Origin of the sequence: Burkholderia sp. Ac-20345, from assembly GCF_017104825.1 — a bacterium.
Taxonomy (GTDB): domain Bacteria; phylum Pseudomonadota; class Gammaproteobacteria; order Burkholderiales; family Burkholderiaceae; genus Burkholderia; species Burkholderia lata_B.
Window position 1 is genome coordinate 1 of the sequence record NZ_JAAGPO010000038.1, and the last position, 55,554, is coordinate 55,554.

Consider the following 55,554-nt stretch of genomic DNA (forward strand, 5'->3'; position numbering starts at 1 on the left):
TCGTCGCGCTCGACCTTGCCGGGCTTGCGCTCGCCGAACAGCAGCGCGACGTGGTCGCCCTGCCGGTCGAACAGCTCGAGCGACGTGACGATGCCGTCGCTGGTCGGCTTCTTCACGACCCACGCGGCCGCGATCAGGTCTTCGCGCACGTGCAGGTTGAAGCCCGGGTCGAGCACGTTGATCCATGCGCCGACCTCGCGCACGTTCGCGACGGGGCCCGTATGGATCTGGATCATCCCCGCGTTGCCGACGAACACCATGATCGGCTGGCCGCTTGTTGCGGCCTGTTCGAGCACGTGACGCAGCGCATGCGCGGTTTCGACCGGATACGCGTATTGCGGATCGGCAAGGCGCAGCGCCTGCATGCGGCTCACACCGAAGCGTTGCGTGATGCCGAAGAACTGGTGCGTGTCGGTCATCGCGTCCCACGCGGCGCGGAAGCCCGCGACGTCGATCTCGGTGTCGGCGCGCTCGGGCGTTTTCGGTGCGGCGGGCGCGACCTCGAGGCCCGGCTCCTGCGACGGCGCACGCCAGCGCTCGACGAACGCGTCGTACGCGGCGTGGTCGCTGTGCGCGCGCAGGTAGACCTTGTGGATCGCATGGCCCTGCGCGTCGAAGAACTGCAGGCTCTTCAGCGGGCCGTGCGCGGTCTCGTCGCGCACCGCGAACGCCGACACCCAGTGACGATAGAAGATGCGCAGGTCGATATCGCCGAGTGCAAGGCCGACGGGGCCGTCGTGGCTCATCTGCGCATACTCGCCGTCCTTTTCGTGAACGGCCGTGTCGTTGCGTGTGAGCGCCATCACGCGGCCGAGGCGCGGCATTTCCTCGAACATCGCCGGAAAGCGCGCGTCGAGCCGCACGACGTGCTCGCCGACGAACGCGGCGAGCGCCTCGCCTTCGCTGACGCCGAGCGCCTGCGCGACGTCGCGGTTGCGCAGCTGGCGCTCGGTCTTGAGCTTGATGAACGCGTCGCGCAGCGCGGCGGCCGCGCGGGCCGGCGTGGCCGGTTGACCGGGAAGGGCGGATTGCATCATGTCGGACTCCTTCAAGTAACGGTTGGGGTGGCAGCGCGGGCGGCGCGCTTCAGAAATCCACTTTCATGCTGACGGCGACCGTGCGTCCGGACGACGTATATGCATCGAGCACCTGCGAATCGGCCGCGATGCCGCGCACGTCCGACCAGTTCCAGTACTTCCGGTCGAACAGGTTGCGGATGCCGATCGTCGCGCTCACGTGCTTGTTGAAGCGATAGCCGCCGCGCAGGTCGACGACGAACGACGACGGCGGCGAGAAGCACGCCTTGTTCGAACAGTCGGACTTGTCGATGTCCTTGTCGCGTTTCGCGGCCTGGAACAGCAGGTCGGTCTGCACGTACCAGCGCTCGGTCGGCTCGTAGCGCACGCCGAACACGGCCGAGAACGGGTTGACGGTGTTGAGCGGCTGGCTGGCCGCGCCGTCGTTCTGCGTCGAACCCTTCGTGAACGCCATCGCCGTTTTCAGCGTGATGCCGTTCGGCATCACCCATTCGGCGCGGCCTTCGAGGCCGTGGATCCGCGCGTCGGCGAAGTTCACGTACTGGAACACGAACGGGTCGGTTGGCCGGCCGCTGCCCGCGATCGTCGTGCGCGAGATGAAGTTGCGGTAGCGGCCCGTGAACGCGGCCGCGCTGTAGCGCACGACGCCGTAACCGGTGCCGGCCTTGCCGCGCAGGCCGGCTTCGAACGTGTCGCTCGTCTCGGGCTTCAGGTTCGGGTTGCCGATCGACGTGTAGCCGTACACCGGGTTCGAGAAGCTGCTGTTCACCTGGTCGGGCGTCGGCGCGCGGAAGCCGTGCGCGTACTGCACGTACGGAATGACCGCGGGCGTGATCTCGTAGAGCACGGCGACGCGCGGCGACAGTTCGTTCGCGCTCGTCGACACGGCCTTGCCGGTGAACAGCGGATCGTTCTCGGTCGGGCTCAGCCGGTACGTGTCGAAGCGCAGGCCCGGCGTGACGAGCAGGCGGCCGTAGCCGATCTGGTCCTGCACGAACGCGCCGAACAGCGTGTAGTCGGTGTCGGGGAACGCCTTGTTCGGGAACGCTTCGCCGACGCCCGGCACCGTGCCGTCGCGCATGTTCGTCACGCGCGACACGCTGCCGTCGACGCCGTACAGCAGCTTGTGTGCGAACGGGCCGGTCGCGAAGCCGCTTTCGGCGAATGCGGAACCGCCGAACGTGCGCTCCTTGTACTGGTTGTCGCGCGAACGCGAAGCCGCTCGGCCGCGCGTCTCGAACGCGTACTGGTCCTGCTTCGCGTCCTGATAGTAGAACTGCACGTGCGCGGTCTGGAACCAGCGGAACGCGTCGTCGCGGAAGTCGTAGTCGACGCTGAAGCGGTTGCGCTCGAGCCGGTCGTAGGTGGTGAGGCCGAGCGTGGTCGGCGGGCTGATTGCCGACAGCACGTCGGTGCTCACGCGGCGCTGCACCGTTTCGGCGGTGAACTTGATCGTGTCGCGGGTGGTCGGCGTCAGCACGAGCTTGCCGAGCAGCGATTCCGAATAGACGTCCTGCGGGTTCGACGTGGTGCGCAGCGTGCTCGCCGAGTTGTTGCTGCCGCGCGTGTCGACCTCGTGGCCGCGCCGGCCATCGGCGATGATCATCCCCTGCACGCGATCGTTGCCGCCCGCGGCCGACACGGTCGCGCCGACGCTGCGGTCGGCCGAGTCGTAGCTCGGCCGGAACGAGAAGTAGTAGGGCTTGTTGTAGATCGACAGCAGGTCGCGCGGGTCCTTCGTGATGAAGTTCACCGCGCCGGTCAGGCCGTCGCTGCCGTAGAGCGCCGAGGCCGGCCCGCGCAGGATCTCGATGCGCTTGAGCGTGTCGAGATCGGCGTAGTCGCCGCGCCCCGCTTCGAGCGGGCCGAATGAAAACGCATTCGGCAGGCGGATGCCGTCTTCCATCAGCAGCACGCGATTGCCTTCGAGGCCGCGGATGTTGATGCTCGAATCGCCGTCGCGGCCGCCGCCGAGCGCGGCGCTGCCGGGCCGGTACGCAGTGCGGCGCACGGTGACGCCCGGCTCGTAGCGCAGCGCGTCCTTGATGTTGGTGGCCTGCTGTTCTTCGATATCCTCGTCGGTGATCACCGAGACGGACGCAGCCGTGCGGCTCGCGGCCGTGGCGGTGCGGTTGGCCGTGACGGTGACGGGATCGAGCAGCGCCGCATCGCCGCGCATGGACGCGGCGACGAGGATGGCGGAAGGCGGAGTGGCGCCTTGCGGCGTCGAATCGGCGTGAGCCGAGGCGGCGGACAGGCCGAACGCGCCGAACAGCGCGGCACAGATCGGCCGCCGCGCCAGCGTATAGCAATGCACAGGTGGTCTCCCATTGATGATGACAAGCCCGAAGGCTGGCTGGGTGACGCGTTCACCTGGCTGGCCCGCCCGCGCACGGAAGGCGCGAGCGGCGAATTGAAAGGCAACTGATAACTTTACCAGTGTAAATGAGAATTATTATCAATACAAGAACGGAACGCGGCGCGCGTGGGTGAGCGCTTACCTGCGCGGCCCGGGCGAGCCGCGGCGGGAAATTCGGGAGAAACGCGGGCCCGGCTAGGCGAGGGCTTCGATGCGGATCAGCAGGTTGCGCGCATGCGTGATGAACGCGTCGTGCGTCGCGCGATCGCTGTGGCTTTCGAGGCCGGCCTGTTCGGCGAACGCGATCTGTTCGGTGTAGAGGTCGACGAGCGCACGGCGTGCGTCAGGGGGAAGCGCGCGGATCATCGACACGATCAGCAGTTCCTGCGCGCGAAGCGTGCCGGACAGCGTCTGGACGTTCATGCTGGCCTCCATCGGACGATGCGGCGGCGAGCCGCTCTTTCCATACTAGGCGGTCGGCGTACGCAGCGCAGGCGCAGTGTTGGCCATGAGGAGGCGGAACGCGATTCGACGGGGCAATCGAGGGCGCCGTTGCGCGACGAGAAACGCGCCGCGCGCGGCCGGGCACCGCGAATCGACGCGTGCAGGGATGCGAACGGAATCAGCCGGCCGTCGTCGCGGCCTGCGCATCGCGCACGACCTGCGCGACGCGTTCGACGAACTCGACGTCGACGCTCGACAGCGCTTCGCGCTTGCCGTCGGGCATCTCGACCATCAGGCGATAGGTGATGTCCTGCGTGGCCCACGCGAGATAGCCGACGACGGCGAGCATCACGCCGATGACGAGCGCGGCGCTCGATCCGGCGATGCCGCCTGCGACGGCGGCGGCCGCGCCGATCAGCGAGATCAGCGACGGTACGAGGCGGTTCTTCGGAATCTTGACGACATCGACCTGGCGGATGTCACGCAGTGCGAATACCTGGCCGGCGGCCGACAGGCCGTTGCGCGTGATCATCACGCCACGTTCGTTGAATGCGTTTTCCATCGTGTGTTGCGTGGACGAAAACGCGCAGCGTAGCAGGTTTCGTTGCTGCATCAAACGAGACCGACTGCCGCACGACGCGTGCGGCGCGGCTGAAAGGCGGGAAGCGGAGGGAACGGGAAGGGGTTCAGAACTGCAGCCTGCCGTCGCCGTACAGCCGGCCCGGCACGTGCGAGGCGACGGCCTCGGCGATCTCTTCGTCGGTCGATTCGGCCGGCACGATCTGGCGCCGCGCGGGCGCGTCGAGATGCATCGTCCATTCGACGAGACGATACGGCCGGCCCCACGGGCGCTGCATTTCGACCGATACGCGGCAGCTCTGGACCGGCATCGAGTGTTGGCACGTCAGAATCGCGTGCAGATGGCTGAAAACGGTATCTTCGATCATCATGGCCTCCGATCCTGTCTTGTGGGCAATCGATGGCGGCGCCGTCGTCGGTAAAAAAAAAAGCCGCCGATGCTCAGGCGGCCAACAGGGGGGGTGAGAGCATCCTCTCAGCCCAGAATTAAGCGAAACTTAAAAGCACATAAAAAAGCGCCCCGCGTGGAGCGGGGCGCTTCTTGCCGTCGTGATCCGCGAGTTAAGCGGATGCTTTAGAACTTGTGACGGATACCGATACGTGCGGCGATCTGGTTCTTCGAACCCGTGCCCGACGTATTGAAGTAGCTCGTGCTCGAGCCGATCTGCGCTTGCACGCCCTTGCCCGATGCCTGCTGGTACACGACCAGGCCGTACACGTCCGTACGCTTGCTGAGTGCGTAGTCGGCGATACCGTTGACCTGGTTCCAGTGCCACGAGTTGCCGTTCTGCGTTGCGTTCGTGTACGTGTAGCCGAGGCCGCCCGACAGAGCCGGCGTGAATGCGTACTTCGCGCCTGCTTCATACGCGTTGTAGAACGTGCCGCCCGCGCCCGAAACGGTCGAGAACTGCGTACGCGTCCACAGCAGCCATGCCGTTGCCGGGCCCCAGACGTAGCGGCCACCGACGCCGTACGTGCGCAGGTCGCGGACGTTGCCCGTGCTCAGGTTCGCGATCGACGTCGAGAAGGCCGGCGTCGACTGGCTCGGGAAGCGGATGTCCGTGTAGGCTGCGCCGACCGACAGCGGGCCGTTCGCGTAGTTCAGGCCGAAGCTGTATGCGCGCGACGAGCCTGCCGTCGTCGTCGTGCCCGACGTCGTTGCGGCTGCGCCGGCGAAGTCCGTCGAGTTCGAGAAGCCGTACAACGCGCCGAACGTGAAGCCCGAGTAGTTCGCGCTCTGGAACTTCACTGCGTTGTTGATGCGGCTCGACGTGAGCTGGTCGATGTCGTTCACGTGGTACGCGTAGTTACCGCCGACCGTGTTGCCACCCGTCGAGTAGTTCGAGCCGAGGATGTCGGTCGAGAACGAGTACTGGCGGCCGAACGTGACCGTGCCGTATTGCGACTGGCTCAGGCCGACGTAAGCCTGGCGACCGAAGATCGCGCCGCCCTGGCCGATCGTGCCGTTGCCGCTGTTGAAGCCGTTTTCGAGCACGAAGATCGCCTTCAGGCCGCCACCGAGGTCTTCGGTGCCGCGCAGGCCCCAACGGCTGCCTTGGGCAACGCCGTCGTCATACTTGAACAGCTTGCCCGTGCCGCCGTTGGCGGTCTTGCTGTGGTTCACGTAGCTGATACCGGCATCGATGACGCCGTACAGCGTCACGCTGCTTTGTGCGTGCGCCGTGCCGGCCGTTGCTGCCAGGACGGCGATGGTCAACAGTTTCTTGTTCAAAGGATTCTCCGAGCGAATAAATGGCGTGTCCAGTTGCGGTTCCGGCGCTCTCTATGGGCGCTTTCACGTACCGGCGGCAACTTTATCGAGGGGCCACGTAATGAATATGACAGCGACTGTCATATGAAGAATGTGTGGCGCCGATGCGACACTGAATTCTGCCCGCTTGTATAGCCGGTGGTTATACCGATTCAGACTGAGATTCGATCGAAATCAGGAATATGCACATGAAATAAGCTTGGTTGATGGCGTTCCGGCCCCATGCCACGATCCGTGTTCCAACAAACGACACGGGACAAGAGGACACCATGCGACGTTCATTCCTGACCGGCCTCGGCGCACTCGCCGCCGCGCTGGCATTCGCGGCGCCCGGCGCGCACGCCGATCCGCAAACGCTGAAGATCGGCACGATGAGCGGCCCCGACGCGCAGATCTGGACCGAAGTGACGAAGGTCGCCGCCCGCGAAGGCCTCGCGATCAAGGTCATCGAATTCAACGATTACGTGCAGCCGAACGCGGCGCTCGATTCGGGGGACCTCGACGCGAACGGCTTCCAGCACCAGCCGTTCCTCGACAGCCAGATCAAGCAGCGCGGCTACAAGATCGCGAACGTCGGGCTCACCTACACGGCGCCGATGGGTTTCTACTCGAAGAAGCTCAAGTCGCTGAAGGACTTGCCGGTGGGGGCGAAGGTCGGGATCCAGAACGATCCGTCGAACGGCAACCGTGCGCTGCTGCTGCTGCAGAAGTACGGGGTGATCAAGCTGAAGGCGGGCGCCGGCACCAACGGCGTGAACGCGACGCCGCTCGACGTGGCCGAGAACCCGAAGAAGATCAAGATCGTCGAACTCGACGCCGCGCAGCTGCCGCGCGCGCTGCCCGACGTCGATGCCGCGTCGATCAACACCGACTACGCGGTGAAGGCCGGTCTCACGCCGGTGAAGGATGCGATCGCGATCGAGGACCTGCGCGGCCCGTACGCGAACCTGATCGCGGTGCGTGCTCAGGACAAGGACAAGCCGTGGGTGAAGAAGCTCGTCGCGGCCTATGAATCGGACGACGTGCGCAAGTTCATCGACCAGAAGTTCGGCGGCGCGATCGTGCCGGCGTTCTGAACGGTTCCACGTACCGGATGGCCGGATCTCGACGATCCGGAAAGCAAATCGCCCGCGCAAGCGGGCGATTTCGTTGGTGCGAGCGGGTGTGCGTGATACGCGCCGTGGCCCGGCGCGCACACCGGCCGCTCAGGCCGACAGCAGCGAACCCGTGCGGATCGCGGTCGCGCCGGCAATCCGCGCGACCTCCATGCCGGCCGTCGCGAAGCGCACGATCTGGCGCGCGTACAGCACGCCCGACACGCTGCTCTTCAGCGTGACGACGCGATCGGTCAGCGGATCGACGATATCGGCCACGGCCTCGCCGGCCTCGATCATCACGCCGACCGGCGTGCGGAACACGATCACGCCCGATACCGGCGCGACGAGCGGATCGGTGCCCGCGAGCGGCGTGGCCGGATGCGCGAGCGGCGGCAGCGGCGCCGGCGTGCCGTCGACGACACCGCGCTCGGTCAGGTATTCGACGATCGCCTGCGCGTCCTTTTCGGCGAATTCGTACGACACGTCGCGCTCGCTGCGCAGTTCGATCGTGACGGAAATCGCGCCGTTCGGGATCGGGAAGCGGTCGCCGAAGCGGTTGCGCAGATCCGACCAGCAGAAGCTGTGGATCTCGTCGAACGGGTTGCCGACCGAATTCAGCGCGAGCAGCGACGCCTGCGCGTCGAGATAGCGCGACAGCGGCTCGACGTCCGGCCACAGATCGGGATTCGTGTAGAGGTGCATCACCGCATCGCTGTCGCAGTGCAGGTCGAGCACGATATCGGCGTCGAACGACAGCTTCTGCAGCGCGAGGCGCTGTGAGTCGAGCTCGGTGCGCGGCTTCTGCTCGTCGAGCGCTTCGCGCATCGCGGCGCGCACGGCGACGAGGTTGTGCTGCGCGTCGTTCGTCAGGCGGCTTTCGACGCGCGGCAGCACGAGTGCCGCGAGATCGTAGAAATTGCGGTTGAAGTTCTGCATCGAGCCGAGCTCGAAGCGGCCGAGGTGATCGCCGAACACGTGTTGCGACAGGCCGATCGGGTTCGGCACGGGCACGATGACGACTTCGCCGCGCAGCTTGCCGGCCGTCTCGAGCGCGGCGATCTTGCGGCGCAGCAGCGTGGCGACCAGCATGCCGGGCAGTTCGTCCGCGTGCAGCGACGACTGGATATAGACCTTCTTGCCGCCGCGCGGGCCGTAGTGAAAGCTCGTGATCTGGCGTTCGGTACCGACGGCGGGGGAAATCAGCGGATGGGTCTGCGTTTGCATGATGGGGGAGTGCGGCGCAGCCGCGAATGATCCGGTGTGCGTGGAAGATCGATTGTACGTTGCCTTCCTCACCGCCATCAAACCGGCGCCAGAACACGCCGATTTTCGTTGAGAATCATCAGGTTGGTGCGAAAAAAATAACGCTGCCGGTGCGGCGCGCGCAAAAAAAACGGGCTCCTTGCGGAGCCCGTTCGTGCCGAAGCGAAGCGTGCGCCTGGCTGGCGGATTACTTGCCGTAGACGTCGAAATCGAAGTACTTCTTCGCGATCTTGTCGTACGTGCCGTCCTTGCGCATGCCGGCGATCGCGCCGTCGATCTTCGTCTTCAGGTCGGCGTCTTCCTTGCGCAGGCCGATGCCGGCGCCGTTGCCGAGCGTCTTCGGATCGTCGATGTCCTTGCCGGCGAAATCGAAGTTCGCGCCGCGCGGGGTCTTCAGGAAGCCGATTTCGGCCTGCACCGCGTCCTGCAGCGCGCCGTCCAGACGGCCCGAGATCAGGTCGGCGTAGACCTGGTCCTGGTTCTGGTAAGGCACGACGTTCACGCCTTTCGAGGCCCAGTACGTCTTCGCATAGGTTTCCTGGATCGTGCCCTGCTCGACGCCGACCGACTTGCCCTTCAGCGATTCAGCCGTCGGCATCAGGCCCGTGCCCTTCTTCGTGACGAGGCGCGTCGGCGTGTTGAACAGCTTCGCCGAGAAGGCGATCTGTTCCTGACGCGCCGGCGTCATCGACATCGACGACAGCACGCCGTCGAACTTGCGGGCCTTCAGCGCCGGGATCATCCCGTCGAAGTCGTTTTCGATCCACACGCATTTCGCGTTCATGCGGCGGCAGATTTCGTTGCCGAGATCGACGTCGAAACCCACAACCTTGCCGTCAGCGCCTTTCGATTCGAAAGGCGGGTAGCTTGCGTCGACGCCGAACCGCACGGTCGACCAGTCCTTCGCGTACGCGCCGCCGGCCGATACGGCGAGCAGGGCAACGGTCACAGCCGCAAGAATCTTTTTCACTCGGTGACTCCTCGTTTTGTTCGATGGGTGCGCGGTTGTGCCGCGCAGTAAGCCTTCGGTCCGCCGCGGCTTCGCGTCGGACTGTCCGTTTCGCCCGCCCAATGCGGACGCGCGACGTGCGCAAGATTATCAAGACAAAATACCGGCAGGGCGCCTAGGACAAGCCCCGATACCGGGCCCGGCGGCGGCGCGTCGGGTGCGCCGCCGTTTCACACACATGAACGATTCAGCCGAGCGTTTCGTTGACCGCGCGCTGCAGGCACGTGACGAATTGCGTGACGGCGGGTGTGGGCAGCAGGTCGCGGCGCGCGATGATCGACAGGTCGAAGCGCGGCATGCTTTCGTCGAGTTCGGCCGTGCGGATGCCGAGCGGCGCCACCATCGCGGCGAGCGGGCGCGTGAAGCAGCCGATGACGTCCGAGCGCGCGACGAGCCCGAGCGTCACCGCGAACGACATCGGCGAGCGCAGCAGGCGCTTCGGCAGCGGCAGCCCGTGCGCCTCGAACATGCCGACCATCACGCTGTGCGGGAACTGCTCGGCGCCGACGGTGACGATCCACTCGGCGTCGAGCAATTCCTCTAACCGGCGTGCGTGCGCAAGCGGGTGGCCTTCGCGCATCACGACGGTGAATTCGGTCGACAGCAGCGGCGATTGCGTGAAATCGCGGTCGAGCGCGGGCACATGGTGCATCGCAGCGATGTCGAGCGTGCCGTTGCGCAACTGCGCGAGCGCGTCGGGCACCGTCACTTCCTCGAGATGCAGGCTCACGTTCGGCATCGACTGGCGGAACGCCGTGACTGCGCGCGGCAGCGCCGTCAGCGCGATCGACGGCATCGTGCCGACCGCGACGCGCCCCGACATCTCGCCTTTCACCTGCTCGACGGCCTCGACCGTGCGGCGGATGTCGCCGAGCAGTTGCTCGGCGCGCGGCAGCAGTGCATGGCCGCACGCGGTCAGCTCGACGCCGCGGACGCTGCGCGCGAGCAGCTCCGCGTTGAGCGCCGTTTCGAGCTCGCGGATCGTATGCGTGATCGCGGGCTGCGTGACGCCGAGTTCGCGCGCGGCGGCGCGCAGGCTCTTGTGATGCGCGGCGGAGACGAACGCCTGGAGCTGCGCGATGTTCAGGGGGTTGCGGATGCGGGTCATCGATCGGGTCCGGTTGGCGCGTTACTGCGGCGGGCGACGTGGTGTGGCTGATTTAGGTAGCGATCCTGACGGTTGCATGCGCATGGTTTTGCGCCGCCACAGCGAAGTATCGCGAGCCAGGGTGCGGCGGGAAGCGACGAGGTGGTCATCATGCGCCGGATCGCGCACGGAACGTCCGGCGATACCGCTGCGGCGACGTGCCGACAATGCGCGCGAACCGTTCGCGAAACGCGGTGACCGAACCGAAGCCGGCCTCCGTCGCGACATGTTCGATCGACAGCTCCGTGACTTCCAGCAACTGCTGCGCGTGCCTGACGCGCGCGGTCTGCAGCCATTGCCGCGGCGACGTGCCGGTCTGCTCCTGGAAGCGCCGTGTCAGCGTGCGCACGCTCGTCGACGCCTTGCGGGCCATTGCGTCGAGCGTGAGCGGCTTGCGCAGGTTGGCCTGCAGCCAGTCCATCAGGCCTTGCAGGCCGTCGGTGCCGCTCGGCCATTCCGGCGCGATGAACTGCGCCTGCCCGCCTTCGCGGACGCGCGGCGCCACCGCGCAGCGCGCCGCGTCGATGGCGACCGCCGCACCGTAGTCGGCCTGGATCATGTGCAGGCACAGATCGAGGCCGGCCGCCGCGCCGGCCGACGTCAGGATCTGCCCGTTGTCGACGAACAGCACGTTCGGGTCGACCGTCACGCGCGGATAACGGCGCGCGAGTTCGGCGGCCGCGAGCCAGTGCGTCGTCGCGCGCAGGCCGTCGAGCAGCCCGGCTTCCGCGAGCACGAATGCGCCGCTGCAGATCGATGCGATCCGGCAACCGCGCACGGCCGCCGCGCGCAGCGCCGCGATCACGTGGCGCGACGTGGGCGCGAGCGGTATGGACGTGCCGGGGACGACGATCGTATCGGCATCGGCGAGCGCGTCGAGGCGAAACGGGGGGCGCAGGTCGAACAGGTCGCCGGTGACATGCGCGTGCTCGCTGCACACGCGGACGCGGTACGGCTGCGCCACGTTGGGCGAGCGCACGCGCGCGAAGGTATCGCACGCCATGCCCAGGTCGAACGGGACGACATCGGGCAGGGCGAGCACGGCGACCGTATGCATGGCGTTCAGGGGCGTGGCCAGAATCCGTTTAAAGATGTCATTTTAGCCAATGGCCCGGAACGACACCACACGCGACAATCGTCATGGACCAACCTGGAGACTGCCGATGCAACAAGACGATCGCAATGCGCTGCGGAACCTGCAATACATGTCGTTGCTGGAGGCGACCACGCTCGTCGTACTGGTGTGCGTTGCCGTGCCGCTCAAGCACCTGGCCGGTTATCCGGCCGCCGTATCGATCATGGGCCCGGTGCACGGCATCGCGTTCGCGATGTACGTGTGGGCGGTCGTCGGCACCGCGTCGAGCGGGCTGTGGAGCAAGGCTGAAGTCGCGCGGCTCGTGCTGGCGGCCGTCGTGCCGTTCGTGGGCCTGACGAGTGCCGGATGGATCGCGCGCAGGAGGCACGCGCAATGATCTACCTGTGGCTCAAGGCCGTACATGTCGTCGCCGTCGTCACGTTCGTCGGCGGCCTGCTGATGCTGTCCATCGGCGTGCGCATCGCCAACCTCGCCGTGCATCGCGCGGTGCGGCGCTGGGACCGAACGGTGACGGCACCCGCGCTCGCGCTTGTGTGGATCGCGGGGATCGCGCTCGCGCTGAACGGTCACTGGTTCGGCGCGGCGTGGCTGTCGGTGAAGCTCGTGGTGGTCGTCGCGCTGTCGGCGCTGCACGGGATTCTGGCCGGCACGCTGCGGCGCATGGAGCGCGACGATCTCGTCGTCGTGCCGGCGCCCTGGCTTGGGCAGGCGGCGGGTGCGGTCGTGGCCGCGACGGCGATCGTCGTCGGGCTGGTCGTGGTCAAGCCGTTTTGATGCGCAGGCTGGCCCTCGGCAAAGACAGGCCCTAAGCCAGCGCCATCTCGACCGCCGCCAGCGTGCGGCGCCGAATCCAGCCGCTCGCCATCCGGATCGTGAGCCAGTACGGCATGAACAGCAGCCGCGTGCGGGCGGTCGGGCAATGCACGAAGGTTTCGGTGCGCAGCATGTGCGCCCCCGATGCGAGCCCGACGACCTCGAAGCGGAGCACCAGTTTCGCGTCGCGCGGGTCGTCGTGCTGCACGAACGCGGCCGCGTCGGCGATCGTCAGCACGCCGAGGTCCGGACGCCAGAAGCGGCCGACGAGGCCGAGCGACAGCGACCGGTCGTCGCGATGCAGCGGCGTGAACGCATGGAGGCCGAAGCGTTCGCGTTCGCGTCGCGTGGTGCCGTGGCGCAGCGACGCGGCAAGCGCTACGGGGAATTCGCGGACGTTGAGCAGCGCATCGACGACCGGATCCGTGCGCATGTCGAGCGCAGCGACCGCGTCGATGATGCGTGCCGGAGCGGCATCGATCGGCTTCGATTCATGCACTTCGTGGAAGCCGAACGACGGGATGAACGGCGGCTTGCGCGCCGAGGTCCGGGTGCTCGATTCGGAGACGATGCCGAGCGCGTTCATGGAGGCTCCTGGAGGCAAAGCACGATCGTAGCATCGGGTGCGGATTCGCGCCGCGACGTTTCCGCGACGTGCGCCGCATCCACAAAAAAAGCCTGGAAACTTGCGTTCCCAGGCCTGGAGACCATCAACGATGATGGTGGAGGAGACGATGTCGTCCCGATGCGCGCCGTCCTTCTGCCGGCGACGTCGCGCACGATTCGCGGTCAGATCGCCCAGCCGCCGAGATAGAACGTGACGAGCACGGCCGCGATGAGCACGGTGCCGACGTTGAGCTTGCGGAATTCGCCGCTGGCGATGCGGCCGATCACGAGCGTCGAGAAGCCGAGCATGATGCCCGTCACGATGTTTGCGGTCAGCACGATGAACACCGCGCACACGAGGCCCGACATCGCGTCGACCATGTCGTCCATGTGCAGCTTGCTCACGCTGCCGAGCATCAGCAGGCCGACGTACATCAGTGCCGGTGCCGTGGCGTACGACGGCACGAGGCCCGCGAGCGGCGAGAAGAACATCACGACGAGGAACAGCAGGCCGACCACGGCGGCCGCGAGGCCCGTCTTCGCGCCGGCGGCCACGCCGACGCTCGACTCGATGTAGGCCGCCGCCGGCGCGCCGCCGAGGAAACCGGAGAAGATCGAGCTGAGCGAATCGGCGGTCAGCGCACGGCCGCCGTTGATGATGCGGCCGTTCTCGTCGAGCTGGCCGGCTTGCCCGGCGACCGCGCGGATCGTGCCGGTCGCGTCGAACACGGCTGTCATCACCAGCGCCAGCACGCTCGGCAGCACGGCCATCGACAGCGCGCCCTTGATGTCCATCGCGCCGATCAGCGACGCATGGCCCGGTGCGCTCAGCGACGGCAGCGCGAAGATGCCGTGGTACTTCACGCTCGGATCGAAGATCAGGCCGAACACCGAGATCGCGATCACGACGAGCAGGATGCCGCCCGGCACGCGACGCTTCTCGAGGCCGAAGATCGCTGCGAGGCCGATGACCGACATGATGACCGGGAACGCGGTGATCTGGCCGAGCGAGACCGGCAGGCCGGCGCCCGGGTTCTTGATCACGAGGCCGACGTCGTTCGATGCGATCAGCAGCAGGAACAGGCCGATGCCGATCCCGGTGCCGTGCGCGACGCCCGCGGGCAGGTTGCGCAGGATCCACGAACGCACGCCGGTGACCGAAATGCCGGTGAACACGAGGCCCATCAGGAACACGGCGCCGAGCGCGACCGTCGGATGCAGGCCCTTGCCGAGCACGAGGCCGAACGCGGTGAACGCGGTCAGCGAGATCGCGCAGCCGATCGCGATCGGCAGCTTCGCCCACAGGCCCATCAGCAGCGAACCGAATGCGGTCGTGAGGCAGACCGCAACGAACACGGCACTCGTGTCGAAGCCGGCCTTGCCGAACATGCCGGGAACGACGAACACGGAATAGACCATCGCGAGGAAGGTCGTGACGCCGGCAATGATCTCGCGGCGCTGAGTGCTGCCGCGCGACGAAATGCCGAAGTACCGGTCGATGACTCCCTTGGTGCCAAAGTCAGTTTCTTCCGCGCCGACGCCGACCGTCGGCTGCACCGGGGTATCACTCATGAGCTTGCTCCTTTATCAGCATGCTGAAACGGCCCGTAGCGAACCGTCGTCAGGGTGTCTCGAATCTAGTTGGGATTGTCGGCAACGTCGTGGGGACGAATGACGCGTGATCCGTGTCGTTACGTGTGAATCGAAACGATCGCGAGGGTGTCGCGTCGTGCGACGCGTTGTGTTGTCGACCCCGTCACGTGTGCTTTGCCGTAGCGAAGGTTAGGCGAACCGCCCATCACGTCCCATTGGGGGAAGAGCATGCAGCGCATGTCTCAGCGCTTATATCGGCGTGCAACGGGGCTCCGTCGCGATAACACGCGTGTATACGCCTAGTTCGAATCCGTTAAGGCGATTATTTGAATGCGGGGTCGACGGGCAGGGGGAAGCGGGGGATGCATCTGAAATTACAAATATCTTTCATCGGGGCCGGGCAGGCCGGTGGAAACAGGGGCCGGTGACGGGATTCGCCACCGCGTGCAACCCGCATTCGGACGATAGCGCCAGCGCGCTGGGGCGGTTTTCGTCCTCGCCCCGGACTCAATTGTGCGCGAGATGGTCGAGATATGCGCTGAACATGTCGGCCATCGCGGTCGAATAGGCGTCGATTTCCGCCGGCGTGCGTGCGGTTTCGGAGAACACCTTTCCGCCCGACGTGAGCGTCGTCATGATCAGCTCGCAAGCGAGCGCATGCGTGGTGTCGGACACGTCGGGCAGCGCTTCGCGCATGAACGCGCTGAAGGCCCGGTTGCCCTCGGCCCTCGCTTCCTGTGCCTCGGGGGCGTCGCGATAGAGCGGCGCCGCGTCGTCGAGCGCAATGCGCATGCTCGCCTCGTCGCATTCCGAGCGGATGAATGCATGTACGGCGGTGCGCAGCCGCTCGGGCGGCGTCTTCCGCGTGTCTTGCAGTATCCCGCACAGCATCTCGAACGTCTGCCGCCATTCGTCGCGCTGCAGCCGGAACAGCACGGACGCCTTGTTCGGGAAGTACTGGTACAGCGAGCCGACGCTCACGCCGGCGCGTTCGGCGACGCGCGCCATCGTGAAGCGCTGCGCGCCTTCGGTGGCCAAAACCTGAATAGCGGCCTGGAGGACGTCTTCGACGAGACGGGTCGAGCGCGCCTGTTGAGGCTGCTTGCGCGTGGCGATCGGGGCGTTTCGGCGGTCGGTCATGGGCGGTCTGCCAATGCGAATAGTAAAACCTGAATAGTTCGTCATATTCTAGTCGGGCGCACTGACGCACTCAACCTGATACCGGAGATCCGCATGACCACCCTGATTCACGACCCGCTGGCTTCACTGCTCGCACGCCTATTCGACGAAGCTGACGCCTCGTCGCCCGCGACGAGCCCGGACTTCGCCAGCCTGTCGCGCGACGAGCAAGCGCGGCTGATGCGCAGCAAGACCGACTACACCGATCTGTATGCGCGCCTGAAGGACTATCCGCTCGCGGTGTCGCGCGAGACGGGCACGCTGCTGTACATGCTCGCGCGCAGCGGCGGCGCGCGGTCGATCGTCGAATTCGGCACGTCGTTCGGCATTTCGACGCTGCATCTCGCGGCCGCGTTGCGCGACAACGGCGGCGGCCGGCTGATCACGAGCGAATTCGAGCCGTCTAAGGTCGTGCGGGCGCGGGCGAACCTGGCGGCGGCCGGGCTCGCCGATCTCGTGGAGATCCGCGAGGGCGATGCGTTGCGTACACTGGCCGCCGATCTTCCGGAAACGATCGACCTGCTGCTGCTCGACGGCGCGAAGGCGCTGTATCCAGAGGTGCTTGCACTCGTCGAGCACCGGTTGCGGCCCGGCGCGTTCGTGGTTGCCGACAATGCCGATTTCAACCCCGACTATCTCGCTTACGTGCGCGCGCCGGAGAACGGTTATCTGTCGGTGCCGTTCGGCGGCGATGTCGAGCTGTCGATGCGGATCGGCTGAGCGCAGCGATACACGAACGACGGCGTGCATCCACGCATCAAGGATAGGATGACTGATTAATAAGGGGCGTGAAGGACGACGCCTCGACGGCGCCCGACGCTTCGGGCGCCGCCGTGCGTTACTTCAGGAACACGTAGCGCGCGAAATACGGAAAGCGGCCGATCGCATGCTCGGTCGAACACGCGGCATCCGGAGGCGTGCCGCCCGCGGTATCGAGCCGCTGCACAAAGCGCACGCCGGCGAGCGTGCCGGCAGTGGCCTTCGCGTCCGTTGCGGCCGGAGTTGCCGCGAGCAGGAGTTGCGGAATACTGCCCGGGCGTGCACTCGGCGCTTCCGCGAGCTTCTTGCCGGTGATGCGGCTGCCGTCGGGCGCTTCCCATGACGGCCCCGTGCCGTGCCGGACGACGAGCGTGCCGCCGGCGTCGAACAGCATCGCTTCCGGGTGCTGGAACACCCACACGAGCTTGTGTCCGGCATCGTAGTCGCACGTGTAGACCTGTATGCCAGCCGCAGTCGTCGACAGCACGGGCGTGGCCGGCTGCGGCGGCGCGAGGCCGGCGGAGTCGTCGGCGCGGGCGGACGACGCGCAGAAGGCGAGTGCAACGCAGGCCACGGCGGCCGGCAGCATGGGGCGTTTCGGGAAGCGGCTTCGCATGGCGAGGCATCCTTTCAGGTCGGGTGACGGGCATACGTCGACGAACCCGTAAACGCTAGACGCCAATTGCACCGATTGCAATGCGCAAATGGCAATCGTGACGATAGCCGTTGCGATTGCGCGCGGCCCTGGATGCGCGGCCGTTTGTTGATGCGGCCGCGCATGCCCGCTTCAACCTCAAACCGAGCCAACCGGCGTCGGTGCATGCGCGGCAATCAGGTGCTCGGCCTTCAGCGTATCCCACAGTTCGGCCGGGATCGACACCGCCGCGAGACGCAGGTTGTCGCCGATGCGGTCGGGCCGGCTTGCGCCGGGGATCGCGGCCGCGACGGCCGGGTGTGCGAGCGAGAATTGCAGCGCCACCGCGCGGACATCGACGCCGAATCGTTCGCAGATCTGGCGGATGCGCGCGACGCGGTCGAGCATGGCCGGTGTGGCCGGCTGATACTCGTAATGGGTTCCACCCGCCAGCACCCCCGAGTTGTACGGGCCGCCGACGATGATCCCGAGCCCGCGCGCGGCGCTTTCCGGCATCAGCCGGTCGAGCGCGCCGGCATGATCGAGCAGTGTGTAGCGGCCGGCCAGCAGGAAGCCGTCGGGGTCCGCGCGTTCGAGCGCGAGTTCGCACGGCTCGACGCGGTTCACGCCGAGGCCCCAGCCCTGGATCACCTTCTCGTCGCGCAGCCGCGTAAGCGCCCGGGCCGCGCCCGACATCGCAACGTCGAACACGTCGCGCCATGCGTCGCCGTGAAAATCGACGGCCGGATCGTGAATCCACACGGTGTCGAGCCGGTCGGTACGTAGCCGCTTGAGGCTCGCGTCGATCGAGCGCAGCGTGCCGTCTTCGGTGTAGTCGTAGACGATCCTGTTCGGCAGTCCGTGGCGGAACAGGCCGCCCTTTTCGCCGAGATCGCGCTGCGATGCGTCTTCATGTTCGTCGAGGACGAGCCGGCCGACCTTGGTGCCGAGCGAATACGCGTCGCGCGGGCGCCCCGCGAGCGCTTCGCCGAGACGCAGCTCGGCGAGGCCGGCGCCGTACAGCGGCGCGGCGTCGAAGTAGCGGATGCCGGCGTCCCAGGCCGCATCGACCGTGGCGAGCGCTTCTTCGTGCGGGATGTCCCGGTACATGTTGCCCAGCGGTGCGGTGCCGAAGCCCAGGCGGGAAGGGAGCGTGATTCTCATGTGCAGTCTCGCTGTGAGCCGGCTCAGGCCGCGGCCTGGGCCAGCGTCGGGTAGTCGGTCAGGCCGCGCTCGCCGCCGCCGAACAGCGTGTTGCGGTCGTGCGGCGCGAGTGCCGCGCCGGTGCGCAGGCGCTCGGGCAGGTCGGGGTTCGCGACGAACGGGCGGCCGAACGCGACGAGGTCGGCCCAGCCGGCGGCGATCGCTTCGCGGGCACGCTCGGCGGTGTATGCGCCGGCGTAGATCAGTACGCCGGGGAACGCGGCGCGCAGTTGCTGCTTGAATTCGACCGGCATCAGCGGCGCATCGTCCCAGTCGGCTTCCGCGATGTGCAGGTAGCCGACGCCGAGTTCGCCGAGCAGCGTCGCGGCGGCAAGGTAGGTCGTTTCCGGATCGGCGTCGACGCAGCCGTTCAGCGTCGTCAGCGGCGCGAGGCGGATGCCGACGCGCGATGCGTCGCCGGTTCCTTCGATCAGCGCCTGCGTGACTTCGCGCAGGAAGCGCAGCCGGTTTTCCAGCGAACCGCCGTACGCGTCGGTGCGCGTGTTCGCATTCGAGTCGATGAACTGGTTCACGAGATAGCCGTTCGCGCCGTGCAACTCGACGCCGTCGAAGCCGGCCTCGATCGCGTGGCGCGCGGCGGCGCGGTATTGGTCGACGATCTCGCGGATCTCGTCGATCGTCAGCGCGCGCGGCTCGGACGCCTGCACGAAGCCCGGCGTGCTGCCGTCTTCACCCGCGACGAACACGTTCACGCCTTTCGCCTGGAGCGGTGACGACGACACGGGTTGCTGTCCGCCGAGCAGGCTCGTGTGGCTCAGCCGGCCGACGTGCCACAGCTGCGCGAAGATCCGGCCATGCGCGGCATGTACGGCGTCCGACACCTTGCGCCAGCCGGCCACCTGCGACGGCGTGTGAATGCCGGGCGTCCACGCGTAGCCCTTGCCGAGCGGCGCGATATACGTGCCTTCGCTGACGATCAGGCCGGCGCTCGCGCGCTGCGCGTAATACGCGGCCATCAGTTCGTTGGCTTCGTCGCCGGGCTGGCTGGCGCGCGAGCGAGTCATCGGCGGCATCACGATGCGGTTCGGCAGCGTCAGCGCGCCGAGTCGCAGCGGTTGAAAAAGCGGGTCCTGGGTCATGGGGATGTCCTGTCGGTGCCGCGGCCTGCGGGCCGCGGCGAATCATTCGATGAGTAGCGGGCGGCGCGTTCAGTCCCACTTCGGCGCGAGGCCGGCCGGGTCGACTTCGCGACCGTTGCGTTCGAGCGCGGCGATCTGCGCCATGTCTTCGTCGGTCAGGCGCAGCGTCCGCGCGAGCAGGTTGCTCGCGAGGTTCTCGCGCTTTGTCGACGACGGGATCACCGAGTAGCCGAGCTGCAACGCCCATGCGAGCGCGACCTGCGCGGGCGTCGCGTCGTGACGCTGCGCGATCGCGCCGATCACCGGATCGCCGAGCACCTTGCCGTATGCGAGCGTCATGTACGACGTCACGTGGATGCCTTCGGCGTTCAGGAATTCGACGAGCTTGCGGTTCTGCAGGTACGGGCTCAGCTCGATCTGGTTCGTCGCGATCGCATCCTTGCCGACGGCCGCGATCGCCTGCTTCGTCAGTTCGATGTTGAAGTTCGAGATGCCGATCCGGCGCGTGAGGCCCTGCGCCTTCGCATCGGCGAGCGCGGCCATGAACGTGTCGAGCGCGACGCCGTTGTCGGGGGCCGGCCAGTGGATCAGCGTCAGGTCGACGTGGTCGGTGCGCAGCTTGCGCAGGCTTTCTTCGAGGCTCGGCACCAGCTTTTCCGGTGCGTAGTTGTCGACCCAGATCTTGGTCGTGAGGAACAGGTCGTCGCGGCGGACACCCGACCCGGCGATCGCTTCGCCGACTTCGGCTTCGTTGCCGTAGATCTGCGCGGTGTCGATCGCGCGGTAGCCGACTTCGAGGCCGTTGCGGACCGAGTCGATCACGACCTGGCCTTGCAGGCGGAACGTACCGAGGCCGAATGCGGGAATGGTGCTCATCAGGTGCTCCTGGGAGAGTGGAACGGGTTCGATATGGAAGTCATTCTGGCGTTTTGGATTGGTGAAATAAACGCCGTTTGAAGTCAAAAATATTTGATCTGAAGTCAAGTATCCGGAGTGACTTTTGCCGTCGCTACGCGACGCGCGTCAGCGCGTTTTCATTCGTGTGGAACACCGGCAGCACGTCTGCCGCGATCTCGGCCATCGTCTCGTCGAGCGAGCGGCGGTTGCGGCGCAGATGCAGGCCGATGTGCTGCACGCCGGCGTCGCGCATGGCCGCGAGTTCCTCGGTGAGCGCGAGACGCCCGGCGCGCGCGCCGAAGCGGTGCCGCTGCAGCGGCGCGTGCGGATCTTCCGCGAGGTCGAGATGGATGAAGCTCACGTACGGCTTGTCGCCGGCCACCGCGCGCCAGTTCGCGGCGCGCTGCCGGTGGTCGTCCGGCGTGCCGGGATACGCGAGGCAGCCGTCCATGTGTTCGCCGATCCATGCGGGCGTTTGTTGCGCGAGGCCCGCGACGAGCAGCGGCAGCGGCGAACGGGCGGCGGGCAGCACGTCGAGGCCGGGCGGCAGGTGCCCGCGCGCGCCGTCGCGCAGCAGCGCGATCTGGTCGCGGAAATTCGCGCCGCGTGACGCGAAGTCGCGGCCGAACAGCGGATATTCGACGGGCCGGTCGCCGCTGGCGACGCCGAGCAGCAGGCGTCCGCCGCTCAGTTCCTGGATCGTCGCGGCCGATTTCAGCGTCAGCAGCGGCTCGCGCAACGGCAGCACGACGGCCGCCGTGCCGAGCAGGATGTCGTTCGTGATGCCGGCGAGGTAGCCGAGATACGAGAAGGTTTCGAACACCTGCGCGGCGTCGCCGAACGCGGGGTCGTACACCGGCACGTCGCGCACCCAGAGCGCGCGGAAGCCGAGCGTGTCGGCCAGTTGCGCGAGCTTCGCGTGGAGCGCGAGGTCGGGCACGCCGGGGCGTCGACCGTCGTGCTGGCGCTTCGCGTCGCCGGCCGGCGACCAGTCGTTGTCGAGCGGCAGTTCGAGGCCGATGCTGAAGCCGCCGCCGGCGAGTCTGTCGAGTGCAGTGAGAGAGGTGGACATGGTCGGGTTCCGTTCAGATCGCGCGCAGGCTGCCTTCGAGCCGGTAGAAGTCGAGCGACGACGCGGTGAAGAAAGATCGCGACGTGCCGGCGGCGAAATCGTCGATATGCACGACCGTCGCGCGGTCGGCTTCCTGCCACGAGATCGCGTAGGTTTCGCCGGCGACGTGCTGCCACGTGTACGCGACTTCGCCCTTTGCGCCCGCGTAGGGGCCTTCGGTGATCTCGTAGCGCATGTGGCGGCCGTCTTCGTCATACGCGTTGAGCGCGGTGAGGCCGTCGTAGCGCACTTCGAACGTCTTGCCGGCGAACGGCGGGCGTGGGGTCGATGCATTCATGTGTGCAAACTCCTGCAATAAGTGGCGTTCAGTGCGCGAGCTGGACCGGTTCGGCCGTGCGTTCCGGCAGGCCCGCGCCGCGGTCGAGCCGGCCGCTCAGTGCGGTGAGCGCGAATGCGCCGAGCGTGACGGCTGCCGCGATCCACGGCGTATGGCCGAGGCCGACATGCGCGACGATCACGCCACCGAGTGCCGAGCCGCCTGCAACGCCGAGGTTGAACGCGGCGATGTTGAAGCCGGATGCGACGTCGGTGGCGTCGGGCGCGAAGTGGCGCGCCTGCTTGACGACGTACACCTGGAGGCCCGGCACGTTGCCGAACGCCACCGCACCCCACGCGAGCATCGTCAGCACGGCGAGCCATTTGACGTGGATCGTGAAGGTGAGCGCGAGCAGCACGATCGCGAGCAGCAGGAAGATCCGCTTGAGCGCCTTCACGGGGCCGACGGCGTCCGCGAGCTTGCCGCCCCACACGTTGCCGAACGCGACCGACACGCCGTAGCCGACGAGCACGAGGCTGACCTGCGACGGCGTGAAGCCGGCGATCTGCTCGAGCAGCGGTGCCATGTACGTGAAGGCGATCAGCGAGCCGCCGTAGCCGACGGCCGTCATCGCATAGACCAGCAGCAGGCGCGGCTGCGCGAGCACGCGGAACTGGCGGGCGAGCGGCGCGGGCGCCGTTTGCGGCAAGCCGTGCGGCACGAACGCGACCGCACCGACGAACGCGACGAGGCCGAACAGCGCGACGACCAGGAAGGTCGCGCGCCAGCCGAAGTGCTGGCCGATGAAGGTGCCGAGCGGAATGCCGGCGACGAACGCGACGGTCATCCCGCTGAACATCGTCGCGATCGCGCTGGCGGCCTTCTCCTTCGGCACGAGCGTGGTGGCGATGATCGAGCCGACCGAGAAGAACACGCCGTGCGCGAGGCCGGTGAGGATGCGCGCGACGATCAGCGATTCGTAGCCGGGCGATTGCCACGCGACGAGGTTGCCGACGGTGAACAGCGCCATCAGCGCGGCGAGCAGCGTCTTGCGCGGCACGCGGCCGGTGAGTGCGGTGAGGAGCGGTGCGCCGATCGCGACGCTCAGCGCGTAGAGGCTGACGAGCAGGCCGGCGGACGGCAGGCTGACGCCGAGGTCGGCGCCGATCGTCGGGATCAGCCCGACGATCACGAATTCGGTGGTGCCGATGGCAAATGCGCTGATGGTCAGCGCAAGCAGGGCGAGTGGCATGATGGGTGCTCCAGGGTCCGGTGAGGATGGAGCGCAGTGTGCCGCCTTTACTTTTGCCGAAAAACGGGTCTATAAACCAAATTGTTTTGATTTGAGATCAAGAATGCAGCAATGAAGATTACGCTCGACGAACTCCAGGCCTTTGCCGCCGTGGTCGACTCCGGTTCGATCACCGCGGCCGCGCAGCAGCTCGACCTTACGGTGTCGGCGACGAGCCGCACGCTCGGGCGGCTCGAGGAGAAGCTGAAGACCACGCTGCTGCGCCGGACCACGCGCCGGCTCGAACTGACCGAGGAAGGGCGCGCGTTCCTGCAGGACGCGCGCGCGATCATCGAATCGGTCGAGACGGCGGAAGAGCAGATGCTCGCGCGGCGCGAGATGCCGTCGGGGCGGCTGCGCGTGGACGCGGCGACGCCGTTCATGCTGCACGTGATCGTGCCGCTCGTGCGCGGCTACCGCGAACGCTTCCCGAAAGTCGAGCTGGAGCTGAACAGCAACGAGGGCATCATCGACCTGCTTGAGCGGCGCACCGACGTCGCGTTCCGGATTGGCCGGCTGAAGGATTCGACGCTGCACAGCCGGCGCATCGGCAACAGCCGGATACGTATCCTCGCGAGCCCCGCGTATATCGCCGCGCACGGCCAGCCGCGCAAGGTGGAGGATCTGGACAAGCACACGCTGCTCGGCTTCACGCAGCCCGAATCGCTGAACGTGTGGCCGATCCTCGGCGCCGACGGCGAGCCGTGCCGTATCGAGCCGGGCATCCGGTCGTCGAGCGGCGAGACGCTGCGGCAGCTCGCGCTCGACGGCGCGGGCGTCGTGTGCCTGTCGGATTTCATGATCGCGCAGGATCGCGAGGCGGGCCGGCTCGTGCAGGTGCTCGCGCGCCAGACGCTCGAGGTCGAGCAGCCGATCCACGCGGTGTACTACCGCAACACCGCGATCTCGTCGCGGATCGCGTCGTTCGTCGATTACCTGATCGAGGCGTTGGGCGGCAGCGGCAATGATGCGCCGGGGCGGCGCAAGGCTGCGTCGTGGATGGAGCCGCGGTAACGGAGGCGGGGGGCGGTTCATGCCCCGCGAGATTTGACGTGCGATCCGGCGTACCCCACTGGGGCACGCCGTCGTGCGGCGGTTACGCCTCTTCGGACCAGGACATCCCGTCGCGCGCGAGCAGCGCCGACGAAGCCGCGGGCCCGAACGTGCCGGCCGTGTACAGGCGCGGCCGGTCGCCGAGCTGCTTCCAGCCGTCGAGGATCGGCTCGACCCACGACCATGCGGCTTCGAGCTCGTCACGGCGCATGAAGTGCGTAAGGCGGCCGCGGATCACGTCGATCAGCAAACGCTCGTATGCTTCCGCACGCCGCTCCGGAATCGCCTGCTGCAGGTCGAGGTTCAGGCTCACGGGCACCATGTTCATCCCGCTGCCCGGTTCCTTCGCGAGCATCTGCAACTGGATCGACTCTTCCGGCTGGAGCTGGATCACGAGGCGGTTGCTGTAGTGGCGCGGGCCGGTCGGGATGATCGAGAACGGCATGTCCGCGAACTCGATCACGATTTCCGACTGGCGGCGCTGCAGGCGCTTGCCGGTGCGCAGGAAGAACGGCACGTTCGCCCAGCGCCAGTTGTTGAGGTGCGCGCGCAGCGCGACGAAGGTTTCCGCGCGGCTGTCCGCCGGCACGTTGTCTTCCTCGAGATAGCCCTTCACCGGCTGGCCGTCGACCGCGCCGGCCGTGTACTGGCCGCGCACCGTGTCGCGCGCGACGTCCGCCACCGCCATCGGCCGCAGCGAGCGCAGCACCTTCAGTTTTTCGTCTCGTACCGCGTCCGGGTCGAGCGACACGGGCGGCTCCATCGCGACGATGCACAGCAACTGCAGCAGGTGGTTCTGCACCATGTCGCGCAGCGCGCCCGTGTGGTCGTAGAAGCCGGCGCGGCTGCCCACGCCGACCGTTTCCGCCACCGTGATCTGCACGCTGCGGATGCTCGGCGCCTGCCACAGCGGCCCGAAGATCGGGTTGCCGAAGCGCAGCACCATCAGGTTCTGCACGGTTTCCTTGCCGAGGTAGTGGTCGATCCGATAGATCTGCGATTCCTCGAAGTGCTTGCCGACCGCATTGTTGATCGCCTTCGCGGACGCGAGATCGTGGCCGAGCGGCTTTTCGAGGACGACGCGCGAATGCTCGTCGACGAGATGCGCGGCCGACAGGTTGTCGCAGATGGTGGTGAACAGCTCCGGCGACGTCGACAGGTAGAACACGCGGATCGCATCGCCGCGCGCCGCTTCCGCGAGCCGCAGGTAGTCTTCCGGCGCATTCACGTCGATCAGCACGTACTTGAACAGGTCGAGGAAACGGCTCCAGGCTGCGGGATCGAACGCCTTTTCGTCGATGAACGGGCGCGACTGCTCGTCCATGAACTTGCGATAGCCGTCGATGCCCCAGTCGCGGCGGCCGACCGCGATGATGCGCGTCTCGGGCGGAAGGTTGCAGTGCAGGTGCGCCATGTACAGCGCGGGCAACAGCTTGCGGGCGGCCAGGTCGCCGCCGCCGCCGAAGATGATCATGTCGACGGGCCGTTCGGCTCCGGTCTGGGTAGGCTGATTCGTCATGGGAGGTTCGCGGTTTGAAACGGGGAACGTGAAACGAACGTCGAGGCACCGGGCGCCGATACGTGAACGCACCAGTACGTGAAAACACTAATAGTGCACGGTTTTGATGGATTGCGTATGGGTTCCCCCGGATGTAACAGGGCTTGCCTTTCGCATGATCGCTCCTTTATGATTGAGCGCTCACTCATTAAAGGAATCGAACGTGGCCCGACCGCGTAGTCCCGACAAGCACGAAGCCATCCTCGCCGCGGCCGCACGCGCGCTCGCCGAGGACGGCGCGACGGCGACGACTGCGCGTATCGCGCGGCTCGCCGGCGTGGCGGAAGGCACGGTGTTCACGTACTTCGAGACCAAGGACGCGTTGCTGAACGCGCTGTACGTGAGCCTGAAGGCGGACATGCGCGACGCGATGATGACGGCTTTCCCGGAAGGCGCGACGGCCGAGCAGGCGCTGCGGCATGCGTGGAACGGCTATGTGTCGTGGGGTGTCGGGAATCCGGACGGGCGGCGCGCGCTGCAGCAACTGGGTGTGAGCGGGCGTGTCGACGACACGCATCGCGAGGCAGGGGCCGAAGGTTTCGGTACGATCCGCGCGCTGCTGGAGGCGCAGATCGCGGCGTCGGGCGGGCTGAAGCCGGACGAGGCGCACGCGTTCTGTGCGGCGCTGTTCACGTCGATCGCCGAAACGGCGATGGAGTCGGTCGCGCGCGATCCGGCGCGGGCCGATGCGTACCGGGAGGCCGGGTTTCGCGCGTTGTGGGCCGTGTTGCACGCGGTGTGACGCAAAGGGTTGCCATCGTGGCGGCGCGGGTGGTTTCACGCGCTGCGGCGATGACCGAAGCAGGTTTCAGGCAGGGTGATGGCGGTCGTGAACGACCGCGACATCACCGTTATTAATGAGTGAGTAATCATTCATTTTGTGATTTCATCACGATCAAGGAGTGGAAAATGTCGAAAGTCTGGCTGGTGACAGGGGCCGCGCGCGGCCTGGGGCGAGCGATTTCGGAAGCCGTGCTGGCGGCGGGCGACCGGCTGGTGGCCGGCGCGCGCGATCCCGTGCGGCTGGCCGATCTGGCCGAGCGTCATGGTGACCGTCTGCTGCCGGTCGCGCTCGACGTTACCGACGAAGCGGCGGCTGCGCAGGCCGTCGCGGCCGCACGCGACGTGTTCGGCCGCATCGACGTGCTGGTGAACAACGCGGGCTACGGCCATACGGCGCCGTTCGAGCAGATGGGCGCGGACGAATTCCGCGACCAGATCGAAACGAACCTGTTCGGCGTAATCAACCTGACGCGTGCGGTGCTGCCGACGATGCGTGCGCAGCGCGCGGGGCACATCTTCCAGGTGTCGTCGGTCGGCGGGCGCACGTCGACGGCCGGCTTGTCCGCGTATCAGGCCGCGAAGTGGGCGGTCGGCGGGTTCAGCGACGTGCTGTCGAAGGAAGTCGCGCCGTTCGGCGTACGCGTCTGCACGCTCGAGCCGGGCGGGATGCGCACGGAATGGGCCGCGCAGGCGAAGCGCGACGTCGACGGCCTGCTGCCTGACTACCAGCCGTCGGTCGGGAAGATTCTCGAACTGCTTGGCGCGTACGGCGGCCACGAAGTCGGCGATCCGGCGCGGATCGCGGCACTGATCGTCGAGCTGTCGCGCCGCGAGGATGTGCCGATGCGTTTGCTGCTCGGCGGCGATGCGCTGTTCGTGTGCGAGCAGGCGGAGAAGCAGCGCGCGGAAGAGGCCGCGCGGTGGCGCGACACGACGCTGTCGACGCAGTTTCCGGATGCGAAGCTGCCGGCCGGGCTGGAGGCGCTGAAGGGGCTGGAGTGAGCGCTGACATTCGCGGCGCTGCCCGGGCAGCGTGAGCGGCTGACCGATGCCGGCGCATGTGCCGGCGTGAAGGCATCGGCCGGCCGCGCCCATGCGATCGACGGGCGCGGCCGATGTATCAGGCGGCCTGTTCCACCAGTGCCTGCAGTTCCTGCCCGGCCTTCTCGATCGCCGCTTGCGCGGCATCGGCACCCGATACGGTGCCTTCCACGCGTACTTCGCGGACGTCGGTCATGCCGATGAACCCGAGCAGATGCTTCAGGTAGCCGGACTGAAAGTCGAAGGGCGCATACGGGCCTTTGGAAAAGACGCCGCCGCTTGCAGTGACCAGATACACCGTCTTGCCTTCCAGCGTGCCGGTGAAGCCGCTTTCGCCATAGCGAAACGTGACGTGCGGCCAGATCACGCGGTCGAACCACGCGCGCAACTGCGTGGACGGGCCGAAGTTGGTCATCGCGGAGCCGATCACGACGATATCGGCGGCGCGCAGTTCGTCGACCAGCGCTTGCGCCAGCCCGACGGCCTGCGCCTGTTCGACGCTGCGCGCGTCCGGCGGCAGCGTGCGGCCCGCGATGTACGCGTCGTCGATATGCGGCAGTGGGTCGGTGGACAGGTCGCGCACGGTGATGGTGCCGGTTGCGTCACGCGCCGCGAGTTGTCGCGCGAGGTCGTGCGCGAAGCGCGTGGACAGGCTGTCGGTGCTGCGGGGGCTGGATGTGATCAGCAGGATGCGGCTCATGAGCATTCCTTTAGGGCTAAGATGAGAACCAGGTAACTTTTGATAACTTGGTTACCAAAAAGCATGTGGAATGCTAGGGTTCGCGCCCGGGCACCACAAGAACGCACAGGGTTGTGCCCCAGTTACATCGATGTTCCCGCCACCATGCCCCGACCCAGCGACAACGACTGCCAGGCGACACGCCAGATCCTCGACAGGATCGGCGACAAGTGGAGCCTCTACATCATCGCGACGCTGAACGACGGTTCGCGGCGCTTCAACGAGCTGAAACGCGAGATCGAAGGGATTTCGCAGCGCATGCTGACGCTGTCATTGCGCGGGCTGGAGCGCGACGGGCTGGTCACGCGGACGGTGTTCCCGACGATTCCGCCGCGTGTCGACTACGCGCTCACGCCGCTCGGCGAAACGCTGCTGGAGCCCGTGATGACGCTCGTCAGGTGGGCGGAGAAAAACAAGCAGCCGATTGCGCAAGCGCGCGAGCGTTTCGACGAGGCGGCCGATGCGACGCCGGCGCCGGGCGAGGGCGTTGTTTATCGCAGTCGATAGGGCGCGACGGGGCTGCTCCGTCACGCCCGCGCGGCCGAACGGTAGGTGCGCTCAGCGCCCCAGCGCGTAGAACTCCGCATTCGGCCGCATGTTCGTCACGTTTGCGATGCGGTTGGACATGCCGAAGAAAGCGGAGATCGCCATGATGTCCCACACGTCTTCTTCGACGAAACCCTGCGACTTGAGTGCGTCGAAGTCTGCTTCTCCAACCAGATGCGCGGCCTGCGACACCTTCATCGCGAAGTCGAGCATCGCCTTCTGCCGGGCGGTGATGTCGGCCTTGCGGTAGTTGGTGGCGACCTGGTCGGCAATCAGCGGATCCTTCGCGCGAATGCGCAGGATCGCACCGTGCGCGATCACGCAGTACTGGCACTGGTTCACGCTGCTGGTGGCCACGACGATCATCTCGCGCTCGGCCTTGCTCAGGTTGCCCGGCTTGTCCATCAGCGCGTCGTGGTACGCCATGAACGCGCGAAACTCGTCGGGGCGATGCGCAAGCGTCAGGAATACGTTCGGGATGAAGCCCGACTTTTCCTGGACGGCCGCGATGCGTTCGCGAATGTCCTCGGGCAAGTCTTCGAGCGCGGGCACGGGAAAGCGGCTGATAGGGGCGGTGTTTGCGGCGGTCATGAGGTCTCCTGGATAAAGTGGCGCGGGTGCTCTCGATGCGAGAGCCGCCGGCCAAAAAAAGAAACGCCGGTGGTCGTCAGCGGCGTCACGCGTTGACGTCGACGACGATGCGGCCGCGAACCTTGCCGTTGATCAACTCCCCGGCAAGCGGGATGACGTCGCCCAGGCCGACCTGATGGCTGATCGTGCCCAGCTTCTCGACGTCGAGGTCGGACGCGAGCCGGCGCCACGCTTCCAGGCGGTCGGCGCGTGGGCACATGACGCTGTCGATCCCGACGAGCGTGACGCCGCGCAGGATGAACGGCGCGACGGTCGCGGGGAAATCCATACCGGCGGCGAGGCCGCAGGCCGTCACGACGCCGCGGTACCGCGTGGCCGCACACACGTTGGCGAGCACGTGGCTGCCCGCCACGTCGACCGCGCCGGCCCAGCGTTCCTTGCCGAGCGGCTTGCCGGGCTCGCTGAATTGCGAGCGCTCCAGGATTTCCGCCGCGCCGAGCTGTCGCAGGTAGTCGGCATCGGCGGGGCGGCCGGTCACCGCGACGACGCGGTATCCCAGCTTGGCGAGAAGGGCCGTGGCAACGCTGCCCACCCCGCCTGCCGCGCCGGTCACCACGATCTCGCCGTCGTCCGGGCGCACGCCATGCCGTTCCAGTGCCATCACGCACAGCATCGCGGTGTAGCCCGCCGTGCCGATGGCCATCGCCTGTTGCGGCGAGAAGGCGGACGGCAGCGGCACCAGCCAGTCGCCGTCGACGCGGGCTTTCTGCGCGAGGCCGCCCCAGTGCGTTTCACCGACGCCCCAGCCGTTGAGCACGACCTGGTCGCCGGGGCGATAGTCCGGGTGCGTGCTCGCTTCGACTTCGCCGACCAGATCGATGCCGGGCACCATCGGGAACTTGCGGACCACGGGGCTCTTGCCGGTGATCGCCAGCCCGTCCTTGTAGTTCAGCGTCGAATAGCCTACGCGTACCGTCACGTTGCCGGCGGGCAACTGCGCGTCGTCCAGCGTCTGGAGCAGGGCCTGCTGGCCGGTTTCATGCCGGTCGATCACGATGCCTTGAAACATGTGTCCTCCTTTCTAGACCGATCGTCTAGTTAATGGCAAAAAAATTCAGCGGCGCGGTAGTCCATTGAAGAAAAACTGCGCGAACAGGGTCAGCGGCTTGTCGCTGCGCTCCAGCTTCGCGCGCAGCACGGCGCCTTCCCAGCCGATCCAGAAGAATGCGGCGAGTTCGGCGGGATCGGCCGAACCGGTCAGTTCGCCGGCTTGCTGCGCGGCGGCCAGGCATTCGGCGAGGCGGCGTTGCCAGTCCTCGAACGTGGTGCGCAGGCGGGCGCGGAAACTTTCGGGCAGCGCGCCCATTTCCTGCCCGAGGTTGCCGATCAGGCAGCCTCGGCTGTAGGCGTAGCGGGCCATGCCGTCCCGGGCATCGTCGACGAACGTGCGCACGCGCTGCAGCGGCGAGCGCGCCGGGTCGCTGAAATGACGGTCCAGCTTGCGCGCGAAGAAGTCGGCATAGCGGTCGATCAGTTCGAGGCCGAACGCTTCCTTGTTGTCGAAGTAGTGATAGAAGGAGCCCTTGGGCACGCCGGCACGCCCGAGGATCTCGTCGAGCCCGGTGGCCGAGAAGCCTTTCTCGGTGAGCACTTCCAGCCCGGTGCGCAACAGCATGTCCCGCGTGGCGACGAGGTCCTCGTGCTGTTTCGGTGGCCTGCCGCGACGGCGAGGCGAATCAGTTCGAACGTCCATGTGCGAATAATAGACCGTTCGTCTCAAAAATCAACGGGTCGCGTAGCGAGCGTGTTCGGTGAGGTCGACCCGGCGAGCCATACCCGTATTAACCATGATTAAAAAACCTTATCGCGGTGAAAAATTCCGCATCTTATTGAACCGATATCGGCTCGCTATAGTGGCTCGCTTTCCCGCACGCACCCGTTGCGTGCGCAGACAAACAGCAGGAGCCCCTTGATGACCACCGATACCCGATTCACCGAAGTCGAGGATCTGATGCCCGCCGCCGGCGGGTTGCGCGAGATCCGTCACCACATCCATCACCATCCCGAACTCGCGTACGAAGAGCACGACACGGCCGCGCTCGTCGCCGAGAAGCTCGAACAGTGGGGCTGGCAGGTGACGCGCGGGGTCGGCAAGACGGGCGTGGTCGGCACGCTGCGCGTGGGCGACGGCACGCGCAGCATCGGCATTCGCGCCGACATGGACGCGCTGCCGATCATCGAGGCGACGGGGCTGCCCTATGCGAGCGGCACGCACGGCAAGATGCACGCCTGCGGCCACGACGGCCACACGACGATGCTGCTCGGCGCCGCGCAGCACCTCGCGAAGACACGCAACTTCTCCGGCACCGTGCACCTGTATTTCCAGCCGGCGGAAGAGCATGGCGTCGACAGCGGCGCGAAGAAGATGATCGACGACGGTTTGTTCGAACGCTTCCCGTGCGATGCCGTGTTCGGCATGCACAACCATCCGGGCGCGGCACCGGGCGTGTTCCTTACGCGGCGCGGCCCGTTCATGTCGGCCGGCGACAAGGCGATCATCACGATCGAAGGCGTCGGCGGCCACGCGGCCCGGCCGCACCTGACGGTTGACCCGGTGGTCGTCGCGGCGAGCATCGTGATGGCGCTGCAGACGATCGTCGCGCGCAATGTCGATCCCGCTCAGCCGGCGGTCGTCACGGTCGGCTCGATGCACGCGGGCACCGCGAACAACGTGATCCCGAACGGCGCACGCCTCGAACTCAGCGTGCGCTCGTTCAGCCCCGACGTGCGCGCGCTGCTCAAGCGCCGCATCACCGAGCTGGCCGAAACACAGGCCGCGAGCTACGGCGCGACCGCGAACGTCGAGTACATCGAAGGCTATCCGGTCGTCGTCAATACGGATGCCGAAACGGATTTCGCCGCGCAGGTGGCGCGTGAACTCGTCGGCGACGCGCACGTGGTCGAGCAGACCGACCTGCTGATGGGCAGCGAGGATTTCGCGTTCATGCTGCAGCAGCGGCCGGGCTCGTTCGTGCGTCTCGGCAACGGCGAAGGCGAGGACGGCTGCATGGTGCACAACCCGAAGTACGACTTCAACGATCGCAACCTGCCGATCGGCGCGGCGTACTGGACGCGTCTCGTGGAGCGTTACCTCGGGCGGTGATGCCGGCGGCGGGGCGAGCGGCCGGCGCTTCCGGCCGCATTGAGAGGAGACGACAACGATGCAGAAAGACCATCTCGCGCTGCACCCCGCGTCGGCGGGGGCTGCCGAAACCAGCGTGACGGGCGCCCCTGCCGTCACGCAGCGCGGCGCAATCGCCGCGGCCGTGATCGGCAACTGGCTGGAATTCTTCGATTTCACCGTGTACGGGTTCTTCGCGGTGCTGATCGGCAAGCTGTTCTTCCCGTCGAGCGACCCGACCACGTCGCTGCTGCTGTCGGTCGCGACGTTCGCCGCCGGCTTCTTCACGCGGCCGCTCGGCAGCGTCGTGCTCGGCGTCTACGCGGACCGCAAGGGGCGCAAGGCCGCGCTGAACCTGACGATCATGCTGATGGCGCTCGGCACCGGCCTGATCGCGATCGCACCGACGTATGCGCAGGTCGGCGTGGCCGCGCCGCTGCTCGTCGTGTTCGCGCGGTTGCTGCAGGGTTTCTCGCAGGGCGGCGAATTCGGCGCGGCGACGACGACGCTGCTCGAACAGGGCGGCACGGGGCGTCGTGCGTTCCGCGCGAGCTGGCAGCTCGCGACACAGGGCGGCGCCGCGCTGATGGGCTCGGGCTTCGCGGCGCTGCTGTCGAACACGATGACCAAGGACGCGCTCGAAAGCTGGGGCTGGCGGCTGCCGTTCCTCGTCGGCGTGCTGATCGCGCCGGTCGGCATGTATCTGCGCCGCCGGCTCGCCGACGATGCGCCCGGCGACAGCCATCACGGCATCGAACGCGGGGTGCTGCACGAGCTGTTCTCGAAGCACACGCGCACGGTGCTGCTGCTGATGCTCACGGTGATGGGCGGCACGGTGTCGACCTACATCCTGACGTTCTACATGCCGACCTACGCGATCCACACGCTCGGCCTGCCGATGAAGCTGTCGATGTTCGTCGGCGTCGCGTCGGGCTGCGTGATGCTGGTCACGTGCCCGCTGTTCGGCTGGCTGTCGGACAGGCTCGGCAGCCGGCGCCTGCCGATCTTCGTCGGCCGCGGCGTGCTGGTCGCGCTGCTGTTCCCGGCGTTCTGGCTGATGAACCATCATCCGACGCTGTCGGTGATCCTGCCGCTGACCGCGCTGATGCTGCTGTTCTATTCGCTCGGCTCGGCATCGGAAATGGCGCTGATGTGCGAGTCGCTGCCGCGCCACGTGCGCGCGACCGGCATCTCGATCGCGTATGCGCTCGCGGTGACGATCTTCGGCGGCACCGCGCAGCTGATCGCGACCTGGCTCGTGAAGACGACCGGCAGCAAGCTCGCGCCGGCCGGTTACGTGGCCGCGTGCGTGGTGCTGTCGCTGATCGCGGTGGCGATGCTGCGCGAGACGGCGCGGGATTCGATCGACTGACGCAAAGCACGGCGCGGCACGTCGGGCGGCAAGCGGCAATACGCGCTTATCGCCGGCGCACCACCCTCAGGTACGACGCGAGCATCGTCGCGAGTTCCTGCGCGGCCGGCGTCAGCGGCACGGCCGCGCGCTGCAGCAGGCAGATGTCCTGCGATTCGGCCTGTTCGCGCACGGGCACTTTCGCGAGTGCGCCGGCAAACGGACCGTGCCGCGTCACGGCTTCGGTTTCGAGCGACAGGCAATCGGTCTGCGTGACGAGCTGCAGCGTCTCGAACATTCCTTCGACGGTGGCGAGGATCTTCGGCGGCGGCAGGCCGTGCACGTCGAAGTACGCGAGCAGCCGGTTGACGACGGGGTCCGCGCTCAGGTTCGGCGAGCGCGTCGACACCCACGCGTAGTCGGCCAGTTCGGCGAGCGATTGCGCGTGCATCGCCGGATGCCCGTTGCGGCACACGACCACCGGCGCGGATGCACGCAGCGGCGTGACCGCGAGATCGATCGTGTCGGTCTGCTTCGAGACCAGCGCGATCGCGAAATCGACCGCGTTTTCCCTCAGCCAGCCGATCATCATCCGCGACGTGCCGGTGCGCAGATGCACGTCGACCTTGTCGAAGCGCGCGCGGAACGCGCTCAGCACCGGCGCGAACGCATCGATCAGCGGTTCGGCCACGAGGCCGAGCGTGACGGTGCCTTCGTACGCGCCGCTCAGTTGCCGGATCTCCCGCTCGACCTGCTCGCATTCGCCGAGGATCGAACCGGAGCGCGCAAGTAGCCGCTGGCCGACGGCCGTCGGCACGATCCCGCGATTGGTGCGCGTGAACAGCGTCGCGCCGAGCGTCGCCTCGAGGCTCTGCAGTTGCTGCGTGACGCCGCTTTGCGCGAGATCGAGCGCGCGCGCGGCGGCGCGCAGGCTGCCGTGCTCCACGACGGCCTGGAAGATGCGGAGCTGGGAGAGCGTGAACGCCATGGGCAAGCGCGAAGCCGGTGATCGGGAAAAGTGATCATGATAAGGCAGCGGGCGATTCCGGCGGCGGCGCGTGCGCACTACGATCGCAGGCAGTCCGGCTCGTGCCGTTTGCCCATCGTCCCGCCCTTCGTCGACCATGAAACGTACTCTCCTTCCGCTCGTTTCCTTGTGCCTTGCGTTCGCGGCCGGCGCCGCACATGCGCTCGATGCGCGCCCCGTGCGCCTCGGTATCGATCCGACCTATCCGCCGATGGATTCGAAGGCGCCCGACGGCAGCCTGAAGGGCTTCGATGTCGATCTCGGCAACGAGATCTGCCGCCGCGCGCAGTTGCGCTGCCAGTGGGTCGAGCTCGAATTCTCCGGGATGATTCCGGCGCTGCAGGCGCGCAAGATCGACGCGATCCTGTCGTCGATGGCGATCACCGAGAAGCGCGAGAAGCAGATCCTGTTCTCGTCGAAGCTGTTCCGCTTCAAGTCGCGGCTCGTCGCGCGGCCCGGGAGCGGTGTCGACAGCACGACCGCGTCGCTGGCCGGCAAGCGCGTCGGCGTGCAGTCGGGCACGCAGTTCGAATCGTGGGCGCTCGCGCACTGGGCGCCGGCCGGCATCGGCGTGGTGCCGTACAAGAGCCAGGACGACGTGTTCGCCGATCTCGTCAACGGCCGCCTCGACGCGGCGCTGCTCGGCACCGTGGAAGCCGACTACGGCTTCCTGCGCACGCCGAAGGGCAAGGGCTTCGCGTTCGTCGGCGCGCCGCTCGACATGGGCGATCGCGGCGTGGGCATCGGCATGCGGCAGTCGGATACGGCGCTCAAGGCGTCGATCGACGGCGCGATCGCGTCGATGCTGAAGGACGGCACGTACGACCGGATCGCAAAGAAGTATTTCGACTTCAACCCGTACGGCGACTGAGCGCCGCGCCGCCTCGCCGTATCACCCGTTTCCCTGTTTTCATCCGTTCGAGACCATCGATGCAGATTCGCACCACGCCGCTCCTGTCGCCGTCGATCGGCACGCAGCGCACGCTGACGAGCTTTCATTTCGGGCCGGCCGACACCGGCAGCAAGATCTACCTGCAGGCCGCGCTGCACGCGGACGAGACGCCCGCGATGCTCGCGGCGTTCGTGCTGAAGCAGCGTCTCGCGCAGCTCGATGCCGACGGCCGGCTGGCGGCCGAGATCGTGCTCGTGCCGGTCGCGAACCCGGTCGGCCTCAATCATCATCTGCTCGGGCAGTTCATCGGCCGCTTCGATCTGGCGAGCGGCCGCAACTTCAATCGCGGCTTCCTGCCGCTCGCGGAGATCGCCGCGCGGGCGCGCGACCGGCTCGGCGACGACGGCGAACGCAATCGCGCGATCGTGCGCGAATGCGTCGGCGCGGCGCTCGACGAGATCGCACCGCGCACGGAATTCGATGCGCTGCAGCTGGCGCTGCTGAAGCTGTCGCTCGACGCCGAGGTCGTGATCGACCTGCATTGCTCGCTCGAAGCGGTGATGCACGTGTACACGAGCGAAACCGCATGGCCGGAAGTCGAGCCGCTCGCGCGTTATCTCGGCTCGGAGGTGTCGCTGCTCGCCGAGGATTCGGGCGGGCACGCGTTCGACGATGCGCATCACCTGCTGTGGACGCAGTTGCGGCAACGCTTGCCGGTGGGTACGCCGATGGCGGCCGGCACCGTGGCCGTGACGGTCGAGTGCCGCGGCCAGCGCGACGTGACGTACGAATATGCGGAACGCGATGCCGATGCGCTCGTCGACTATCTCGTGTGGCGCGGTGCGGTACACGGCGAACACAAGCCGCTACCGCCGCTCGCCGCACCGGCCACGCCGCTCGCGGGCAGCGAGCAGTTCTATGCGCCGGTGAGCGGAATACTCGTGCACCGTGCGGCGATCGGCGCGACGATCCGCGCCGGCGATCCGCTGTTCGATATCGTCGATCCGCTGACGGATGCGATCACGACGATCTTGAGCGGCACCGATGGCGTGTTCTACATGCGCCGTGCGATCCGGTTCGTCACGGCCGGTGCCCCGCTTGGCCGCGTGACGGGCACGGTTCCGGTGCGCAAGGGGATGTTGCTCGGCGCATGAGCGGTGCGCTGTCCTACAGGCTCACAGCGCAGTTTCGTTCCCGTCAAATTGACCACGGTGCTGCGCATCACTAGATTGTGCGGCGCGGAGTTCGCTCCGTGTTCAGTGAGAGGAACGTAGCAACCGAGTGGAGTTGATACGGGCAGCCCAGGGCTGCCCGTTTTTTTTCGCCCGGCGTGCCTACGGCAACGCACTGAGGCGAAGGTCGTGAAACAGGTCGTAGACGAGCGTGCGCAGCCACTGATGTCCTTCGTCGCGCTGGTAGCGTTCATGCCAGAACTGCGCGATGTCGGCCGGTGCGGTGTCGAACGGCAGCGGCACGGCGCGTACGTCCTGCAGTCGCGACAGCACACGGGCGAGGCGGCTCGGAATGCAGGCGACGAGGTCGCTCGACGACACGATGCGCTCCAGACCGAACGAATGCGCAAGCTGCAGCACGACATGGCGCGTGCTGCCGGCATGAGGCGACAGCGCATAAAGCGCCGCTTCGAAGTGCGCATGGCTGCCGGCCGTGGGCGTGTAGCTCACATGGTCGGCCGCGAAGAACTGCTCGGCGGTGAGCGTCGCGCCGATCGTCGGGTGGTCGTTGCGCACGAGCGCCACGTAGGTTTCGTGGAACAACCGCTGCTGATGGAAATCGGCGTGCAGCCCGGTGAACATGCCGAGCGCGAGGTCGATCTGTCCGAGCTTCATCATCTGCTGGGCGGCATCGAGCGGCGGATCGGCCGTGACGATCCGGATGCCGGGCGCGACCCGGCGCAGATGCGCGACGAGCGGCGGCATGAAGATTGCCTGCCCGAGATCGCTCGTGTACAGGCGGAAGGTGCGGGTCGACGCGGCGGGATCGAAGGCGCGGCCGGCCTGCAGCGCGGTGCGCAGCGACGCGAGCCCGTCGTCGACGAGCGCCGCGATCGCGTCCGCGCGCGGGGTGGGCTGCATGCCGTCGGCTGTCTTCACGAACAGCGCGTCGTCGAACAACGTGCGCAGCCGCTTCAGCGCGTTGCTGACCGACGGCTGCGTGAGGTGCAGCGCGTCGGCCGCGCGCGTCGTGCTGCGCGTGCGGTACAGCACGTCGAACACGAGCAGCAGGTTCAGGTCGATGTTGCGCAGGTCGGGGTCGTGTTCCATCGCGTCGGTCGGTAGGCGGGCATAGATGCCGTGAATGACGGTATTCAACGCCGCAATTTAACAGGGCGCCGCGGCCCTCCTATGCTGGTTCCGATTCGCCGCACCACGGTGGCGCGGCGGCCCGGATATCACAGGAGACAGCATGCGGGACAAGATCGCACTCGAGGAGCACTTTGCCACGCCGGACACGATCGGCGATTCCGAACATTACTTTACCGCCGACATCTGGCCGGCGCGACGCCGTCAGCTGCTCGACGTGCAGGAGGAGCGCATCGAGCGCATGGATGCGTGCGGGATCGGCTACGCGATCCTGTCGCTGAACGCGCCGGCCGTCCAGGCGATCACCGACACGGGCCGCGCGATCGACGTCGCGCGGCGCGCGAACGACCTGCTGGCCGAACAGGTCGCGCGCCGGCCGGACCGCTTCGGCGCGTTCGCGGCGCTGCCGCTGCAGGACCCGGACGCCGCCGCGCGCGAGTTGGCGCGCACTGTGACCGAGCTCGGTTTCAAGGGCGCGCTCGTCAACGGCTTCTCGCAGATCGGCCACGCCGACAACGCGACCTACTACGACCTGCCGCAATACCGGCCGTTCTGGGCCGAGGTCGCGCGGCTCGACGTGCCGTTCTACCTGCACCCGCGCAATCCGCTGCCGAGCCAGCAACTGGCGATCGAAGGCCATCCGTGGCTGATGGGGCCGGCGTGGGAGTTCTCACGTGAAACGGGCGTGCATGCGCTGCGCCTGATCGGCAGCGGCCTGTTCGACGCGCACCCGAACCTGACCGTGATCCTCGGCCATCTCGGCGAACTCGCGCTGCACAACATCTGGCGCACGTCGCACTGGGCGTCCCCGAACGGCAAGAACCCGATGGGCGTGAAGGCGAAGCGATCCTTCATCGATACGTTCCGCGCGCATTTCTACGTCACGACGAGCGGCAATTTCCGCACGATCGCGATGCGCAACGCGATCGACGAGATCGGCAGCGACCGCGTGCTGTTCTCGGCCGACTATCCGTTCGAATCGATGGAGGAGGCGAGCACATGGTTCGACGCTGCCGAGATCGGCGACAACGACCGGGAAAAGATCGGGCGGGACAACGCGAAGCGCTTGTTCCGGCTCGACTGAACCGGGCGGGCGCCGCCGATTCGTCGGAACAATCCGGCGACGTGTGGTAGCGCCCGTGTTCGGTGATATCGAATGGAATTCGCAGTGCGAATGATTGATTGAAGTTGGAATGGATGATCGGCAACGGCCGCAGCAGACGGGCGTGCCGCATCGTCCGCCGCGCGCGATGCACGATGCACGGGCGCGGTGCGGGCCGTCCGGCCAGGATAAAACGAAGGAGACACCCTCTTGCAACCCACCCCCGCATTCGACGTGCAGCGCTGGATCGACGCGCTGCCGTTCTCACGTTTCCAGCTGGCGATTGCTTTGCAGTGTTTCGCCGTGGTCGCGCTCGACGGGCTCGACACCGCGCTGATCGGCTTCGTCGTGCCCGCGCTGCGCAGCGACTGGCATGCCGGCACGGCAGGCATTACGCTGCTGCTGGCGTCCGGGCTGGTCGGCCTCGCGGTTGGCGCGTTCTTCGCCGGGCCGCTCGGCGACCGGCTCGGCCGCAAGCGCCTGCTGGTCGGGTCGGTCCTGTCGTTCGGCCTGTTCAGCACGCTGTGCGCGGTCGCGCCGGAGATTCATTCGCTGACGGCGCTGCGCTTCCTGACCGGTGTCGGCCTCGGCGCGGCGATGCCGAACGCGATCGCGATGACGTCCGAGTACAGCCCGCGCGCGCGTCGTGCGCTGGTCGTCACGACGATGTTCTGCGGCTTCACGTTCGGCTCCGCGGCGGCGGGGTTCATCGCCGCGCACGTGATTCCGCGTTACGGCTGGCATGCGATGTTCGTCATCGGCGGCGTGCTGCCGATCGCGCTCGGGCTCGTGATGATCGCCGCGCTGCCCGAATCGATCCGCTTCCTGATTCATCGGCGCGCACCGGCCGCGCAGGTCGCGGCCGTGCTGCGCCGCATGTCGCCCGATGCGCCAGATGGCGCGCAGCGCTTCGTCGCGGACGAGCCGGCTGGTGTCGCGGCACGCTCGCCCGTGTCGCAACTGTTCGCGAGGCCGCTGCGGTTCGGCACGCTTGCGCTGTGGTGTGCGTTCTGGATGAACCTGCTGATCGTCTATCTCGTCACCAACTGGCTGCCCAGCCTGTTTCGCGAAGCGGGCTTCGATCTCGCACAGGCGGCGATCGTCACCGCGATGTTCCAGCTGGGCGGCACCGTCGGCGCGATCCTGCTCGGGCGCGCGATGGACCGCTTCAACGCATACGCGGTGCTGGTGACCGCGTATCTCGCCGGCGCGCTGTGCGTGTTCCTCGTCGCGTGGCGCTACGACGACCTGCCGTCGCTGTGCGTCGGCATCTTCGGGATCGGCTTCGGCGTTGCCGGCTCGCAAACCGGTGCCAATGCGCTCGCGGCCGATTTCTATCCGACCGGCAGCCGCGTGACGGGCGTGAGCTGGGCGCTCGGCGTCGGCCGGCTCGGCGCGATCGCGGGCTCGTTCGTCGGCGCGCTGGTGATGGCGAGCGCGATGGGGTTGTCGGGTGTCTTCATGCTGCTGATCGCACCGATCGTCTGCGCCGCCGTCGCGATCGGCGCGATGGGGCTGCGTTACGCCCGTGCGGGCGGCTATGCGAAAGCCGTCGAATAAGCGCGAGCAATCACATTCCCCATACAACGAGGAGACCACGATGCAGACGTCGGCAAGCCGCCGCCGCGCGGCCATGACTTTCGCGGTATTGAATGCAGCGGCCGCCAGCGCCGCCCATGCACAGAGCAGCGTGACGCTGTACGGCAGCCTGGATGCCGGCGTTGCGTATGTGAACAATCGCGCGGGCAGCCCGCAGGCCGCGATGCTGCAAGGCGTGATGCAGCCCGACCGCATCGGCTTCCTCGGCAACGAGGAACTGGGTGCGGGCTGGCGTGCCGTGTTCCGGCTCGAGAACGGATTCGCGACCAACACGGGCGCGCTGATGCGCAGCGGCACGCTGTTCAACCGGCAGGCGTACGTCGGGCTGTCGTCGGAGCGGGCCGGCACGATCACGCTCGGCCAGCAGACCGCGTTCAACTACGACTGGCTCGCGCCGATGGGCAACGGCTTTCAGTCGTCGAACCTGCTCGCGGCTCACCCGGGCAACCTCGACGGATTGGTCGAGACGACGTCGGCGCAGGAGAGCAATGTCGTGAAATACCGGTCACCCGCGCTGTACGGGCTGAGGGTCGGGCTGCTGCTCGGGATCGGCGGCGTGCCCGGCAATTTTTCGAGCGGGCGCATCGCGGGGGCGGGCATCGATTACGTGAACGGATCGTTCGGACTCGCCGCGGCTTACGTCAACGAGCACGACCGCGCGCTCGGCCCGATGCTCGGCGATACGACCGCGGGCCTCGGCCTGTCGACATTCCAGGGGCGACCGGCGCTGTCGTATGTGGCGGACAAGGTCGAGAACGCGGGCATCGGTGCTCGCTACGACTGGGGCAACGTTCGGCTGCACGCGCTGTACACGTACGTGAGGCTGAAGGCCGGCGCGCAGACGGATTCGTATCGCACGTTCGATGCGGGCGCCATGTGGCAGGCGACGCCGGCCAATTCGGTGGCGGGCGGGATGTCGACGACGTCGTTCATTGGCCGCCGCTATCTGTCGGCTTCGCTCGGGGACGTGCATGCGTTGTCGAAGCGCACTCAGGTCTACCTGCATGCTGTCGTGCAGCAGGCGACGGGGAGTGTGGCGGCGCGCGCCGCGATCTTCGCGATCGGCGCGTCGGGCACGCAGCGGCAACTCGCGATCGTGGCGGGGATTCATCATTTGTTTTGAGCGGAGCGACGGTCGGTACATCAATCGGCCGTGCGACGGGCACGGTGCCGGTATGCAAGGGGACGCTGTCCGTCGCGTGTGCGGCTCGGTGTCCTACAAGCACGACGCAGTTTCGTTCTTGTCAAATTGACCGAGCTTTTGCGCGTCACTAAATTGGGCGGCTCGGCGTTCGCTCCGGGTTCCGTGAGAAGAGCGTTGCAATGCAATCAGCGTGCGCGGGCAGCCGGTGCTGCCCGTTCTTGTTTCACTGCGACGTCGGTCAGGCACCGGGCCGATGTCGGCGCAGTCGAGTGGGCGGCAAGCAGACACCGAACGATGCGGGTCGGCGGCACATCAAGGAGGCAACAGCATGACCCGACGCAAGGTTGTCGTTGCATCGCCAGTCGCGACGCAAACGCTGCTGGGTGACATCCGGGCATTGATCGACGCGGCGCGGCAGCGTACCGCCTCGGCGGTGAACAGCGAGTTGACGATGCTCTACTGGCGCATCGGCCAACTCGTTCATACCCAGGTCCTGGCGGGCAAACGGGCCGACTATGGTGAGGAAGTGCTTCCGACTCTGGCGGCACAATTGACGAAGGACTATGGCGGCAGCTTTGCCGTGAAGAATCTTCGTCGCATGGTGCAGTTCGCCGTCACGTTTCCGGACGAGCGGATTGTCGTATCGCTGATACGACAATTGAGCTGGACGCACCTCATTGCGTTGGTGCCGCTCAAAGACCCGCATCAGCGTGACTACTACGCGCAGATGGCCAGCGTGGAACGCTGGAGCGTCAGGACGCTGCGCGAGCGTATCGACTCGATGCTGTACGAACGCACCGCACTCTCCCGGAAGCCGGATGCATTGATCGCGCAGGAACTGGCAACGATGCGGGATGCACAGCGGATGTCGCCCAGCCTGATCATGCGCGATCCATATATTCTCGATTTCCTCGGCCTGCGCGACACCTGGCAGGAAGGCGACCTGGAGACCGCGATCATCCGTGAAATGGAGTCCTTTCTGCTGGAGCTTGGCGCAGGCTTCACTTTCGTTGCCCGGCAGAAGCGCATCCAGATCGACGACGAGGATTTCCACCTCGATCTGCTGTTCTACAACCGGAAGCTGCGGCGGCTGGTAGCGGTGGAGTTGAAAGTCGGTGAGTTCAAGGCCGCGTACAAGGGGCAGATGGAACTGTATCTGCGCTGGCTCGACAGGCACGAGCGGGAGGCGGATGAAGCGCCGCCCCTTGGGATCATCCTCTGCAGCGGAAAGAAATCAGAGCAGATCGAACTGCTGGAACTGGACAAGTCCGGCATCCACGTTGCGGAGTACCTGACGGCGTTGCCGCCTCGTGCGGTGCTGACTGAGCGACTGCAACAAGCGATACAACGGGCGCAGTTGCAGATCAGGCCGCGCAACTTGGCACGGAATACGCGCTGACGCGTTTCGTGCCTTCGTTGTTCACCCCCGCCGTGCCACCAGCTCCGACACCGTCTGCGCGGCCTGCTGCAGCGGCCCGAGAAACTCCTTCACCATCTGCTTCGCGGTATGCCGCTGAGCGTTGCCGCTGATGTTCATCGCCGCGATGATCTGGCCGCGCCGGTTGCGGATCGGCGCGGACAACGACATCAGGCCCACTTCGAGTTCCTGGTCGACCACGGCCCAGCCCTGCTGGCGCACCTGCGCGATCGCCGCCTTCAATTCGCCGAGGTCGGTGATCGTGCGCGGCGTGTGCGCGCGGATGCCGCTTTGCGCGAGCGTTTCGTCGAGCGCGGCATCGTCGAGTGCGGACAGCAGCACGCGACCCATCGACGTGCAGTACGCGGGCAGCCGGCTTCCGATCGACAGGTTGATCGTCATGATCTTGCGGGTCGGCACGCGCAGCACGTAGACGATCTCGGTGCGGTCGAGCACGGCCGCCGAGCAGCTTTCGTGGATCTGCTCGGACAACTGCTCCATCACGGGATCGGCGAGATTCCAGAACGGCATCGACGTGAGGTACGCGAAGCCGAGCTCGAGGATCTTCGGTGTGAGCCGGAACAGCCGGCCGTCGGCTTCGACGTAGCCGAGCGTCTGCAGTGTGAGCAGGATCCGGCGCGCGCCCGCGCGCGTGAGCCCGGTGGCCGAGGCGACCTCGGTGAGCGTCTGCTCCGGACGGGCCGCGTCGAACGCGCGGATCACCGCGAGGCCGCGTGCGAACGACTGGACATAGGAGTCGCCGGGTTTCGTCTGAGTGTCTTCGGTTGTCATGAGCGCCTGGAATATCGTGCAGCCGAGAAGATAGCGCATGGGGCCTGACACGCCAACCGCCCGGCGGAACGGGCGCTTGACAGGTCGTCCCCGCACTCCCTATGATGCGTTGAACGTTCGATACACGATCTTATGTTCGTATATAGAACATTTAAGCGCATCCCGGCGGGCAATGCAAGGGGGGCGCCCTGTTCATTCCCCAGCCTGTCCTGGGACCGGAGACACTGATGACCGAAGCTTTTCTGTGTGATGCGATCCGTACGCCGATCGGGCGTTACGGCGGTGCACTGTCCGGCGTGCGCGCCGACGACCTGGGCGCGGTGCCGCTCAAGGCGCTCGTCGAGCGCAACCGCGATGTCGACTGGACGGCGATCGACGACGTGATCTACGGCTGCGCGAACCAGGCCGGCGAGGACAACCGTAACGTCGCGCGCATGTCGGCGCTGCTCGCGGGCCTGCCGCAGGGTGTGCCGGGTTCGACGATCAACCGCCTGTGCGGCTCCGGGATGGATGCGGTCGGCGTGGCCGCCCGTGCGATCAAGTCCGGCGAGGCCGCGCTGATGGTCGCGGGCGGCGTCGAGAGCATGACGCGCGCGCCGTTCGTGATGGGCAAGGCCGCGAGCGCGTTCGCGCGCCAGGCCGACATCTACGATACGACGATCGGCTGGCGCTTCGTCAATCCGCTGATGAAACAGCTGCACGGCGTCGACTCGATGCCCGAGACGGCCGAGAACGTCGCGGTCGACTACAACATCAGCCGTGCCGACCAGGACCTGTTCGCGTTGCGCAGCCAGCAGAAGGCCGCGCGTGCGCAGCAGGACGGCACGCTTGCGGAGGAAATCGTCGCGGTCACGATTCCGCAGAAGAAGGGCGATCCGCTGGTCGTGTCGCGTGACGAGCATCCGCGCGAGACGTCGCTCGAAACGCTGGCGAAGCTGAAGGGCGTCGTGCGCCCGGACGGCTCGGTGACGGCCGGCAACGCATCGGGCGTCAACGACGGCGCCGCCGCGCTGCTGCTCGCGAACGAAGAAACCGCGAAGCGTTTCGGCCTGACGCCGCGCGCACGCGTGCTCGGCATCGCGACGGCCGGCGTCGCGCCGCGCGTGATGGGCATCGGCCCCGCACCGGCCACGCAGAAGCTGCTCGCCCGGCTCGGGATGACGATCGACCAGTTCGACGTGATCGAGCTGAACGAGGCATTCGCATCGCAAGGTCTCGCGGTGCTGCGCATGCTCGGCGTTGCAGATGACGATCCGCGCGTGAACCCGAACGGCGGCGCGATCGCACTGGGTCATCCGCTCGGCGCATCGGGGGCGCGTCTCGTGACGACCGCGATGTACCAGCTGCATCGCACGAACGGTCGCTTCGCGCTGTGCACGATGTGCATCGGCGTCGGCCAGGGCATCGCGATCGCGATCGAACGCGTCTGACCTGCGTGTCGCGGCGAAGCGGCAGGGCACCAGCCGTTTCGCTGCATCACCGCTGTGCTGTTTTCGAAACGATGCGCGGCGATTGCATACATCAGCGGCAGGCGCGGCATGCCGTCGGGCGGCACCATCCGGTGACCGTCCAGCTCGCGCATCCCGTCGAAGCCCTTCCAGCCGTTCGCATACGGATATTCGGTCAGGCGGTCGATCGCGAGCCCGGCCGACACGAGCGCGTTCACGACTTCGCCGATGCCCCACATGAACTCGTAGCTCGGATGCGGGTTCGCGAAATCGACGACGCCCGGATGGTCGTGCTGCGCGCCGAGCCCCATGCCGGATGCGGCGACGTAATCGCCGACACCCGCCGGCTCCTTGGTCGCGTCGCGTTTGAAATAGTCGTAGTGCGGCTTCCAGTGTTCGTCGAAATACAGCGCGAACGGATGGAACTCGACCATCGCGAAACGGCCGCCCGGCGCGAGCAGCGCGGCGATCCCGCGCGCCCACGCGTTCAGGTCGGACAGCCAGCAGATCGCGCCGTACGACGTGAACACGCGATCGAAGCGCTCGCCGCGCGCGGCGGCCTCGGGCATCCAGTCGAGCACGTCGGCGCGCTCGAAACGCGCGGGCAGACCCGCGTCGGCCGACAGTTGCCGTGCGAAGGCGATCGCTTCGTCGGAGATGTCGACGCCCGTCGCATCCGCGCCGTCGCGCACGAGGCTCAGCGTGTCCTGCCCCGCGTTGCACTGCAGGTGCAGGAGTCGCAGCCCGCTGATGTCGCCGAGTAGTTCGCGTTCTTCCGGAAAGAGCGTCGAGCCGCCTTCCCGGAAAAATGCAGCCTGATCGCCCTTATGACTGTTATGCGCGACTGTCGCCGTATTCCAGGAAAGCCGATTCAGTTCGTGCAATGCCTTTTTCATCGAATTCGAATGCCGGTTGAATGGAGCAGGATAGACGGAATCGTTTCGCCGCGTGCAACGGCCGACGGCATTGGCGTGCCGTGCGGTGTGGCCGGGCAGCGTGGCGTGACATGCGGATGAAAACGAGCGGCGATTACTGCCGGATTATTTGATCCAAATCATGGCGTCCGCCGAATTGAATATTTTATGCGAGGAAAGGGTAAGGTTTTTCCCCAATATGCCGACAGTAAGATGAAGACCGTCGTAAAGCGATAAACCGTTTTTCGGCTACTGAGCGTGAATTCAGCGCGGCGCGGACGATAGATCCGCCTTTCGGAGCCTTGCATGCGCAATAACCAGCCCGTTACCCAACAGGAATTCGATTTTCCCGACGACGTCACGCTGATGTCGACGACCGACGCAGACAGCATCATCACCTACGCCAACACGACGTTCGCGCAGGTGAGCGGCTTCACGAACGAGGAACTCGTCGGCCAGCCGCACAACGTGGTGCGGCACCCGGACATGCCGCGCGAAGCGTTTGCCGACATGTGGGCGACGCTCAGGCGCGGCGAGCCGTGGACCGCGCTCGTGAAGAACCGCCGCAAGAACGGCGATCACTACTGGGTGCGTGCGAACGCGATTCCCGTGATGCGCGACGGCGAGCCGCAGGGCTACATGTCGGTGCGCACGAAGGCGCCGCACGACGAGAGCGAGGCCGCCGATGCGCTGTATCGCGCGTTCCGCGAAGGCAAGGCCGGTCAGCGCCGGTTTTACAGGGGGCTGGTGATCCGCACGGGGCTGCTGCGTATCGCGTCGCTGTCGCAGACGATGTCGGTGCGCGCGCGTGTGCATTCGGCGCTGTGCGTGCTTGCACCGGCGGTCGTCGGCGCGGGCTGGGCATGCGGGCTGGCTGGCGGCGGGCTCGCCGCGTTTGCCGGTGTGACGGTCGGCGTGGCGGCGGCGGCCGGCCTGTGGCTCGACGCGCAGATCGTGCGTCCGCTGAAGCGGCTGCACGACCAGGCGCTGAACGTCGCGACCGGCGAAAGCCGGCGCGGCGTGCGGATGAACCGCGTCGACGAGATCGGCATGACGCTGCGCACGATCAACCAGCTCGGGCTGATGTTCCGCTGGCTCGTCGACGACGTCAGCGAGCAGGTGCACAACGTGCAGCGCGCGAGCAACGAGATCGCGCAGGGCAACAACGACCTGAGCGCGCGTACCGAGCAGGCTGCGTCGAGCGTGCAGGAGACGGCCGCATCGATGGCCGAGATGACGGCGACCGTCGATAGCAACGCGGAGACCGCGCTGCAGGCGAACCGGCTCGCGATGTCGGCCAGCGAGGCGGCGGGGCGCGGCGGGCAAGCGGTGGGCGAGGTCGTCACGACGATGAGCGACATCACGGCCAGCTCGCGCAAGATCGCCGACATCATCGGCGTGATCGACGGCATCGCGTTCCAGACGAACATCCTTGCGCTGAATGCGGCGGTCGAAGCGGCACGCGCAGGCGAACAAGGCCGCGGCTTCGCGGTGGTCGCCGGTGAGGTGCGGGCGCTCGCGCAGCGCAGCGCGAACGCGGCGAAGGAGATCAAGACGCTGATCGGTGCGAGCGTCGACCGTGTCGAGTCGGGCGCGCGGCGCGTGGACGAGGCGGGCAAGACGATGGAGGACATCGTCGCGCAGGTGAAGCGCGTGTCGGACCTGATCGCGGAGATCAGCTCGTCGACGGCCGAGCAGAGCACCGGCGTGTCGCAGGTCGACCAGGCGGTCGTGCATCTCGACAACATCACGCAGCAGAACGCGGCGCTGGTCGAGCAGAGTACCGCGGCGTCGGAGAGCCTGAAGCAGCAGGCGACGCGGCTGGTGGATGCGGTGAACGTGTTCCGTTGAGCGTGGCTTGAACCGTTGGCCTTCACGCATTCCGACCGACATCATGCTTGGAGTACGCCGTTCAGTTGCGAACTGAACGGCGGGATCGGTCAAACCAGGGATTTTCCTGCCTTTCGGATTAACCGATGCTCACACCGTGAGCTTCCGCCAGAGGCTTCAGGCCACCAGTGAAGCCTTGTCCGATTGCCTTGAACTTGAATTCGTCGTTGTGGCGATACAGCTCGCCGAAGATCATGGCGGTTTCGGTGGAAGCGTCTTCGGATAGGTCGTAGCGGGCGATTTCCTTGCTGTCGGCCTTGTTCAGGACGCGGATATAGGCGTTGCTCACCTGGCCGAATGACTGCTTGCGGGCCTCGGCATCGTGAATCGTGACGGCGAAGACCAGCTTCTTCACGTCGGCCGCCAGACCCGTGAGCTTCACGTTGACCTGCTCGTCATCGCCATCGCCCTGGCCGGAGCGGTTGTCGCCCAGGTGCTCGATGGAGCCGTCGGCGGACTTCTTGTTGTTGTAGAAGATGAAGCTGGCGTCGTTCAGGACTTTGCCGCTTTCACCGGTAACGAAGATCGACGCGTCGAGGTCGAACTCGGTGCCGTCGGTGACTCGCGGGTCCCAGCCCAGGCCGACGACAACTTCGCTCAGGCCCGGTGCCTCTTTCGACAGGGAGACATTACCGCCTTTGGACAGACTTACAGCCATGGTGTGATTCCTTGTTCAGGTAAGGAGACTGTTCAGAAGTTCATGCCGTAGCCGTTGGCCAGGGCACGCAGGCCGCCGGCGTAGCCTTGGCCCACGGCGCGGAATTTCCACTCGCCGCTGCTGCGGTACAACTCCGCGAAGATCATCGCGGTTTCGGTGGAGGCGTCTTCCGCCAGGTCGTAGCGGACCACCTCGGCGCCGGAGATCTCGTTCACGACGCGGATGAACGAATTGCTGACCTGGCCGAAGTTCTGCTTGCGCGCTTCGGCGTCGTGGATGGTGACGGTGAAGGCGATCTTGTCGATGTCGGCCGGAACGCGGCTCAGGTCGACCTTGAGAACTTCGTCATCGCCGTCGCCAGCGCCGGTACGGTTGTCGCCGGTATGCTCGACAGAACCGTCCTGGCTGCGCAATTGGTTGTAGAAGATGAAGTCGGCTTCACCGCGGACTTTGCCGTTGGCCCCCAGCAGGAAGGCGCTGGCGTCCAGATCGAACTCGGTGCCATCGGTCGCGCGCGGGTCCCAGCCCAGGCCCACCAGGATCCTGGTCAGGCTCGGGTCGGTTTTGGATAGGGAGAGGTTGCCGCCTTTTTGAAGAGTCAGTGCCATGAAAACAGCTCCTTTGGGTTGTGACGGGTTACTGATTTTCGGCTTGCGCCTCTTCCTTGTTCGGGAAGATCACGCTGGCCAGGATTCCGATTGCCAGGACAACCAGTACGATGAGCAGGCTGGTGTTCGGGGAGATGCTGATGCCGTGGTGGAACAGATGGTCGGTCGCGTTCAAGCCCAACTTCGCCGCGATGAAGAACAGCAATACGACCACTGCCTTTTCCAGATGCACCACGTAGCGCTTCAGCGCTTCCAGAACGAAATACAGCGTGCGAAGGCCAAGGATTGCGAACAACATCGCCGAGTAGACGATCAGAGGTTCACGGCTGACCGCAATGACCGCCGGGACCGAGTCGAACGCGAACAGGACGTCGGACACTTCGATCACGACCAGGCAGAGGAACAGCGGAGTAGCGAACAGGCCGCCCTTGGCCGCCAGGCTCATGTCCCTCTCGGACGTCCGTACTTCCGCCTCGAGCTTCTTGCGGCTCACGAAAAAGTTGTGACCGTGCAGCCTGGGCCATACGGGGAAGAGCTTTTTCGCGAAGCGGCAAGCAAGATGCTGCGAGTAATCCTTCGCCTCGTCATCGTCGTCACCGCCCTTGAGCATCATGACGGCGGTCCACGCCACGATCAGCGCGAAGACGATCTCGACCCAGGGTCCGAATGCCAGCAGGCCGGTACCGATGACGACAAAGACACCACGGAATACGATGGCCCCGATGATGCCCCAGTGAAGAATGCGGTGACGCAAGCCGTCAGGGACCTTGAACCAGGCGAAGATCGCCATGAAGACGAACAGGTTGTCGACGGAGAGGACCTTCTCCAGTGCATAACCGGTAAGGAACAGGCTGGCCACTTCCGCGCCATGCTGCACGTACAGGAAGCCGGCGAATGCAAGGGAGATGGCCACCCAGAATACCGACCAGATCGACGCTCGGGCGAGGGTGATCGGCTTGTCGTCGCGGTGGGTAGCCATGTCCAGCAGCAGGGCGGCCAGTGCCAGGCCGACGAATACCGCCATGGTCAGCGGCGGGAAGCCAATGTGTGTCGTTTCCACGTTTCGGTTTCCTACAGTTCGAAGTCAACCGGGTTCAAGCCGAGCTCCAGGCAAATCAGGCGGCAAGCCGCTTTTTCCTTGTCGTCGAAATGGCCGTCGGATGCGCCAATGGCACAGGCCACGCGCACCAGCAAGCGTGCTTCGCCGTCCTTGCCCTTGATCTTGCCGATGGCCTTCAGCGCCTCGGCCTGGCCGATCTGGAAATCGAATTCGAACTTGCCGCAGGCGTCGCTGAACACCGTGATCACGTCGTTCAGGTTGAAGACCTTCAATTCCGGGGAGTTGTTGATGAAGCCGACCATCTTCAGCTTCTCTTCGGATTTGATCTCGCCATCCGCGGCGGAGATCAGCGCACAAGCATTGGCGGTTGCCTCCATGAACGTTCGGTTCTTGAATTTGGCGACTTCGATGGTCAAGGTTTCGCGGGCTTTGGCCGCGTTGGTTTTCAGCCAGTCGAGCATGTGTTTCCTCTCAGTGAGCGGGGCCGGACGGCCCCGCCGGGTCAATGGTTACTTGGAGCCTGCTTTCCAGCGCATACCCCAGCCGTAGGCACGATCCATTTCCTCGTGTCCGGGATGGAAGTCGACTCGACGAGAGACCTTGACGGCCCCGTTCACGTTTTCAAGAAGGGCAATCGCGCACATGCCGTGGCGGCCTCCCTCCTCATTCATGCGAACTTCGATTTCGGATTGGCCAGGCACGAAAATGGTTACAACACCATCAGTTGCCTTCCAGTTCGGAGCGCCGTCGTAGATGAACGCGAAAATCAGGATGCGTTCGATCTTGTTCCACTGTTGCCCATTGATGCGAAGCCACTCGCCATCGGCAACCGAGCCGGTACGGTCATCTCCCATGAGCTGGATGTACGGTTCCTCGCGCAGATCGCCGAAGCGCTTGCCGAGCGCCTGCACGGCCCCTTTGAATCCGTCCTGCATTTCGAACAGGCAACCCAGGTCCAGGTCGATGGCACCGCGTTTTCCCAGGAAGCCGCCGAGCAGGCCACTCGTACCCTGGTTCCAGTTCAGGTTCACCTTGATTTCACCGAAGCCGGCAGCGGTCTTCTCCAGACTGATGCTGGGGCGCGATTTGTCGAGCGTGATTTTGCTGAGCCGGATCGTGGACGTCGGCGCGCCAGGCGGTACCGGTGCGAGCGCCGGCGCCGGTACGGGAGGGCTCTGCGTCGGGCTATCGGAAGGCGTGGCAATGTCGACTCCGAAGTGCTTTGCCAGCGGCTCCAGGCCGCCTGCAAAGCCTTGTGCGACACAGCGGAACTTCCACGCGTCCTGACGCCGGTAAAACTCCCCGAGGATCAGCGCAGTCTCGTTCATCCCGGCAGTCGGAATCCGCGCTTCGATCCCTCCCGTAACGGCCACTGCCAGCATCGAAACGCTGTCGAAGGTCGCCTTGTTCTCATGGATGGTCGCGGTGAGCGCGACTTTCTCGACGGCAGGGTCGATCCGCCCGAGATCCACGGTGAACGTTGCCCGGCCGGTCGTGGTGGTGGTCAACTGAACCGCGCCACCCAGGACACTGGTTTGGCCGTAGAAGCACATGTCGCCATCGCCTCGGACTTTCGCGGCGGAGGTGAGCGCAAATGCAGAGATGTCGATCTCGGCGCCTGGAATCGGAGCGTAGCTGATGTCCACACGCAATTGACCGGTGGCAACCGGCGCATTTCCCCCAGGGACCAGTGTCGTCATGCTCGCACCGCCTGAATCGCCAGATTGACGAGATCGTCCGCGGTGCGGCCGTGGGTGGACTGGCCGATCGCCTTGAATTCCCAGCCGCCGCCGCCACGGCTGAGGCTAGCCATTACAACACCGGTGTGGCGACCTTTCTCCGCCAGGTTGAAGCGCGCCAGCTCCTGGTTCTTCGAGCCGTCGAGGATGCGGCAGTAGGCGTTTTCGACTTGGTCGAACGTCTGACCGCGGAAGCTGTTCACGGTGAACACCAGGTGCTGGACGGTGCCCGGCAGGCGCTGCAGGTCGACGTGGATGGTTTCATCGTCGCCATCACCTTCACCCGTCAGGTTGTCGCCGGAGTGCTCGATGGCACCGTCCTTGGATTCCAGTTGTCGGAACCAGACCAGATCGACGGATTTCATGTCGCCGTCCAGCAGGATGCAGGAAGCATCGAGGTCGATGTCGTTGCTGCCGCCACCCAGCATCTTGGAGAAGAAGCCGCCGGACTTTACCGGGTCCCAACCCAGGCCCAGACTGATCGAGGTCAAGCCACGGCCGGCGGTTTTTTCCAGCGAGATGCTCTGATTCTTGCTCAGGGTGAGTGCCATCTTTACGCTCCTTGTTGATCGTCAGTGTTCAGTGTTCGTTTGAGGGATCGGACGGAGTCACAATCCCGAGTTCCCGGCTTTGCTGAACCGCGAGCGGGATTGCCGCCACACGGGGAAAGAGTCGCCATGACTCGTCTTGCGCGGCAGCCGCTTACTCATGGTCCGGATGCAAGTCGCCGCTGCTGCTCGGCCGACATCGGGTCGGCGGACAGTAGGCCGTGTTCCTTTGGGGGCAGCCTCACGCATTTCCACGCTCATCAGCCGGCCTTCGCCAGTCGGACGCCGTGTTCGCTGCTACTCGGGGCGGTGGGCTTCACCCCATGCCATTTGGCACGTTCAAGGATGTTGACCGCCCACTTGTAGTGGGTTGCCGGCTCACACATCGCGTCGTTGTGCTTGAAAACGGCAGGGGCCGCATCGTTGACGATCAGCCTGGCGCAGTTGAAGTCCTCGAGGCTCACGCGCAGCGCCTCCTGAATGATGCGGATCTGGCTCGGGTGAATGGCCGTCTTCCCTACCAGGCCATGAGCGATGTCCAGTTCCAACTCCTCGTTCAGGAGATGGGGCGTGGCGAGTTGCTCGAAGACGGGCGCGGTCAGGGCAAATCCCTGGGCCCCCATGATTCCGGCAAGCATGGGAATCACGTAGCTGAGGGGCGTGCTGTAGAGCGTGGTGGCCGGATTGCGCCGCAGACCAAGACAACCCATCAGGTCGTTGCCGCCGATTCGCAGCGCGATGATGCGTCGGTTCAAGTTGGCCTTCAGGGCCGAGCCAAGCTCTACCATTGCGCCCGGGTCATAGACGTCGGCCGTCTCCAGGGTAGGCATGAGGTACAGGCCAGGATGACTGACCGCGTTCTCCCACGACGAAAGGGATTGCAGGGTCAACTTGGGTACGACGAACCCATCGACGTGCTTCATCAGCGGCCAGTCGTTCAGCACCGCGGCCATCGCGGCATCACGTGGCCGAACGAACAACAAGGGACCGGATTCGACGCGCCCTCCCCGGGCATCGATATTCATGAGGAGCGCCCGCAGGTTCACCAGCGCGCTTTCGACGTCGATTGCCGCCACCGCGTCTTCCAGACAGACCACCAGCGAGCGCAGCTCCGGGAGCCTGGTGCCGGAAACCACATCCAGAATGTCGCTGCGGGTGGCCGGCATGTACAGAGTTGCGCCGAGGGCGAACGGAGAGATGGTATTAATCAATTCGCATTCCGAATGATTGTTGCCGCGCGGTACGGACCCAGATCGGCGCCGGCTTCCTCTACGGTCACGCCCGCGCGTTCGGTGAGGTGCAGCAGCAACTGAACGTCGCTGTCATTGCGGTCACGTACCAGTACGCGATCCGGCACACGGCGCAGGACCGCTCGGGTTGCCTCGGCGATACCCGGTTTCACGCGGTTCAGGTTGCCGATGTCGAAGCGGGTTGCCAACGCGGACACCACGTCGTCCGCGGACGCCTGGAGCGTCAGTCGCTGATCGTTGGTCCAAGGAGCGGCAGGTCGAGCGTCTGCCAGTTCCCGACGTTCGGCGTCGATCCTGTCGATGAACTCGCGTGTTACATCGTGTTCGCGCAGGTGTTCGTAGACCACGCAACCATGCAGGCCGCCTTGAGTCGGCCAGATGGTGCGGGACACCAGCCCGGAAACGGTTGCACCGAGAATGCCGGACGGAATTGTCCAGTCTTTCGCGGAGGCAGCCAGCCACGCGCGGCCGCACGGATCTGCCAGAACCACGAGGCGCGGACCTTCAGGGAAACGCGTGTCGTCCGCCAGGGTCCGTGCGAGTTCGCCGGAAATGGCACCTTTGCCGGTCCAGCCATCTACGAAGACGATGTTTTCCGCGCCATGCAACCGGACGATGGCTTCCAGGGCAACCGTGTCGATTCCGCGATCGCGAATGATACTGATCCCGTAGTGGCGGGCGTCGCGCCCCATCTCCACGAGTGCCCGGCGCAGCAGCACGCCAAGCGGCAGGCCAGCGCGAACAAATGAGACCAGCGCGATGTCCGGCCCGGTGTAAGCGGCACTCAGTGCCATCGCCAGGGACTGCACATCCGAAGCCATGCGGGCGCCGTTCTGCACCAGCGCGCGGGCGTAAAGGCTCTTGTGCACGTCGGTGGGCGCCTGCTCGAGGCCGATCATTTCCGAGTAGTGTTTTTGATTCGACTGAATCAGACGCTCCTTCTCCTCGACGTCGGTGACGCTCATCCGCACGTGTCGCAGAAGAAAGTGCACGTCTTCGGGGGCATAGCTGCCGCTGCCGACGGTGTTCAGGCTCGC

At 66.2% G+C, this 55,554-nt stretch carries 54 protein-coding genes and 1 pseudogene (1 of these 55 only partly in view); 18 read left to right on the forward strand and 37 right to left on the reverse strand.

The features are described from left to right. From G3O06_RS15995 to G3O06_RS16020, 6 genes are all read right to left on the reverse strand, one after another. On the reverse strand, nt 1-1,037 hold a 1,037-nt coding region (locus G3O06_RS15995), incomplete at its 3' end, for a ChuX/HutX family heme-like substrate-binding protein (RefSeq protein ID WP_205816720.1). A gap of 49 nt (nt 1,038-1,086) precedes the next feature. After that, a complete protein-coding gene (locus tag G3O06_RS16000; protein ID WP_205816721.1) occupies nt 1,087-3,354 on the reverse strand; it encodes a TonB-dependent hemoglobin/transferrin/lactoferrin family receptor in 2,268 nt (755 codons plus the stop codon). Nucleotides 3,355-3,591: 237 nt separating this feature from the next. Continuing rightward, a complete protein-coding gene (locus tag G3O06_RS16005) occupies nt 3,592-3,819 on the reverse strand; it encodes a hypothetical protein (protein ID WP_174971261.1) in 228 nt (75 codons plus the stop codon). A gap of 199 nt (nt 3,820-4,018) precedes the next feature. Continuing rightward, entirely contained in the window at nt 4,019-4,402 is a 384-nt protein-coding gene (locus tag G3O06_RS16010; protein ID WP_205816722.1) for a DUF6232 family protein, read from the reverse strand. A 124-nt stretch (nt 4,403-4,526) separates the two neighbouring features. Further along, nucleotides 4,527-4,787, reverse strand: coding sequence for a DUF2866 domain-containing protein (locus tag G3O06_RS16015; RefSeq protein ID WP_174916372.1), 261 nt, complete (start codon nt 4,785-4,787; stop codon nt 4,527-4,529). A 206-nt stretch (nt 4,788-4,993) separates the two neighbouring features. Further along, nucleotides 4,994-6,151: a porin gene (locus G3O06_RS16020; RefSeq protein ID WP_205816723.1), complete on the reverse strand. Its 1,158-nt coding sequence runs from the start codon at nt 6,149-6,151 to the stop codon at nt 4,994-4,996. A 308-nt stretch (nt 6,152-6,459) separates the two neighbouring features. On the opposite strand from G3O06_RS16020, the gene G3O06_RS16025 reads away from it, so the two are divergent. Further along, nucleotides 6,460-7,266: a MetQ/NlpA family lipoprotein gene (locus G3O06_RS16025; protein WP_174916364.1), complete on the forward strand. Its 807-nt coding sequence runs from the start codon at nt 6,460-6,462 to the stop codon at nt 7,264-7,266. Nucleotides 7,267-7,395: 129 nt separating this feature from the next. Here the strand turns inward: G3O06_RS16025 and G3O06_RS16030 are convergent, their stop codons facing one another. The 4 genes from G3O06_RS16030 to G3O06_RS16045 all read right to left on the reverse strand — a co-directional run bounded on the left by G3O06_RS16030 (nt 7,396) and on the right by G3O06_RS16045 (nt 11,763). Further along, nucleotides 7,396-8,511: a succinylglutamate desuccinylase/aspartoacylase family protein gene (locus G3O06_RS16030; protein ID WP_205816724.1), complete on the reverse strand. Its 1,116-nt coding sequence runs from the start codon at nt 8,509-8,511 to the stop codon at nt 7,396-7,398. Nucleotides 8,512-8,737: 226 nt separating this feature from the next. Continuing rightward, complete coding sequence (locus G3O06_RS16035; RefSeq protein WP_174916362.1) at nt 8,738-9,520, reverse strand: ABC transporter substrate-binding protein; 783 nt, start codon at nt 9,518-9,520, stop codon at nt 8,738-8,740. A 226-nt stretch (nt 9,521-9,746) separates the two neighbouring features. Continuing rightward, nucleotides 9,747-10,667: a LysR substrate-binding domain-containing protein gene (locus G3O06_RS16040; protein WP_174916361.1), complete on the reverse strand. Its 921-nt coding sequence runs from the start codon at nt 10,665-10,667 to the stop codon at nt 9,747-9,749. A gap of 148 nt (nt 10,668-10,815) precedes the next feature. Further along, nucleotides 10,816-11,763 carry a helix-turn-helix domain-containing protein gene (locus G3O06_RS16045; protein ID WP_205816725.1) on the reverse strand — a complete coding sequence of 316 codons (948 nt, stop codon included), beginning with the start codon at nt 11,761-11,763 and terminating at the stop codon, nt 10,816-10,818. Nucleotides 11,764-11,869: 106 nt separating this feature from the next. On the opposite strand from G3O06_RS16045, the gene G3O06_RS16050 reads away from it, so the two are divergent. Next, on the forward strand, nt 11,870-12,178 hold the full coding sequence (locus G3O06_RS16050) for a DUF3817 domain-containing protein (RefSeq protein WP_205816726.1): 309 nt from the start codon (nt 11,870-11,872) through the stop codon (nt 12,176-12,178). After that, nucleotides 12,175-12,576: a CopD family protein gene (locus G3O06_RS16055; RefSeq protein WP_205816759.1), complete on the forward strand. Its 402-nt coding sequence runs from the start codon at nt 12,175-12,177 to the stop codon at nt 12,574-12,576. Before G3O06_RS16050 ends, G3O06_RS16055 begins: the two co-directional genes overlap by 4 nt. A gap of 31 nt (nt 12,577-12,607) precedes the next feature. On the opposite strand, the gene G3O06_RS16060 is transcribed toward G3O06_RS16055, so the two are convergent. From G3O06_RS16060 to G3O06_RS16070, 3 genes are all read right to left on the reverse strand, one after another. Continuing rightward, nucleotides 12,608-13,201: a hypothetical protein gene (locus tag G3O06_RS16060; protein ID WP_174916358.1), complete on the reverse strand. Its 594-nt coding sequence runs from the start codon at nt 13,199-13,201 to the stop codon at nt 12,608-12,610. Between the two features lie 203 nt (nt 13,202-13,404). After that, entirely contained in the window at nt 13,405-14,793 is a 1,389-nt protein-coding gene (locus G3O06_RS16065) for an NCS2 family permease (RefSeq protein ID WP_174916357.1), read from the reverse strand. A gap of 528 nt (nt 14,794-15,321) precedes the next feature. Then, nucleotides 15,322-15,999, reverse strand: coding sequence for a TetR family transcriptional regulator (locus G3O06_RS16070; protein WP_205816727.1), 678 nt, complete (start codon nt 15,997-15,999; stop codon nt 15,322-15,324). 48 nt (nt 16,000-16,047) lie between these two features. Here G3O06_RS16070 and G3O06_RS16075 point away from each other — a divergent pair, with 48 nt between their 5' ends. Beyond that, nucleotides 16,048-16,713 carry an O-methyltransferase gene (locus tag G3O06_RS16075; RefSeq protein WP_205816728.1) on the forward strand — a complete coding sequence of 222 codons (666 nt, stop codon included), beginning with the start codon at nt 16,048-16,050 and terminating at the stop codon, nt 16,711-16,713. Nucleotides 16,714-16,831: 118 nt separating this feature from the next. Here the strand turns inward: G3O06_RS16075 and G3O06_RS16080 are convergent, their stop codons facing one another. The 7 genes from G3O06_RS16080 to G3O06_RS16110 all read right to left on the reverse strand — a co-directional run bounded on the left by G3O06_RS16080 (nt 16,832) and on the right by G3O06_RS16110 (nt 23,226). Beyond that, nucleotides 16,832-17,368: a DUF3455 domain-containing protein gene (locus tag G3O06_RS16080; RefSeq protein ID WP_205816729.1), complete on the reverse strand. Its 537-nt coding sequence runs from the start codon at nt 17,366-17,368 to the stop codon at nt 16,832-16,834. 177 nt (nt 17,369-17,545) lie between these two features. After that, entirely contained in the window at nt 17,546-18,550 is a 1,005-nt protein-coding gene (locus tag G3O06_RS16085) for an aldo/keto reductase (RefSeq protein ID WP_205816730.1), read from the reverse strand. Between the two features lie 23 nt (nt 18,551-18,573). Then, nucleotides 18,574-19,689 (reverse strand): alkene reductase, encoded by a 1,116-nt coding sequence (locus G3O06_RS16090; RefSeq protein WP_205816731.1) that lies wholly within the window; start codon nt 19,687-19,689, stop codon nt 18,574-18,576. Nucleotides 19,690-19,758: 69 nt separating this feature from the next. Then, a complete protein-coding gene (gene dkgB, locus G3O06_RS16095) occupies nt 19,759-20,565 on the reverse strand; it encodes a 2,5-didehydrogluconate reductase DkgB (RefSeq protein WP_205816732.1) in 807 nt (268 codons plus the stop codon). Between the two features lie 133 nt (nt 20,566-20,698). Then, the gene (locus G3O06_RS16100; RefSeq protein ID WP_205816733.1) at nt 20,699-21,658 is read right to left on the reverse strand and encodes a TIGR03571 family LLM class oxidoreductase; all 960 of its coding nucleotides are present in this window, start codon (nt 21,656-21,658) and stop codon (nt 20,699-20,701) included. Between the two features lie 13 nt (nt 21,659-21,671). Beyond that, nucleotides 21,672-21,995 carry an adenylate cyclase gene (locus G3O06_RS16105; protein WP_174984603.1) on the reverse strand — a complete coding sequence of 108 codons (324 nt, stop codon included), beginning with the start codon at nt 21,993-21,995 and terminating at the stop codon, nt 21,672-21,674. A gap of 28 nt (nt 21,996-22,023) precedes the next feature. Next, nucleotides 22,024-23,226, reverse strand: a complete 1,203-nt coding sequence (locus G3O06_RS16110; protein ID WP_205816734.1) for an MFS transporter — start codon at nt 23,224-23,226, stop codon at nt 22,024-22,026. Between the two features lie 111 nt (nt 23,227-23,337). Between G3O06_RS16110 and G3O06_RS16115 the strand changes: the two genes are divergently transcribed. Beyond that, nucleotides 23,338-24,279 (forward strand): LysR family transcriptional regulator, encoded by a 942-nt coding sequence (locus G3O06_RS16115; protein WP_174916347.1) that lies wholly within the window; start codon nt 23,338-23,340, stop codon nt 24,277-24,279. An 82-nt stretch (nt 24,280-24,361) separates the two neighbouring features. Here the strand turns inward: G3O06_RS16115 and zwf are convergent, their stop codons facing one another. After that, nucleotides 24,362-25,837, reverse strand: coding sequence for a glucose-6-phosphate dehydrogenase (gene zwf, locus G3O06_RS16120; RefSeq protein ID WP_174916346.1), 1,476 nt, complete (start codon nt 25,835-25,837; stop codon nt 24,362-24,364). Nucleotides 25,838-26,039: 202 nt separating this feature from the next. On the opposite strand from zwf, the gene G3O06_RS16125 reads away from it, so the two are divergent. Together G3O06_RS16125 and G3O06_RS16130 are read left to right on the forward strand one after the other, a co-directional pair. Further along, nucleotides 26,040-26,618: a TetR/AcrR family transcriptional regulator gene (locus tag G3O06_RS16125; protein ID WP_205816735.1), complete on the forward strand. Its 579-nt coding sequence runs from the start codon at nt 26,040-26,042 to the stop codon at nt 26,616-26,618. A 167-nt stretch (nt 26,619-26,785) separates the two neighbouring features. Continuing rightward, complete coding sequence (locus G3O06_RS16130; protein WP_205816736.1) at nt 26,786-27,661, forward strand: SDR family NAD(P)-dependent oxidoreductase; 876 nt, start codon at nt 26,786-26,788, stop codon at nt 27,659-27,661. 118 nt (nt 27,662-27,779) lie between these two features. On the opposite strand, the gene G3O06_RS16135 is transcribed toward G3O06_RS16130, so the two are convergent. Further along, nucleotides 27,780-28,400 carry an NAD(P)H-dependent oxidoreductase gene (locus G3O06_RS16135; RefSeq protein ID WP_205816737.1) on the reverse strand — a complete coding sequence of 207 codons (621 nt, stop codon included), beginning with the start codon at nt 28,398-28,400 and terminating at the stop codon, nt 27,780-27,782. Between the two features lie 144 nt (nt 28,401-28,544). Here G3O06_RS16135 and G3O06_RS16140 point away from each other — a divergent pair, with 144 nt between their 5' ends. Then, on the forward strand, nt 28,545-28,946 hold the full coding sequence (locus G3O06_RS16140; RefSeq protein ID WP_241020061.1) for a helix-turn-helix domain-containing protein: 402 nt from the start codon (nt 28,545-28,547) through the stop codon (nt 28,944-28,946). A 51-nt stretch (nt 28,947-28,997) separates the two neighbouring features. Here G3O06_RS16140 and G3O06_RS16145 read toward each other — a convergent pair whose 3' ends face one another. The 3 genes from G3O06_RS16145 to G3O06_RS16155 all read right to left on the reverse strand — a co-directional run bounded on the left by G3O06_RS16145 (nt 28,998) and on the right by G3O06_RS16155 (nt 31,329). Continuing rightward, nucleotides 28,998-29,576 (reverse strand): peroxidase-related enzyme, encoded by a 579-nt coding sequence (locus G3O06_RS16145; protein WP_205816738.1) that lies wholly within the window; start codon nt 29,574-29,576, stop codon nt 28,998-29,000. Nucleotides 29,577-29,661: 85 nt separating this feature from the next. After that, on the reverse strand, nt 29,662-30,645 hold the full coding sequence (locus tag G3O06_RS16150) for an MDR family oxidoreductase (RefSeq protein ID WP_205816739.1): 984 nt from the start codon (nt 30,643-30,645) through the stop codon (nt 29,662-29,664). A gap of 45 nt (nt 30,646-30,690) precedes the next feature. After that, on the reverse strand, nt 30,691-31,329 hold the full coding sequence (locus tag G3O06_RS16155; protein ID WP_205816740.1) for a TetR/AcrR family transcriptional regulator: 639 nt from the start codon (nt 31,327-31,329) through the stop codon (nt 30,691-30,693). A gap of 219 nt (nt 31,330-31,548) precedes the next feature. Between G3O06_RS16155 and G3O06_RS16160 the strand changes: the two genes are divergently transcribed. Further along, nucleotides 31,549-32,739, forward strand: coding sequence for a M20 aminoacylase family protein (locus G3O06_RS16160; protein WP_174999777.1), 1,191 nt, complete (start codon nt 31,549-31,551; stop codon nt 32,737-32,739). 58 nt (nt 32,740-32,797) lie between these two features. Then, on the forward strand, nt 32,798-34,129 hold the full coding sequence (locus tag G3O06_RS16165; RefSeq protein WP_174999778.1) for an MFS transporter: 1,332 nt from the start codon (nt 32,798-32,800) through the stop codon (nt 34,127-34,129). Between the two features lie 46 nt (nt 34,130-34,175). On the opposite strand, the gene G3O06_RS16170 is transcribed toward G3O06_RS16165, so the two are convergent. Beyond that, nucleotides 34,176-35,096: a LysR substrate-binding domain-containing protein gene (locus G3O06_RS16170; protein WP_205816741.1), complete on the reverse strand. Its 921-nt coding sequence runs from the start codon at nt 35,094-35,096 to the stop codon at nt 34,176-34,178. Nucleotides 35,097-35,232: 136 nt separating this feature from the next. Between G3O06_RS16170 and G3O06_RS16175 the strand changes: the two genes are divergently transcribed. Both G3O06_RS16175 and G3O06_RS16180 read left to right on the forward strand, forming a co-directional pair. Then, nucleotides 35,233-36,006 carry a transporter substrate-binding domain-containing protein gene (locus tag G3O06_RS16175; RefSeq protein ID WP_205816742.1) on the forward strand — a complete coding sequence of 258 codons (774 nt, stop codon included), beginning with the start codon at nt 35,233-35,235 and terminating at the stop codon, nt 36,004-36,006. A gap of 59 nt (nt 36,007-36,065) precedes the next feature. Beyond that, nucleotides 36,066-37,181 (forward strand): succinylglutamate desuccinylase/aspartoacylase family protein, encoded by a 1,116-nt coding sequence (locus G3O06_RS16180; RefSeq protein ID WP_205816743.1) that lies wholly within the window; start codon nt 36,066-36,068, stop codon nt 37,179-37,181. Nucleotides 37,182-37,361: 180 nt separating this feature from the next. On the opposite strand, the gene G3O06_RS16185 is transcribed toward G3O06_RS16180, so the two are convergent. Next, entirely contained in the window at nt 37,362-38,309 is a 948-nt protein-coding gene (locus G3O06_RS16185) for a LysR family transcriptional regulator (protein WP_205816744.1), read from the reverse strand. A gap of 142 nt (nt 38,310-38,451) precedes the next feature. Here G3O06_RS16185 and G3O06_RS16190 point away from each other — a divergent pair, with 142 nt between their 5' ends. From G3O06_RS16190 to G3O06_RS16205, 4 genes are all read left to right on the forward strand, one after another. Continuing rightward, the gene (locus G3O06_RS16190; protein ID WP_205816745.1) at nt 38,452-39,432 is read left to right on the forward strand and encodes an amidohydrolase family protein; all 981 of its coding nucleotides are present in this window, start codon (nt 38,452-38,454) and stop codon (nt 39,430-39,432) included. 228 nt (nt 39,433-39,660) lie between these two features. Beyond that, on the forward strand, nt 39,661-41,010 hold the full coding sequence (locus G3O06_RS16195) for an aromatic acid/H+ symport family MFS transporter (RefSeq protein ID WP_205816746.1): 1,350 nt from the start codon (nt 39,661-39,663) through the stop codon (nt 41,008-41,010). Nucleotides 41,011-41,050: 40 nt separating this feature from the next. Beyond that, nucleotides 41,051-42,172 carry a porin gene (locus tag G3O06_RS16200; protein ID WP_205816747.1) on the forward strand — a complete coding sequence of 374 codons (1,122 nt, stop codon included), beginning with the start codon at nt 41,051-41,053 and terminating at the stop codon, nt 42,170-42,172. A gap of 349 nt (nt 42,173-42,521) precedes the next feature. Further along, a complete protein-coding gene (locus G3O06_RS16205; RefSeq protein WP_205816748.1) occupies nt 42,522-43,592 on the forward strand; it encodes a PDDEXK nuclease domain-containing protein in 1,071 nt (356 codons plus the stop codon). A 21-nt stretch (nt 43,593-43,613) separates the two neighbouring features. On the opposite strand, the gene G3O06_RS16210 is transcribed toward G3O06_RS16205, so the two are convergent. Continuing rightward, nucleotides 43,614-44,402 (reverse strand): IclR family transcriptional regulator, encoded by a 789-nt coding sequence (locus G3O06_RS16210; protein ID WP_122948127.1) that lies wholly within the window; start codon nt 44,400-44,402, stop codon nt 43,614-43,616. Nucleotides 44,403-44,629: 227 nt separating this feature from the next. On the opposite strand from G3O06_RS16210, the gene pcaF reads away from it, so the two are divergent. After that, on the forward strand, nt 44,630-45,832 hold the full coding sequence (gene pcaF, locus G3O06_RS16215; protein ID WP_174916330.1) for a 3-oxoadipyl-CoA thiolase: 1,203 nt from the start codon (nt 44,630-44,632) through the stop codon (nt 45,830-45,832). A gap of 68 nt (nt 45,833-45,900) precedes the next feature. On the opposite strand, the pseudogene G3O06_RS16220 reads toward pcaF, so the two are convergent. Then, nucleotides 45,901-46,746, reverse strand: a pseudogene (locus tag G3O06_RS16220) (class I SAM-dependent methyltransferase); the annotation flags it as partial. Between the two features lie 324 nt (nt 46,747-47,070). On the opposite strand from G3O06_RS16220, the gene G3O06_RS16225 reads away from it, so the two are divergent. Continuing rightward, complete coding sequence (locus G3O06_RS16225) at nt 47,071-48,615, forward strand: PAS domain-containing methyl-accepting chemotaxis protein (protein ID WP_205816749.1); 1,545 nt, start codon at nt 47,071-47,073, stop codon at nt 48,613-48,615. 118 nt (nt 48,616-48,733) lie between these two features. Here G3O06_RS16225 and G3O06_RS16230 read toward each other — a convergent pair whose 3' ends face one another. From G3O06_RS16230 to G3O06_RS16265, 8 genes are all read right to left on the reverse strand, one after another. Continuing rightward, entirely contained in the window at nt 48,734-49,312 is a 579-nt protein-coding gene (locus G3O06_RS16230) for a TerD family protein (RefSeq protein ID WP_205816750.1), read from the reverse strand. A 32-nt stretch (nt 49,313-49,344) separates the two neighbouring features. Beyond that, nucleotides 49,345-49,920, reverse strand: a complete 576-nt coding sequence (locus G3O06_RS16235; protein WP_174916323.1) for a TerD family protein — start codon at nt 49,918-49,920, stop codon at nt 49,345-49,347. A gap of 28 nt (nt 49,921-49,948) precedes the next feature. Then, nucleotides 49,949-50,980: a TerC/Alx family metal homeostasis membrane protein gene (locus G3O06_RS16240; RefSeq protein WP_205816751.1), complete on the reverse strand. Its 1,032-nt coding sequence runs from the start codon at nt 50,978-50,980 to the stop codon at nt 49,949-49,951. Between the two features lie 11 nt (nt 50,981-50,991). Then, nucleotides 50,992-51,441, reverse strand: coding sequence for a tellurite resistance TerB family protein (locus G3O06_RS16245; RefSeq protein WP_166889968.1), 450 nt, complete (start codon nt 51,439-51,441; stop codon nt 50,992-50,994). A gap of 48 nt (nt 51,442-51,489) precedes the next feature. After that, a complete protein-coding gene (locus tag G3O06_RS16250) occupies nt 51,490-52,680 on the reverse strand; it encodes a TerD family protein (protein ID WP_205816752.1) in 1,191 nt (396 codons plus the stop codon). Beyond that, nucleotides 52,677-53,270 (reverse strand): TerD family protein, encoded by a 594-nt coding sequence (locus tag G3O06_RS16255; RefSeq protein WP_174916320.1) that lies wholly within the window; start codon nt 53,268-53,270, stop codon nt 52,677-52,679. The genes G3O06_RS16250 and G3O06_RS16255 overlap by 4 nt, the downstream gene beginning before the upstream one ends. 257 nt (nt 53,271-53,527) lie before the next feature. Next, on the reverse strand, nt 53,528-54,478 hold the full coding sequence (locus G3O06_RS16260; protein WP_241020063.1) for an HpcH/HpaI aldolase/citrate lyase family protein: 951 nt from the start codon (nt 54,476-54,478) through the stop codon (nt 53,528-53,530). Further along, on the reverse strand, nt 54,475-55,554 hold the 3' portion of the coding sequence (locus tag G3O06_RS16265; protein WP_205816753.1) for a cysteine protease StiP family protein. Its footprint extends 15 nt past the window's final position; the window shows 1,080 of its 1,095 coding nt (coding positions 16-1,095); the start codon falls outside the window, past its right edge — the gene reads right to left on this strand; the stop codon is at nt 54,475-54,477. The genes G3O06_RS16260 and G3O06_RS16265 overlap by 4 nt, the downstream gene beginning before the upstream one ends.

Excerpts from the sequence above, each read along its gene's own strand:
- G3O06_RS16005 (WP_174971261.1), bottom strand. The coding sequence starts at position 3,819 with ATGAACGTCCAGACGCTGTCCGGCACGCTTCGCGCGCAGGAACTGCTG.
- G3O06_RS16010 (WP_205816722.1), bottom strand. The coding sequence starts at position 4,402 with ATGGAAAACGCATTCAACGAACGTGGCGTGATGATCACGCGCAACGGC.
- G3O06_RS16015 (WP_174916372.1), bottom strand. The coding sequence starts at position 4,787 with ATGATCGAAGATACCGTTTTCAGCCATCTGCACGCGATTCTGACGTGC.
- G3O06_RS16025 (WP_174916364.1), top strand. The coding sequence starts at position 6,460 with ATGCGACGTTCATTCCTGACCGGCCTCGGCGCACTCGCCGCCGCGCTG.
- G3O06_RS16030 (WP_205816724.1), bottom strand. The coding sequence starts at position 8,511 with ATGCAAACGCAGACCCATCCGCTGATTTCCCCCGCCGTCGGTACCGAA.
- G3O06_RS16040 (WP_174916361.1), bottom strand. The coding sequence starts at position 10,667 with ATGACCCGCATCCGCAACCCCCTGAACATCGCGCAGCTCCAGGCGTTC.
- G3O06_RS16045 (WP_205816725.1), bottom strand. The coding sequence starts at position 11,763 with ATGCATACGGTCGCCGTGCTCGCCCTGCCCGATGTCGTCCCGTTCGAC.
- G3O06_RS16050 (WP_205816726.1), top strand. The coding sequence starts at position 11,870 with ATGCAACAAGACGATCGCAATGCGCTGCGGAACCTGCAATACATGTCG.
- G3O06_RS16055 (WP_205816759.1), top strand. The coding sequence starts at position 12,175 with ATGATCTACCTGTGGCTCAAGGCCGTACATGTCGTCGCCGTCGTCACG.
- G3O06_RS16060 (WP_174916358.1), bottom strand. The coding sequence starts at position 13,201 with ATGAACGCGCTCGGCATCGTCTCCGAATCGAGCACCCGGACCTCGGCG.
- G3O06_RS16065 (WP_174916357.1), bottom strand. The coding sequence starts at position 14,793 with ATGAGTGATACCCCGGTGCAGCCGACGGTCGGCGTCGGCGCGGAAGAA.
- G3O06_RS16070 (WP_205816727.1), bottom strand. The coding sequence starts at position 15,999 with ATGACGAACTATTCAGGTTTTACTATTCGCATTGGCAGACCGCCCATG.
- G3O06_RS16075 (WP_205816728.1), top strand. The coding sequence starts at position 16,048 with ATGACCACCCTGATTCACGACCCGCTGGCTTCACTGCTCGCACGCCTA.
- G3O06_RS16080 (WP_205816729.1), bottom strand. The coding sequence starts at position 17,368 with ATGCGAAGCCGCTTCCCGAAACGCCCCATGCTGCCGGCCGCCGTGGCC.
- G3O06_RS16085 (WP_205816730.1), bottom strand. The coding sequence starts at position 18,550 with ATGAGAATCACGCTCCCTTCCCGCCTGGGCTTCGGCACCGCACCGCTG.
- G3O06_RS16090 (WP_205816731.1), bottom strand. The coding sequence starts at position 19,689 with ATGACCCAGGACCCGCTTTTTCAACCGCTGCGACTCGGCGCGCTGACG.
- dkgB (WP_205816732.1), bottom strand. The coding sequence starts at position 20,565 with ATGAGCACCATTCCCGCATTCGGCCTCGGTACGTTCCGCCTGCAAGGC.
- G3O06_RS16100 (WP_205816733.1), bottom strand. The coding sequence starts at position 21,658 with ATGTCCACCTCTCTCACTGCACTCGACAGACTCGCCGGCGGCGGCTTC.
- G3O06_RS16105 (WP_174984603.1), bottom strand. The coding sequence starts at position 21,995 with ATGAATGCATCGACCCCACGCCCGCCGTTCGCCGGCAAGACGTTCGAA.
- G3O06_RS16110 (WP_205816734.1), bottom strand. The coding sequence starts at position 23,226 with ATGCCACTCGCCCTGCTTGCGCTGACCATCAGCGCATTTGCCATCGGC.
- G3O06_RS16115 (WP_174916347.1), top strand. The coding sequence starts at position 23,338 with ATGAAGATTACGCTCGACGAACTCCAGGCCTTTGCCGCCGTGGTCGAC.
- zwf (WP_174916346.1), bottom strand. The coding sequence starts at position 25,837 with ATGACGAATCAGCCTACCCAGACCGGAGCCGAACGGCCCGTCGACATG.
- G3O06_RS16130 (WP_205816736.1), top strand. The coding sequence starts at position 26,786 with ATGTCGAAAGTCTGGCTGGTGACAGGGGCCGCGCGCGGCCTGGGGCGA.
- G3O06_RS16135 (WP_205816737.1), bottom strand. The coding sequence starts at position 28,400 with ATGAGCCGCATCCTGCTGATCACATCCAGCCCCCGCAGCACCGACAGC.
- G3O06_RS16140 (WP_241020061.1), top strand. The coding sequence starts at position 28,545 with ATGCCCCGACCCAGCGACAACGACTGCCAGGCGACACGCCAGATCCTC.
- G3O06_RS16145 (WP_205816738.1), bottom strand. The coding sequence starts at position 29,576 with ATGACCGCCGCAAACACCGCCCCTATCAGCCGCTTTCCCGTGCCCGCG.
- G3O06_RS16150 (WP_205816739.1), bottom strand. The coding sequence starts at position 30,645 with ATGTTTCAAGGCATCGTGATCGACCGGCATGAAACCGGCCAGCAGGCC.
- G3O06_RS16155 (WP_205816740.1), bottom strand. The coding sequence starts at position 31,329 with ATGGACGTTCGAACTGATTCGCCTCGCCGTCGCGGCAGGCCACCGAAA.
- G3O06_RS16160 (WP_174999777.1), top strand. The coding sequence starts at position 31,549 with ATGACCACCGATACCCGATTCACCGAAGTCGAGGATCTGATGCCCGCC.
- G3O06_RS16165 (WP_174999778.1), top strand. The coding sequence starts at position 32,798 with ATGCAGAAAGACCATCTCGCGCTGCACCCCGCGTCGGCGGGGGCTGCC.
- G3O06_RS16170 (WP_205816741.1), bottom strand. The coding sequence starts at position 35,096 with ATGGCGTTCACGCTCTCCCAGCTCCGCATCTTCCAGGCCGTCGTGGAG.
- G3O06_RS16175 (WP_205816742.1), top strand. The coding sequence starts at position 35,233 with ATGAAACGTACTCTCCTTCCGCTCGTTTCCTTGTGCCTTGCGTTCGCG.
- G3O06_RS16180 (WP_205816743.1), top strand. The coding sequence starts at position 36,066 with ATGCAGATTCGCACCACGCCGCTCCTGTCGCCGTCGATCGGCACGCAG.
- G3O06_RS16185 (WP_205816744.1), bottom strand. The coding sequence starts at position 38,309 with ATGGAACACGACCCCGACCTGCGCAACATCGACCTGAACCTGCTGCTC.
- G3O06_RS16190 (WP_205816745.1), top strand. The coding sequence starts at position 38,452 with ATGCGGGACAAGATCGCACTCGAGGAGCACTTTGCCACGCCGGACACG.
- G3O06_RS16200 (WP_205816747.1), top strand. The coding sequence starts at position 41,051 with ATGCAGACGTCGGCAAGCCGCCGCCGCGCGGCCATGACTTTCGCGGTA.
- G3O06_RS16205 (WP_205816748.1), top strand. The coding sequence starts at position 42,522 with ATGACCCGACGCAAGGTTGTCGTTGCATCGCCAGTCGCGACGCAAACG.
- G3O06_RS16210 (WP_122948127.1), bottom strand. The coding sequence starts at position 44,402 with ATGACAACCGAAGACACTCAGACGAAACCCGGCGACTCCTATGTCCAG.
- pcaF (WP_174916330.1), top strand. The coding sequence starts at position 44,630 with ATGACCGAAGCTTTTCTGTGTGATGCGATCCGTACGCCGATCGGGCGT.
- G3O06_RS16225 (WP_205816749.1), top strand. The coding sequence starts at position 47,071 with ATGCGCAATAACCAGCCCGTTACCCAACAGGAATTCGATTTTCCCGAC.
- G3O06_RS16230 (WP_205816750.1), bottom strand. The coding sequence starts at position 49,312 with ATGGCTGTAAGTCTGTCCAAAGGCGGTAATGTCTCCCTGTCGAAAGAG.
- G3O06_RS16235 (WP_174916323.1), bottom strand. The coding sequence starts at position 49,920 with ATGGCACTGACTCTTCAAAAAGGCGGCAACCTCTCCCTATCCAAAACC.
- G3O06_RS16245 (WP_166889968.1), bottom strand. The coding sequence starts at position 51,441 with ATGCTCGACTGGCTGAAAACCAACGCGGCCAAAGCCCGCGAAACCTTG.
- G3O06_RS16250 (WP_205816752.1), bottom strand. The coding sequence starts at position 52,680 with ATGACGACACTGGTCCCTGGGGGAAATGCGCCGGTTGCCACCGGTCAA.
- G3O06_RS16255 (WP_174916320.1), bottom strand. The coding sequence starts at position 53,270 with ATGGCACTCACCCTGAGCAAGAATCAGAGCATCTCGCTGGAAAAAACC.